Source organism: Marinobacter sp. ST-43 (assembly GCF_030541085.1).
Classification (GTDB): domain Bacteria; phylum Pseudomonadota; class Gammaproteobacteria; order Pseudomonadales; family Oleiphilaceae; genus Marinobacter; species Marinobacter nauticus.
This window is the reverse complement of sequence record NZ_JASSVO010000001.1, coordinates 57672-114610: the sequence shown is the minus strand read 5'-3', so window position 1 is coordinate 114610 and position 56939 is coordinate 57672. Positions and strand designations below refer to the sequence as shown.

At 58.9% G+C, this 56939-nt stretch carries 58 protein-coding genes (2 of these 58 cut by a window edge); 10 read left to right on the top strand and 48 right to left on the bottom strand.

Annotated elements, in window-relative coordinates; genetic code table 11:
• Positions 1-991, bottom strand: the start of a protein-coding gene (locus tag QPL98_RS00550) for an NAD-glutamate dehydrogenase (RefSeq protein ID WP_303292444.1). The gene continues 3890 nt to the left of window position 1, outside the view; the window shows 991 of its 4881 coding nt (coding positions 1-991); the start codon lies at positions 989-991; the stop codon falls past the left edge of the window.
• A gap of 143 nt (positions 992-1134) precedes the next feature.
• Between QPL98_RS00550 and QPL98_RS00545 the strand changes: the two genes are divergently transcribed.
• The 6 genes from QPL98_RS00545 to QPL98_RS00520 are packed head-to-tail and all read left to right on the top strand — an operon-like array spanning position 1135 to position 8108.
• Positions 1135-2097 (top strand): MoxR family ATPase, encoded by a 963-nt coding sequence (locus QPL98_RS00545; RefSeq protein WP_011785419.1) that lies wholly within the window; start codon positions 1135-1137, stop codon positions 2095-2097.
• Positions 2098-2128: 31 nt separating this feature from the next.
• A complete protein-coding gene (locus QPL98_RS00540) occupies positions 2129-3067 on the top strand; it encodes a DUF58 domain-containing protein (protein ID WP_153740437.1) in 939 nt (312 codons plus the stop codon).
• Complete coding sequence (locus QPL98_RS00535; protein WP_153740438.1) at positions 3064-3531, top strand: DUF4381 domain-containing protein; 468 nt, start codon at positions 3064-3066, stop codon at positions 3529-3531. The genes QPL98_RS00540 and QPL98_RS00535 overlap by 4 nt, the downstream gene beginning before the upstream one ends.
• The gene (locus QPL98_RS00530; protein ID WP_222179993.1) at positions 3528-4547 is read left to right on the top strand and encodes a VWA domain-containing protein; all 1020 of its coding nucleotides are present in this window, start codon (positions 3528-3530) and stop codon (positions 4545-4547) included. The genes QPL98_RS00535 and QPL98_RS00530 overlap by 4 nt, the downstream gene beginning before the upstream one ends.
• On the top strand, positions 4540-6372 hold the full coding sequence (locus QPL98_RS00525; protein WP_303292443.1) for a VWA domain-containing protein: 1833 nt from the start codon (positions 4540-4542) through the stop codon (positions 6370-6372). Before QPL98_RS00530 ends, QPL98_RS00525 begins: the two co-directional genes overlap by 8 nt.
• Positions 6366-8108 (top strand): BatD family protein, encoded by a 1743-nt coding sequence (locus QPL98_RS00520; RefSeq protein ID WP_303292442.1) that lies wholly within the window; start codon positions 6366-6368, stop codon positions 8106-8108. Before QPL98_RS00525 ends, QPL98_RS00520 begins: the two co-directional genes overlap by 7 nt.
• A gap of 45 nt (positions 8109-8153) precedes the next feature.
• Here QPL98_RS00520 and ccmI read toward each other — a convergent pair whose 3' ends face one another.
• From ccmI to ccmA, 9 genes are read right to left on the bottom strand one after another with little or no spacing between them, the layout of a single operon-like run.
• The gene (gene ccmI, locus QPL98_RS00515) at positions 8154-9428 is read right to left on the bottom strand and encodes a c-type cytochrome biogenesis protein CcmI (RefSeq protein ID WP_153740441.1); all 1275 of its coding nucleotides are present in this window, start codon (positions 9426-9428) and stop codon (positions 8154-8156) included.
• 33 nt (positions 9429-9461) lie between these two features.
• Complete coding sequence (locus QPL98_RS00510) at positions 9462-9944, bottom strand: cytochrome c-type biogenesis protein (RefSeq protein ID WP_014421062.1); 483 nt, start codon at positions 9942-9944, stop codon at positions 9462-9464.
• Positions 9944-10480 (bottom strand): DsbE family thiol:disulfide interchange protein, encoded by a 537-nt coding sequence (locus QPL98_RS00505; RefSeq protein WP_199452226.1) that lies wholly within the window; start codon positions 10478-10480, stop codon positions 9944-9946. Before QPL98_RS00505 ends, QPL98_RS00510 begins: the two co-directional genes overlap by 1 nt.
• Positions 10477-12474 (bottom strand): heme lyase CcmF/NrfE family subunit, encoded by a 1998-nt coding sequence (locus QPL98_RS00500; RefSeq protein ID WP_199452227.1) that lies wholly within the window; start codon positions 12472-12474, stop codon positions 10477-10479. The genes QPL98_RS00505 and QPL98_RS00500 overlap by 4 nt, the downstream gene beginning before the upstream one ends.
• Before the next feature lie 34 nt (positions 12475-12508).
• The gene (gene ccmE, locus QPL98_RS00495; RefSeq protein WP_014421059.1) at positions 12509-12988 is read right to left on the bottom strand and encodes a cytochrome c maturation protein CcmE; all 480 of its coding nucleotides are present in this window, start codon (positions 12986-12988) and stop codon (positions 12509-12511) included.
• A gap of 14 nt (positions 12989-13002) precedes the next feature.
• Positions 13003-13236, bottom strand: coding sequence for a heme exporter protein CcmD (gene ccmD / locus QPL98_RS00490; protein ID WP_023009877.1), 234 nt, complete (start codon positions 13234-13236; stop codon positions 13003-13005).
• Between the two features lie 3 nt (positions 13237-13239).
• Positions 13240-13983, bottom strand: a complete 744-nt coding sequence (locus tag QPL98_RS00485; RefSeq protein WP_022991601.1) for a heme ABC transporter permease — start codon at positions 13981-13983, stop codon at positions 13240-13242.
• Between the two features lie 58 nt (positions 13984-14041).
• Complete coding sequence (ccmB, locus tag QPL98_RS00480; protein WP_011785433.1) at positions 14042-14767, bottom strand: heme exporter protein CcmB; 726 nt, start codon at positions 14765-14767, stop codon at positions 14042-14044.
• Positions 14757-15395, bottom strand: a complete 639-nt coding sequence (ccmA, locus tag QPL98_RS00475; protein WP_199452228.1) for a cytochrome c biogenesis heme-transporting ATPase CcmA — start codon at positions 15393-15395, stop codon at positions 14757-14759. Before ccmA ends, ccmB begins: the two co-directional genes overlap by 11 nt.
• 136 nt (positions 15396-15531) lie before the next feature.
• Here ccmA and QPL98_RS00470 point away from each other — a divergent pair, with 136 nt between their 5' ends.
• The gene (locus QPL98_RS00470) at positions 15532-16920 is read left to right on the top strand and encodes a flagellar hook-length control protein FliK (protein ID WP_303292441.1); all 1389 of its coding nucleotides are present in this window, start codon (positions 15532-15534) and stop codon (positions 16918-16920) included.
• On the top strand, positions 16917-17237 hold the full coding sequence (locus QPL98_RS00465; protein ID WP_011785436.1) for an EscU/YscU/HrcU family type III secretion system export apparatus switch protein: 321 nt from the start codon (positions 16917-16919) through the stop codon (positions 17235-17237). Before QPL98_RS00470 ends, QPL98_RS00465 begins: the two co-directional genes overlap by 4 nt.
• Here QPL98_RS00465 and QPL98_RS00460 read toward each other — a convergent pair.
• The 17 genes from QPL98_RS00460 to flhA form a co-directional block, all read right to left on the bottom strand.
• The gene (locus QPL98_RS00460; RefSeq protein ID WP_303292440.1) at positions 17217-18320 is read right to left on the bottom strand and encodes an AAA family ATPase; all 1104 of its coding nucleotides are present in this window, start codon (positions 18318-18320) and stop codon (positions 17217-17219) included. The genes QPL98_RS00465 and QPL98_RS00460 overlap by 21 nt on opposite strands.
• The gene (locus tag QPL98_RS00455) at positions 18317-20596 is read right to left on the bottom strand and encodes an ATPase, T2SS/T4P/T4SS family (RefSeq protein ID WP_303292439.1); all 2280 of its coding nucleotides are present in this window, start codon (positions 20594-20596) and stop codon (positions 18317-18319) included. Before QPL98_RS00455 ends, QPL98_RS00460 begins: the two co-directional genes overlap by 4 nt.
• A 26-nt stretch (positions 20597-20622) precedes the next feature.
• Entirely contained in the window at positions 20623-21015 is a 393-nt protein-coding gene (locus QPL98_RS00450; RefSeq protein ID WP_113878975.1) for a DUF2802 domain-containing protein, read from the bottom strand.
• Between the two features lie 62 nt (positions 21016-21077).
• Entirely contained in the window at positions 21078-21566 is a 489-nt protein-coding gene (locus QPL98_RS00445; protein ID WP_011785440.1) for a chemotaxis protein CheW, read from the bottom strand.
• Between the two features lie 129 nt (positions 21567-21695).
• Positions 21696-22472, bottom strand: coding sequence for a chemotaxis protein CheW (locus tag QPL98_RS00440; protein WP_022991607.1), 777 nt, complete (start codon positions 22470-22472; stop codon positions 21696-21698).
• Positions 22465-23262, bottom strand: coding sequence for a ParA family protein (locus QPL98_RS00435; RefSeq protein WP_011785442.1), 798 nt, complete (start codon positions 23260-23262; stop codon positions 22465-22467). The genes QPL98_RS00440 and QPL98_RS00435 overlap by 8 nt, the downstream gene beginning before the upstream one ends.
• 21 nt (positions 23263-23283) lie before the next feature.
• Positions 23284-23430, bottom strand: a complete 147-nt coding sequence (locus QPL98_RS00430; RefSeq protein WP_157680627.1) for a hypothetical protein — start codon at positions 23428-23430, stop codon at positions 23284-23286.
• Positions 23431-23453: 23 nt separating this feature from the next.
• A complete protein-coding gene (gene motD / locus QPL98_RS00425; protein WP_011785443.1) occupies positions 23454-24236 on the bottom strand; it encodes a flagellar motor protein MotD in 783 nt (260 codons plus the stop codon).
• A gap of 19 nt (positions 24237-24255) precedes the next feature.
• Positions 24256-24996 carry a flagellar motor protein gene (locus tag QPL98_RS00420; RefSeq protein WP_011785444.1) on the bottom strand — a complete coding sequence of 247 codons (741 nt, stop codon included), beginning with the start codon at positions 24994-24996 and terminating at the stop codon, positions 24256-24258.
• Complete coding sequence (locus QPL98_RS00415; RefSeq protein WP_014421049.1) at positions 24996-26141, bottom strand: chemotaxis response regulator protein-glutamate methylesterase; 1146 nt, start codon at positions 26139-26141, stop codon at positions 24996-24998. Before QPL98_RS00415 ends, QPL98_RS00420 begins: the two co-directional genes overlap by 1 nt.
• 33 nt (positions 26142-26174) lie before the next feature.
• The gene (locus QPL98_RS00410) at positions 26175-28286 is read right to left on the bottom strand and encodes a chemotaxis protein CheA (protein WP_303292437.1); all 2112 of its coding nucleotides are present in this window, start codon (positions 28284-28286) and stop codon (positions 26175-26177) included.
• Between the two features lie 18 nt (positions 28287-28304).
• The gene (locus tag QPL98_RS00405) at positions 28305-29090 is read right to left on the bottom strand and encodes a protein phosphatase CheZ (RefSeq protein WP_014421047.1); all 786 of its coding nucleotides are present in this window, start codon (positions 29088-29090) and stop codon (positions 28305-28307) included.
• 21 nt (positions 29091-29111) lie between these two features.
• Complete coding sequence (gene cheY, locus QPL98_RS00400; protein ID WP_011785448.1) at positions 29112-29495, bottom strand: chemotaxis response regulator CheY; 384 nt, start codon at positions 29493-29495, stop codon at positions 29112-29114.
• 160 nt (positions 29496-29655) lie between these two features.
• Positions 29656-30399: an RNA polymerase sigma factor FliA gene (locus tag QPL98_RS00395; protein ID WP_303292436.1), complete on the bottom strand. Its 744-nt coding sequence runs from the start codon at positions 30397-30399 to the stop codon at positions 29656-29658.
• 32 nt (positions 30400-30431) lie between these two features.
• A complete protein-coding gene (locus QPL98_RS00390) occupies positions 30432-31244 on the bottom strand; it encodes a MinD/ParA family protein (protein WP_011785450.1) in 813 nt (270 codons plus the stop codon).
• Between the two features lie 73 nt (positions 31245-31317).
• Positions 31318-32631 (bottom strand): flagellar biosynthesis protein FlhF, encoded by a 1314-nt coding sequence (flhF, locus tag QPL98_RS00385; protein WP_303292435.1) that lies wholly within the window; start codon positions 32629-32631, stop codon positions 31318-31320.
• A gap of 55 nt (positions 32632-32686) precedes the next feature.
• On the bottom strand, positions 32687-34861 hold the full coding sequence (flhA, locus tag QPL98_RS00380) for a flagellar biosynthesis protein FlhA (protein ID WP_303292434.1): 2175 nt from the start codon (positions 34859-34861) through the stop codon (positions 32687-32689).
• Positions 34862-35084: 223 nt separating this feature from the next.
• Here flhA and upp point away from each other — a divergent pair, with 223 nt between their 5' ends.
• Complete coding sequence (gene upp / locus QPL98_RS00375; RefSeq protein WP_011785453.1) at positions 35085-35723, top strand: uracil phosphoribosyltransferase; 639 nt, start codon at positions 35085-35087, stop codon at positions 35721-35723.
• A gap of 2 nt (positions 35724-35725) precedes the next feature.
• Positions 35726-36982, top strand: coding sequence for a uracil-xanthine permease family protein (locus tag QPL98_RS00370; RefSeq protein ID WP_303292433.1), 1257 nt, complete (start codon positions 35726-35728; stop codon positions 36980-36982).
• 52 nt (positions 36983-37034) lie between these two features.
• On the opposite strand, the gene flhB is transcribed toward QPL98_RS00370, so the two are convergent.
• From flhB to QPL98_RS00265, 21 genes are all read right to left on the bottom strand, one after another.
• Complete coding sequence (flhB, locus tag QPL98_RS00365; RefSeq protein WP_303292432.1) at positions 37035-38171, bottom strand: flagellar biosynthesis protein FlhB; 1137 nt, start codon at positions 38169-38171, stop codon at positions 37035-37037.
• A gap of 2 nt (positions 38172-38173) precedes the next feature.
• Complete coding sequence (gene fliR / locus QPL98_RS00360; RefSeq protein ID WP_303292737.1) at positions 38174-38959, bottom strand: flagellar biosynthetic protein FliR; 786 nt, start codon at positions 38957-38959, stop codon at positions 38174-38176.
• 4 nt (positions 38960-38963) lie between these two features.
• Positions 38964-39233 (bottom strand): flagellar biosynthesis protein FliQ, encoded by a 270-nt coding sequence (gene fliQ / locus QPL98_RS00355; protein ID WP_011785457.1) that lies wholly within the window; start codon positions 39231-39233, stop codon positions 38964-38966.
• A 9-nt stretch (positions 39234-39242) separates the two neighbouring features.
• Entirely contained in the window at positions 39243-40004 is a 762-nt protein-coding gene (gene fliP, locus QPL98_RS00350) for a flagellar type III secretion system pore protein FliP (RefSeq protein ID WP_011785458.1), read from the bottom strand.
• 4 nt (positions 40005-40008) lie between these two features.
• Positions 40009-40458 carry a flagellar biosynthetic protein FliO gene (gene fliO, locus QPL98_RS00345; protein WP_014421041.1) on the bottom strand — a complete coding sequence of 150 codons (450 nt, stop codon included), beginning with the start codon at positions 40456-40458 and terminating at the stop codon, positions 40009-40011.
• Position 40459: 1 nt separating this feature from the next.
• A complete protein-coding gene (gene fliN, locus QPL98_RS00340; RefSeq protein WP_014421040.1) occupies positions 40460-40960 on the bottom strand; it encodes a flagellar motor switch protein FliN in 501 nt (166 codons plus the stop codon).
• A complete protein-coding gene (fliM, locus tag QPL98_RS00335) occupies positions 40953-41951 on the bottom strand; it encodes a flagellar motor switch protein FliM (RefSeq protein ID WP_022991617.1) in 999 nt (332 codons plus the stop codon). Before fliM ends, fliN begins: the two co-directional genes overlap by 8 nt.
• A 42-nt stretch (positions 41952-41993) precedes the next feature.
• Complete coding sequence (locus QPL98_RS00330) at positions 41994-42494, bottom strand: flagellar basal body-associated protein FliL (RefSeq protein ID WP_011785462.1); 501 nt, start codon at positions 42492-42494, stop codon at positions 41994-41996.
• Positions 42495-42675: 181 nt separating this feature from the next.
• Positions 42676-43860 carry a flagellar hook-length control protein FliK gene (locus QPL98_RS00325; protein ID WP_303292431.1) on the bottom strand — a complete coding sequence of 395 codons (1185 nt, stop codon included), beginning with the start codon at positions 43858-43860 and terminating at the stop codon, positions 42676-42678.
• Positions 43861-43957: 97 nt separating this feature from the next.
• Positions 43958-44308, bottom strand: a complete 351-nt coding sequence (locus tag QPL98_RS00320; RefSeq protein WP_222179975.1) for an Hpt domain-containing protein — start codon at positions 44306-44308, stop codon at positions 43958-43960.
• Positions 44309-44331: 23 nt separating this feature from the next.
• Complete coding sequence (locus QPL98_RS00315) at positions 44332-46056, bottom strand: fused response regulator/phosphatase (RefSeq protein ID WP_222179974.1); 1725 nt, start codon at positions 46054-46056, stop codon at positions 44332-44334.
• Positions 46057-46066: 10 nt separating this feature from the next.
• Positions 46067-46372, bottom strand: a complete 306-nt coding sequence (locus QPL98_RS00310; protein ID WP_014421036.1) for an STAS domain-containing protein — start codon at positions 46370-46372, stop codon at positions 46067-46069.
• A 137-nt stretch (positions 46373-46509) separates the two neighbouring features.
• Complete coding sequence (gene fliJ / locus QPL98_RS00305; RefSeq protein ID WP_011785467.1) at positions 46510-46953, bottom strand: flagellar export protein FliJ; 444 nt, start codon at positions 46951-46953, stop codon at positions 46510-46512.
• Positions 46953-48344 (bottom strand): flagellar protein export ATPase FliI, encoded by a 1392-nt coding sequence (gene fliI / locus QPL98_RS00300; protein ID WP_011785468.1) that lies wholly within the window; start codon positions 48342-48344, stop codon positions 46953-46955. Before fliI ends, fliJ begins: the two co-directional genes overlap by 1 nt.
• Positions 48325-49215: a flagellar assembly protein FliH gene (locus tag QPL98_RS00295; RefSeq protein WP_141067566.1), complete on the bottom strand. Its 891-nt coding sequence runs from the start codon at positions 49213-49215 to the stop codon at positions 48325-48327. The genes fliI and QPL98_RS00295 overlap by 20 nt, the downstream gene beginning before the upstream one ends.
• On the bottom strand, positions 49215-50258 hold the full coding sequence (fliG, locus tag QPL98_RS00290; protein ID WP_011785470.1) for a flagellar motor switch protein FliG: 1044 nt from the start codon (positions 50256-50258) through the stop codon (positions 49215-49217). The genes QPL98_RS00295 and fliG overlap by 1 nt, the downstream gene beginning before the upstream one ends.
• Positions 50251-51957: a flagellar basal-body MS-ring/collar protein FliF gene (gene fliF / locus QPL98_RS00285; RefSeq protein WP_228223357.1), complete on the bottom strand. Its 1707-nt coding sequence runs from the start codon at positions 51955-51957 to the stop codon at positions 50251-50253. The genes fliG and fliF overlap by 8 nt, the downstream gene beginning before the upstream one ends.
• Before the next feature lie 15 nt (positions 51958-51972).
• Positions 51973-52341, bottom strand: a complete 369-nt coding sequence (gene fliE, locus QPL98_RS00280; RefSeq protein ID WP_011785472.1) for a flagellar hook-basal body complex protein FliE — start codon at positions 52339-52341, stop codon at positions 51973-51975.
• A gap of 255 nt (positions 52342-52596) precedes the next feature.
• Positions 52597-54042, bottom strand: a complete 1446-nt coding sequence (locus QPL98_RS00275; protein ID WP_303292430.1) for a sigma-54 dependent transcriptional regulator — start codon at positions 54040-54042, stop codon at positions 52597-52599.
• 23 nt (positions 54043-54065) lie between these two features.
• On the bottom strand, positions 54066-55301 hold the full coding sequence (locus QPL98_RS00270) for a PAS domain-containing sensor histidine kinase (protein ID WP_303292429.1): 1236 nt from the start codon (positions 55299-55301) through the stop codon (positions 54066-54068).
• 213 nt (positions 55302-55514) lie between these two features.
• On the bottom strand, positions 55515-56939 hold the 3' portion of the coding sequence (locus QPL98_RS00265; RefSeq protein WP_011785475.1) for a sigma-54 dependent transcriptional regulator. The gene runs 24 nt beyond the window's last position; 1425 of the gene's 1449 nt are visible here — the last part of the coding sequence; its start codon lies off the right edge, out of view — the gene reads right to left on this strand; its stop codon occupies positions 55515-55517.

Sequence of the window (56939 nt, the reverse complement as noted above, 5' to 3'; positions counted from 1 at the left end):
GGAAGCGGCGCTCACCCACCACTTCGCCCTTGCTGTTGAATTTCTTGACCGCAATGTAATCCGGATAGGCCGGCCGGTGCACGCGAGACCGCTGCGCCGATTTGGCGAAGATGAAGATGTCATCGGAACGGGTCATTTCATGGCGGGTACGCTGTGGCAGCTCATTCAGCCGAACCCGATCCGGGCGTTCGTTGTTGACCCGAAGAATACCCAGCTCCGAGTTCTCCACCCGGCGTACCACCATGCCCTGCTTGTCCTTGGCAAAGTCGTATTCGTCGTACCCCAGGAATGTGAAGTGGTCATCCACCAGCCAAGACAGAAAAGCCCGGGCTTCTTCCTTACCTTCCTCACTGATTCCAGCCGTGGTGGCATCCAGCTCCTTGACGATCTCGCTGACCTTCTCTTTCACAATCGGGAAATCACCCACCGCAATGCGTACCTCATGCAGCACTTTCTGCAGAGTCTGCTCCAGGTCGCGCAGGTCTTCCGGGGCACTGTGGCGGTCGATTTCAAGCACGATGAACGCTTCGTAGCTTGCGTCCTTCGATGCCTTTTTGGTGGTGTGCAGTTTCTTCAGCTTACCATTGTCATCCCGCTCCACTCGCAGGATGGAGTGCTGAATGGAGTGGGTGCCGATTTCCCGCTGATTGATGGCCATGCGCAGGGAATCAATCAGGAACGGAATATTGGGATGGAGAATGAAAACAACGCTGTGGGTGGACTGCCAGCCGTCGCTTTCCAGGTCCGGGTTGAACACCGAAACCGGGGTTTCATCAGCACTGCGTTTTTGCAGGAATTGCCACGCCGCCAGGACGGCACCGTAGGTATCCGAGAAGCGGCGACTGACCAGCTCCTCCAGAGGAATATGAGCATAATGCTGTCTGGCAAAATCCGCGATCTTCTTTGCCTCGGTTTTTGCAATCTTTTCTGAGAACGCATCGGCCAACTGTTCGAAAAACTGATCCTTGCTGGCGATTGTCAGCGCATTCATATCCGACCTCTGGTTTGTGTGAAAGAAACGTAATCAGGGTATCGTCACATAAGCATAGTCAAACCCTTGATTTTTGCCGGCCAGACGCCAAAACTGCGGCAATCACTTACGCAGGCATTCATACATCAAGAGCAGTTATTTTCATGTCGTTACAGCAAACGTTCGGTGATCTCAGAGCACAGCTGGCCAAGCGTATTATTGGCCAGGACAAACTGGTCGACCGGCTACTGATTGCCCTTCTGGCCGATGGCCATCTTCTGGTTGAGGGCGCGCCGGGGCTGGCCAAAACCACCGCGGTGAAAGCACTGGCCGACCATCTGGAGGGTGACTTCCACCGGATCCAGTTCACTCCGGATCTGCTGCCTTCCGATGTCACCGGCAGCGAAATCTACCGCGCGGAGACCGGCACCTTTGAATTCCAGCGCGGTCCCATTTTCCACAACCTGGTGCTCGCCGATGAAATCAACCGGGCACCGGCGAAAGTCCAGTCGGCCCTGCTCGAGGCCATGGGCGAACGCCAGATCAGTGTTGGCATGAGAACCTTTCCCCTGCCCAAACTGTTCATGGTGATGGCGACCCAGAACCCGATTGAACAGGAAGGCACCTACCCGCTGCCGGAAGCCCAGCTTGATCGCTTCCTCATGCATGTGGTGATTGACTATCCCTCTGCCGATGCCGAGCGTGAGATTCTGCACCTTGCGCGCAGTGACTACCGTCAGGGAATCCCGAACGTAGACATTCGTCTAACCCAGGAACAAGTGATGGCCGCCCGGCAGGCGGTTTCGGATATCTACATGGCGGAACCTGTGGAGCAGTACCTGCTGGCGTTGATTCTCGCCACCCGAGATGCCGCAACCCTGGACCCTGAACTCGCTCGATGGACCGCCTTCGGCGCCAGCCCCCGCGGCACTATCGCACTGGACCGATGCGCCCGGGCACTGGCCTGGCTCGATGGACGGGATTACGTGACACCGGACGACGTTCAGACCATGGCTTACGATGTGCTGCGCCACCGGATTCTGTTGACCTTTGAAGCCGAGGCCGAAGGCATGACCGCCGATTCCGTGTTGCAGAGGCTGATCGACCGGGTTCCGGTTGCCGCCTGAGGTGTTGCTGACAGGAGACCATCACAGCGTCATGGCAGATTCCAGCCCAGCCACTCTCATTACCCTGCCAGAGCTGGTGCGCCTGCAGGCAGATGCACGAGCTCTGAAGCTGCCATCGGTAAAACCGGTCCGGTCACGCCAGGCCGGGCTACGGCAGTCACGGCAGAAAGGGCGCGGAATGACGTTTTCCGAAGTGCGCCAGTACCAACCCGGTGATGACATTCGCAGTATAGACTGGCGGGTAACGGCCCGGCGCCAGGCACCGCACACCAAGCTGTACGAGGAAGAGCGGGAGCGACCGGTACTGTTGATTGTCGATCTCGGGCCGACCCTGTTCTTTGCCAGTGCCGGCGCCTACAAACAGGTTCGGGGTGCCCAGGTTGCGGCTCTGCTGGCCTGGCTGGCACTCTGGGCAGGTGACCAGGTGGGGGGCCTGGTATTCAATGACCGGGACCTGGCCGTACTCCGGCCCGCCCGGCGCCGTAAGTCCGTCTTGCGCCTTCTGGATCACCTGGCCAACCACCAGCACCAGGGCAAAACACCACCGCCCCCTGCAACGGACTCCAGCCATGGGCTGGACACAGCGCTGGCAGAAGCCCGCCGGGTCACACACACCGGTTCCCGCGTTTTTATCATCAGTGACTTCATGAATATCACCGAGCAGACCACTACCCTGCTGGGCGCCATGAGCCGGCACAACTCGGTCAGTGCCATCCGCATTCAGGACCCGCTGGAAAAGGCACTGCCTTCTTCCGGCCGGTTTGCCGTTGCCGGCCCGGACGGCCCGATCTGGTTCGATGCCTCTAATCCTCGCTTCCAGCAGGCCTGGCAAGGCAAAATCGACGCCCATGAGCAACGTCTGGCCGACTGTTTTCGGGCATCCGGCGTGGCTTCTGCAACGCTGTCGACCGGAGAGGATCCGGCTAAGACCCTGCGCCTGCTGCTGGGCCCGGGAGGTCGCATCGGATGAACCCTCAGGATCCCCTGGCACAACTTCGTGATATCCAGTTACCAGCTACCGGTGGTTGGTGGCCCCCGGCCCCTGGCTGGTGGCTGCTGGCGATACTGACGATTGCCGCTGTGTTGGTATTTGCGTGGCTGTGGCGCCGTGAGCGCCGAAAGCTTCGCTGGAAACGCAGAGCCTGGTCCGAACTGCAACAGCTTGAAACCAAGGCCCGGCCTGCGCCGGAATGGTTCGCGGCGCTCAATGCCCTGCTCAAACGAGCGGCACGGCAGAGTCATCCGGAAAAGCATCCAGAGGCCATGACCGGGCAGCAGTGGATCGACTTCCTCCTGGAAACCGCGCCGAAAGACCGCATCGCCGCCCGTCCCGTCGTTGAGGCTATGGTCACAAGCACCTGGCAACCACGTCCCGGCGCACAGACTGAACAGGCGCTGGCGTTCGCCAGAACCTGGTTGGAGGCCCAGTCATGATCAGTCTGGCTTACCCGTGGGTGCTGTTACTGGCATTGCTGCCGCTGCTACTTGGTAACCGCAAGCGGCAGAGCGAACCGGTGGATGCTCCGGTCATTCCGGTCGGGCACTGGTTGTCCGGAATGCCGGGCGTGAGCTCCCGGGGAAGATCAACGCCGCTCTGGCGCCAGCTTCTGCTATTGCTGGCCTGGCTATGCCTGGTGGTCGCCCTGGCCCGCCCTCAGCATGTTGGCGAAGAAATCCAGATGCCCGTAACCGGCCGCGATCTGATGTTAGTGGTCGACATTTCTCCCAGCATGGACGAACAGGACATGGTGCTTCAGGGCCGCAGCATCAACCGCTTGCAGGCGGTGAAACGGGTGCTGGATGATTTCATAGACCAGCGTGAGGGCGACCGGCTGGGGCTCATTCTGTTCGGCACCGAACCTTACGTTCAGGCGCCACTGACCTTCGACCGGGAAACGGTACGGACCCTGCTGTTCGAGGCAGGCCTGGGCATGGCTGGCCGGGCCACCGCCATCGGGGACGCCATCGGATTATCGGTGAAACGTCTGCGCGAACGCCCACAGGAACAACGCGTGGTGATCCTGCTGACAGATGGGGCAAATACCGCTGGCCAGGTCAGCCCGGACAAGGCCACGGAAATTGCCCAGGCTGCCGGTGTGCGGCTTTACACCATCGGCATCGGCGCCGATACCATGATCCAGCGCGGGCTGCTGGGTTCAAGGCGGGTCAATCCCTCAAGGGACCTTGATGAGGAACTGCTCACGCGCATGGCAGAACAGACCGGTGGCCGGTATTTCCGGGCCCGAAGCCTGCCAGAGCTGGAAATGATCTACGACAGCATCAATCAGCTCGAACCGATAGAACAGGATGGCCAGTTCTACCGGCCGGTGACAGAACTCTACGCCTGGCCCGCCGGCATGGCCGCCGGGCTTTGGCTTCTGTTAATTGCCCTGCGACTGGCCTCCAACCGTTATCAGCAAAACACCGCTACGGAGGCTGGCCATGGCTGACTTCCATTTTCTGCGCCCCTTGTGGTTAATTCTGTTACTGGCGGTTCCAGCCCTGTTTCTGGCCCGACATCAACTTCGCCAGGGTGAGACCGGATGGGCCCGATACATCCCCGCTCACCTGTTACAGCCCCTGATTCGTTCCCGGGCCAACGAAACTACTGGCACCACCCGATCGCCCCTGTTGCCCCTGAGTCTGGCTCTGGTTCTGCTCGCAATTGCCCTCACCGGGCCAAGCTGGCGACAGGCACCGACTCCCCTGAAACAAACCCAGGACAGCCTGGTCATTCTTCTGGATCTGTCACTTTCGATGCTGGCCACCGACGTAGAACCGGACAGGCTGACCTTGGCCAAACGCAAGGTCCGCGACATTCTCGAGCAGCGAAAAGGCGGTTTGACGGCGCTGGTGGTCTACTCCGGCGACGCCCACACGGTAACGCCACTTACCGGCGACACCCGCACCATTGAGGCCATGCTTAGCGTGCTGGACCCCACCATCATGCCTGCCCAGGGCAACCGCGCCGATCTGGCCGTGCGGCAGGCGGTCGACCTGCTGGACCAGGGCGCACCGGGCCAGGGTCGCATACTGCTGATCTCCGAGGCGGTACCGGAACAGCAATACAGTGCAATCCGTCAGCAACTGGCAGATACTCCCTATCCCCTGAGTACTTTGGTGGTGGGCACCCGCGAAGGCGGCCCCATCCCCCTGGCAAAGCGCGGATTCATTCGGGACAACGGCAGGATTGTCATCAGCCAGGCCGAACCAGACTCCCTGGCCCAACTGGCCAGCATCAACGGCGGAACCAGCCACGAACTGACCCTGGATGACCAGGATATTCGCGCCCTGGCCCTGGAGCCATCACAGACCGACGAATGGCAGAACGAACAGGACGGCATGACCGTTAATCGCTGGCAGGACGACGGTTACTGGCTGCTCTGGCTGGCCCTGCCGTTACTGATTCTGGGCTGGCGCCGGGGAGCCTTTGCCATTCTCGCCTTTGCGCTGATTCCGCTGGCAGGCGCACCGCGCCCGGTTCAGGCCCTGGACTGGGGCAGCCTGTGGCAGCGCGAAGACCAGCGTGGCCCGGACCTCATTCAGCAGGATCCGGCCAGGGCGGCCACCGTTCTGGAGCAGCCGGGTTGGCGCGGCTCAGCACTCTATCGTGATGGCCAGTACAGCGACGCCGCGGAAGCCTTTGCCAACCAACCGGGTGCCATTGGCGACTACAACCGGGGCAACGCCCTGGCCCGGGCCGGCCAACTGGAAGAAGCCGTCGACGCCTATCAGCAGGCACTGGAACAGCAGCCGGATTTCGAAGATGCGCACTTCAATCAGCAACTGGTAAAGCAGCTCCTGAACCAGCAACAGAAATCCCAGGGCGAGGGAGAAGGCGACAACAACCAGGAAAGCAACGATCAGAATCCCGGACAGCAGAATAGCTCCGGAGGCCAGGGCAATGACAGCCAGGACAGCGCCGGGCAGGATTCCGCAAACAACAATGGCGAGAATCAGAATCCCCGCCCTGGCGAGCAACAGCAGCCCTCCGAGAACGGCGAAAATTCACAGGATAACGCCGGAGAGCCACAACCGGAGGATGGCACACAGGAGCAGCAGGCAAATGCCCAGGCAGACCCGGATGGGCCTTCCGGAGAGGGGCAGAATCCTGCCAGTGCGCCGGCCGAAATATCAGAACAACCCCTGAGCCAGGGCCAGGAACAGTGGCTGCGCCGCATACCGGATAACCCCGGCGGATTGCTGCAGCGCAAGTTCCTGCAACAGCACCAACAACGACAGACAACACCCGATGAGGGCGACACACCATGGTAACGCGCGTTCTCTCCCTTGCCGCGACACTCCTGCTACTGCTCCTGTCAGCGGCCGGTCATGCTGCCGACAAACTGGTGGTGGAACCGGATCGCACCCAGCTCTACGAAGGTGAGGTACTGACCCTGACCGTCAAGGGCTCCATGAAAATCGACATCAATCTGAGCAATCTGTTCAGCTTCGATCTGTCACAGTTGCCTTCGCCAGATATCGAAAAGGTGGAGCCGGATTTCGAAATTCTGGCCCGCAACCAGCGCTACAGCGTGCAAACCGTCAACAACGAAATGGTAGGCGAAATAACCTGGACCTATCAGCTCGCCCCGACCAGCACCGGTACACTGACAATTCCCGAACTGATGTTCAAGGATTCCATTTCCGACCCGGTCGACATCGAGGTTATTTCCGGCACCCCTCCGGATCAACCGGCGGCCAGCCGTGACAGCTTTATCGAGCTGTCCGCAGACAAGGCGGAAGTGTACGTTCAGGAACAGCTGGTACTGACCATACAGTTGTTCTTCTCCGGCAACCTGATCCGGGGAGAGCTGTCGGAGCCTGAGCACCCGGACGCCATCATCGAGTCACTGGGCAAACAGCGTGAGTTTACCCGCTATCGCGACGGAATCCGGTATCGGGTGGTTGAGCGGCGTTACGCCATCTTTCCCCAAACACCGGGCACTCTCAGCCTGGAGCCTATCCGGTTTGAGGGCCAGGCCAGGGATGCCTCGGGCCAGTTGCGCTTCCTTCGCGACCGGCAGCAACTCTATGACGTTCCGGTCAAACCCGTACCTGCCGGATATCCGGACAATCAGCCCTGGTTACCAGCACGAAGTCTGACCCTGAGCGACGAAGGCCTGCCCTCTACCCAGGAACTCGCCGTCGGCAGCAATCTCAGCCGGAAAGTGACCCTACAGGCGCTAGGATTGCCCGCCGAAGCCCTGCCGCCTATATCCCGGGAGCTACCGGACGCCATCCGCAGCTACCCGGAACAGCCCCTGCGCAATACCGAAACCACTCCGGAGGGACTTCGCGCCACACTGCAGCAGGTGACCGCCCTGGTGCCTGTCCAGGCGGGCGAAACCACCCTGCCCGCGCTTCGTGTACCCTGGTGGAACACCGACACCGACCAGTTGGAGCACGCCGTGTTGCCGGAGCGCCGTTTCCGGATTACCGGCGATAACGCCACCTCCGCGCCGCCCGCACAGATAACGGACGATTCAGCGAGGCCCACAGGTTCACCGGTAACCCCGGAGACAACCGAGGGCTCAGAACCATACGGAAACCGCCTCTGGCTTTGGGCTACGGTTGTGTTTGCGGCCCTTTGGTTGCTGACCCTGGCGCTCTGGTGGCGGGCTCGTCAAACCTCAGCACCGGGCTCCAAAGAACCCGTCGATGGCGGCATCGACAACGAACGTGAAGCGTTTGAAGCACTTCAGGCTGCGGTCAAACGAGGCTCCGGGGAAACGTCTACGCTGCTGCTGCGCTGGGCCCGACTGCGCTTCCCAAGGCTCTCATTTGATTCCGTTTCGGATCTGTTCAAACTGACAGAAGACCGCGCACTGAAAACCGCCTTTGACCGCTTTCAGGCCGGACTGTATTCGGGCCAGCACCATACCCACGAAGAGAATGCGAGGCAACAACTGCAACAGGCACTGGATAGCCTGCGCCGGAACACCGCCCGGGACAACGAAGCGTCATCGCCAGACCTGCCGCCGCTGTATCCCGCGTCTCTCTCGCGCTGATTCCGGCCCAGAAAAAAGCCCGTCGAAGTGACGGGCTTTTCAATTTCAGTTGGTCAGTTCCTGGTTAATCACCAACTCGACAGGTGGTTCCGCTTCCGCCGGGGGCAGCACCTCTGCCTCAACCCGGCCTTCCCAGTCTCCCTGCTGCGGATTAACACTGCCTGAGCGGCTCAAACGGGCGACCACCACCACATCTTGCTGTGCAGAAATCGCAGATTCAGGGGACATGGCATAACGATCATCCAGCCGGATCTCGGCGGGCAAATCGCCGGCTGTCATCCTGGCAACAGCAACCGGCGCACCGCCCGCCGCAGCCGCTGGCCGCGCAAAGATGAACAGCACGGTATTGTCAGCCACTTGCTGGCGCAAACCTTCGTCCAGCGATACCCGTAAGGACACGCCCGGTCCAGCAGCCTGCTGAGGCTCGGAGGCAACTCCCTCAGGCGGGGTCTCGCCCAGGCGTCGGTAGGCCTCCTCGATACCGCCACGGATGGCCCCGAGCTGTGGATGGTCCGGCGCTACCTCGGTAATACGCTGCCAGTATTCAATGGCTTCCCGGTAGTTTTGCTGACCGAAGGCATTGATGCCCATCAGCCCCAGTGCATTGACCTCATCCGGGTTCAGGGCCCGGGCAGCCGCAATAGCATCGGTAACCGCCGGGGTCATCTCGCCTTCGCTGGCAAAATAGTTAGCCTGTGCAGCCAGCCCCAGGGCCACCGCGCTGGCGTTTCGGTCCTCGGATACCACATCGGCAAGACGGCGATAGGCCTCGGCCGCTTGCTCATAGCGCTCAAGACGCATGTAGGTCTGCCCCAACATCGCCCACCCATCGGCATTGTCCGGGCTTTCTTCAAGTCGCTTGCGCAGTTGGTCGGCCAATGCCGCCATGCGGGCCGTCTGGTCGCCTTGCGTGGCATTCATTTCCTGCATCGCAAGGAACTGCTCCACCTGATCCATGGAACCCCATTCCTGATACCCGAAATAGGTGCCCACCGGTAATACCAGGATCGCCAGCAAGGCGACAACCATGGCGCTACGCCGCCCGGGTACTCGTCGCTGGGTAACGGGCTCCTCCGGTACATCATCGAGCATGGCGCCCGCCAGCTCTTCCTTCAGCTGCTTGTAGCTCTCGTCATCCAGTATGCCGGCCTCGTGCTCGTTCTCCAGCTCTTTGAGCCGGGTGCGGTAGGCCAGAAGATTCTGATTTCTCAGATCCGCCTCCAGGCGGGCCCGGGGTTTATGAAAAAAGACTGGATAAAGCACAAAGGCCAGGGCCACCAGAATGAGTACGGTCCCGGCAATCCAGAAGGTATCGGTCATGGAAATATCGTCACGTCTCGAAATGAATGGGAGTTATCGGCGATCAGCCTTGTCACTTTGACTGGCCAGAATCTGCTCTGCCCGGGCGCGGTCTTCCGCACTCAGGGGCGGTTCGTCTTCACGTCTGCGGGCACGCCACACCACACCGGCCACAATCAGAAAACCGCCAATGGTGGCAATCGCCGGAAAGGCCCAGAGTAGAATGGTGCGGTTATCCACCGGCGGTTTGTACTGAACGAACTCGCCGAAACGGTCGACCAGAGCACCCACGATCTGTTCATTGGAGGCCCCATCCTGCATCATGCGGTAGACCTCGTCTCGCATATCCTTGGAGATCGGCGCATTGGAATCGGCGATGTTCTGGTTCTGACACTTGGGACAGCGCAATTCTGAGATCAATTGCTGATAACGCTGTTCTTCAGCCCGGGTATCGAAGTCATAGACTTCAGACACCTCGGCAATTGCCGGCCCCGAGAGCATCATCAATACGGCAAAGAAAGCAGGCAACAAACGCATCAGCTGTTCCCCCGGGCCTGAGCGATAACCGGCAAGAGCACTTCATCCCAGACTTTCTGGTTCACAACACCTACGTGGCGATAGCGCACCACTCCCTCAGCGTCGATAACAAAGGTTTCCGGCGCGCCATACACGCCCAGGTCAAAACCCAGCGTTCCCTTCGGATCGAAGATAATGGTCTCGTAGGGATTGCCCAGCCGGTTCAGGAACCGGAAGGCACTTTCCCGCTGATCCTTGTAGTTCAAGCCCACAATACGAACTCCCTGTTCCCGGGCCAGATACATCAGGTATTCATGCTCATCCCAGCATGAGGGGCACCACTCGGCCCATACATTCAACAAGGACACTTCGCCCTGGAAAACTGAGGGATCCAACTGAACCTCCGGATTGTCCAGAGACTCCAGGCTGAATTCGGGAACGGGCTTGCCGATCAGCACGGATTCCAGTTTGGTGGGGTCCTTGCCCAGGCCGGCAAACAGGAATATCCCCACGCCGACGGCAATCACCAGCGGCAGGAACAGCAATATCCGCTTCATGAGGACGCCTCCGCCACTTTACCCGGCGCTGCCGGCTCGCCGCTTTTCACGGCTTCCTCATCGCGCACACGAATACGGTATCGCTTGTCGGCAATCGCCAGGAATCCACCAATGGCCATCACCAGGGATCCGAGCCAAAGCCATCGCACTAACGGTTTATACTGCAGCCGGATAGCCCAGGCATCGTCACTGATACGCTCACCAATGGCTACAAATATATCCCGGAACAGGCCGGCATCAATGTCCGCTTCGGTCATCACACTCATGCCAACCGGATACTGTCGCTTTTCCGGATGCAGGTCAGTCACGATCTCCCCATCCAGGTAAACATTGAAGCTGCCGTACTGAGCGGTAAAGTTGGGGCCACGACGCTCACCAATGTCGGTGAATACAATCTCATAATCCCCCACCATAGCGCGGTCACCCGGCTGCATGCGCACATCACGCTCAATCCCGTAGTTGGAAACCACCGTCGCACCGGCCATCACCATGGCAAGCCCCAGATGCCCGAGAACCATGCCCCAGTAACTGCGGGACTGGCGCTTCAGGCCATGCCAGCGCCCTTTGCGGGAGGCGGATTTATCCCAAAGGTCCCAGGCGGTGGCCACCGCTACCCACATGGCCGCAAACACACCCAGGAAGGCCCAGGGTGCAAACCCTCCGTAGCCGATCATCACCCCCGCGCTGGCAATCAGGCTGACGGCCAGCGGCCACAGCAGCTTGCGGGCCAGCCAGCCGCCGTCGGTTTTCTTCCAACGCGAGAAAATGCCTGCGCCCAGCAGCAGGCCAGTTGCCACCGCCAGAGGACTGAAGGTGGTATTGAAGAACGGTTCACCAATAGACAGCTTGCCCAGATCCAGATAATCCAGCACCAGCGGGTAAAGCGTGCCGATGGCCACAAGCATCGTGGCAGATACCAGCAAGACATTGTTCAGGAGCAGGAAGATTTCCCGGGACAGAGAGCCATAACGGGAGCGGACATGCACTACCGGCGCCCGGAAGGCATAGAGGGTCAGGCTGGCCAGAATGGTAATGCCCAGCAGCGCCAGCAGAAAACTGCCTCGCTCCGGATCCGACGCGAAGGCGTGAACGGAGGTGAGCACACCGGAACGAACCAGGAAGGTACCCAGCAGGCTCAGTGCGAAAGTGACAATAGCCAGCAACACGGTCCAGCTCTTGAAGACCCCGCGTTTTTCCGTGACTGCCAGCGAGTGCATCAAGGCGGTACCCGAGAGCCAGGGCAATAGTGAGGCATTTTCAACCGGGTCCCAGAACCACCAGCCGCCCCAGCCAAGCTCGTAATAGGCCCACCAGCTGCCCAGGGCGATGCCCACCGTCAGGAAGGACCAGGCAACCGTGGTCCAGGGGCGCGACCAGCGAGCCCAGGCCGCATCCAGTCGGCCGTTGATCAATGCCGCAATGGCAAACGCAAAGGCCACCGAAAAACCAACATAACCCATATAGAGCATGGGCGGGTGCATGATCAGGCCGATGTCCTGCAACAGCGGATTCAGATCCTGCCCATCTGCCGGTACGTTCGGCAGCAGACGGTCAAACGGGTTGGAGGTCAGAATGATAAACAGAAGGAAGCCAACGGAGACCATGCCCAGAACCGACAACACCTGGGATACCATCACCGAAGGCAGTTTACGGCTGAAGATGGCAACGGCCAGCGTCCAGCCTATGAGCATCAGTATCCACAAGAGCAACGAGCCCTCATGGCCGCCCCAGACCGCGCTGAACTTGTAGTACCAGGGCAACATGCTGTTGCTGTTATTGGCCACATAGGCCACCGAGAAGTCATCCACCAGAAAGGCGTGGGTCAGGATCGCAAACGCCAGGGCGGTGAACACAAACATGCCGGACGCCAGTGGCCGGGCAAATGCCTGCAGGCTGTCACGCCCGGTCAGAGCGCCCGCAAGCGGCACCACGGAGAGAAGTACTGCCAGCAGCAACGAGAGAATCAGTGCAAGCTGTCCGAGTTCCGGATACATCGGGTTTCTCCAACGTCAGAAATGAATTGGGCGCTCAGTACGCCGTGGTTTCCGCGGCTTTTTCCACATCAGCAGACTTGTGCTGCCCCTTGGAAGAGCGCTCCAGCGCCTCGGCCACTTCCGGTGGCATATAGTTCTCATCGTGTTTGGCCAGAACCTGATCGGCCACGAACACGCCCTGTTCATTCAGCCGCCCCATGGCAACCACGCCCTGCCCCTCGGCGAACAGATCAGGCAGTATGCCCTCGTACTGTACCGGCACCGACGCGGCATAGTCGGTCACCCGGAAGTTCACCTTCAGGCTGTCGGTATCCCTTGCCACACTGCCCTCTTCAACCATGCCACCGGCCCGGATCCGGACATCAACCGGCGCGTTACCCGCAGCAATTTCCGTAGGATCGTAAAACAGGTTGATATTCTGTCGGAGGGCATAGGTGGTCAGGCCTACCGCAATGGCAATACCGGCCACCAGAAAGAGCACAATGGTCAGTCGTTTTTTTCGGATCGGATGCATGGATTACCTGCTGTTTATTCCTGGGAAACTTCGACACGGGCGAACGTAGCGGCCTGTTTTGGCCGGGCACTGGTGCTGCTATCCTGCTGCTGGTAACGGCGTTTGCAGCTGGCCATAACCGCCTGATGATGCCGGGACGACCAGATCATCAGGCCCACCAGCAGAACGGCGAACACGGCATAACAGGCCCAGACATAGGGACCATGGCCTTCCATTGCGATAAATGCTGAAAAAGAATCAAACGCCATCGGTCAGCCTCTCCCCGCCATCACCAGCTCTCTCACCCAGCGGGTTTTTTGCTCCCGCATGACAATTTCGGTTTTCATGCGCAGACACGCCAGCCAGCCAAACAACAGGTATAAACCGAGCACCGAAAGCAGCAGCGGAACCCACATCTCAACGGGCATAGAGGGCTTTTCGGTGAGTTTGAACGTGGCCGGCTGGTGCAGTGTATTCCACCACTCCACGGAGTATTTGATAATCGGGATATTTACCACCCCCACCAGCACCAGCACCGCTACCGCCCTGGCAGCGGATTTTTCGTCATTGATGGCCCGATCGAGGGCGATAGCACCGCCATAGAGGAAAAGCAGAATAAGCATGGAAGTCAGCCGGGCGTCCCACACCCACCAGGTCCCCCAGGTAGGCTTACCCCAGACGGCGCCGGTGAATAGCGATAGGAAGGTAAAAACCAGGCCAACCGGCGCCACGGCTTTCACGAAGACATCCGCCAGTTTCATGCGCCAGACCAACGTAACGATGGCGGCGGACGCCATCATGATGTAAATGGATTGGGCGAGAAAGGCAGTGGGAACGTGGATAAAAATGATGCGATAGCTGTTGCCCTGCAGATAGTCTTTGGGAGCAAACGCCAGCCCCCAGACCAGGCCGGCAAGGAGCAGAATGATACCGATCGCCAGCAACCACGGCATAAACCGGGTTGCAATCCCGAAGAACCATTTGGGAGAACCCAGTTTGTGAAAGAATTGCCACATCAGTTGGTCACCATCTTCACTGTTATCGTTTGGTTGGTTGCCGGCCCCAAAGAACCGATCAGCTGTTCGAAAGACTGATTCTCAGGGCCGCTGCCGAGGCGAAAGGCGACAGGGTTACCGCCAGAACCAGAAACGCGCCCATCAGAGCCAGGTATCCGCCAACCGGCGCGCCTTCAGCTGCCGCCGCTACCGTGCCGGTACCAAAAATCAGCACGGGAATGTACAGCGGAATGATCAGCAGTGACAAGAGCACGCCTGCCGAGCGCAATCCCAGGGTCAAAGCTGCGCCAATAGCTCCGATCATGCTCAGTACCGGGGTGCCGATCAGGAGCGTTAGACACAGAATTGCAATAGAGTTCCCGTCCAGGTGCACCATAACGCCTAAAACCGGCGCTAACAGCACCAGTGGCAGGCCCGTCAACACCCAGTGTGCGGCTGTTTTGGCCAGCACCAGCAGGAACAGAGGCTGAGGCTGCAGTACCAGCTGCTCCAGGGTCCCATCGTCAAAATCGTGACGAAACAGATGGTCCAGCGACAGCAACACCGACAGCAAAGCCGCTACCCAAAGGATACCGGCTCCGGACTGTTTCAGAAATGCCACTTCCGGGCTGACTCCCAGGGGAAAAAGGGTTACTACCATGATGAAAAACAGCAACGGGTTCAGCAGATCCTGCCGCTGCCGGAAAGCCACCCGGACGTCCCGGGCAAAAACTGCCGCCATGGCGGCTATCGGGCCAACCGATTCAGACACCGGCTTCAGTGCCGGCCGCCGATCAGCATTCATGTACACCTCCGGCACCCAGGGTGATGCGTTTCATACCTGGCAACTGGAGTTCATGGTGGGTCGTCACCAGCACCGCCCCCCCTTCCTCGGCACGTTGCTGTAGCAGCGACTCAATCGCTCGGACACCGTCTGCATCAATCGCAGTAAAGACTTCGTCCAACAGCCAGAGTGGCTCGTCGGCAATCAGCAACCTGGCCAATGCCACACGGCGTTGCTGCCCGGCAGACAGATTCCGGCATGGTACGTTTTCAAATCCTGTCAGCCCGGTACCTGCCAGTGCCTGAACCAGCACCTCGTCGCTCACCTCCCGACGACCGGCCATCAGCGCTTTCAGGTTCTCGACCGGGGTAAGCAATGGTTTGATGCCGGGCCGATGGCCAATGTAAAGGGTGTTTCGAAGAAAAGACTCGCGTTGCCGGGCCCTGGGCTCGCCGCACCACAGCAATTGACCCGACCAGGCGTCGTTCAGGCCAGCAAGGATTCGCAGCAATGTTGTCTTACCGGTACCGTTGGGGCCCTCGACACGGGTAACCGTACCGGGCAGTATGGAAAAGGACAGATTCTGGAACAACAGGCGCTCGTCCCGTTCACACTCAAGATCTATCGCCTGTAGTAACGGCTCGGACATCAGGGCTCCGTTTCAGAGCGATGGATGCGCAGCAGGCATCAGGTGCATGTAATGAAGGACACACGGGTGCCAACATGAAATCAGGGCATTCACTGCCAGCGCGGCGTATTATAACGAAAGCGCCAGCATATTACTCTTGCCCGACATCAAATCGACACCAATGAAACTGAACGGCGGACCACCACCCTTACCCCCGAAACAGCCCGCGCCGGACCAGCCCCCCCGGAGTCCGGCCGCGGTTACTCCCGGCACCAGCACGGCGCCCGGGGCTGCGCTTTCGGCCAGACAACAACTGGCCCAGTTACAGCTGGCTGATCGGGAGACAGCGTTGGCCAAAGTGGCTGAGATCCTGAGGCAGAAAGGCGGGGGCCATGAGCTGTTGCTGGAACTGCGCGGACAATCCCTGAAAGTCGCTGCCGGCAACCAGCCACCGGATCTGTCCGTGGGCGATCTGATCAAGGTCATGCGGGCCGGTAACGAATTGCAGCTGATAGGCAAGCTGGCGCCGGGCCAGGAGAGTGCCGTTGCCCGGGCCCTGGCCCAGCGACTACCCTGGCAACAGAGCCTTCAGGCTGGCCTGACACAACTGTTCAGTGCCATGAGCCAGGGCCTGAAACTGCCACCCCCACCCGGGCAATTGCCATCTACCACCAGCGCACAGCCTCTGCCAGTGCCCGCACAGCAGGCCTTGCAAAAGCTGATCAACCAGTTACCCAAGGCTGACGCCCTGGCGCCAGGCGCCGGCAAGACCGAATCCATGGCCACTCAGGTGCGGCAGTGGTTGTCTGAAAGCGGCCTGTTTTCCGAGGCTCGATTGCTACAGACCGGCCCTTCCGCCGCCAGCCAACCGGATCTTAAACTGGTACTCGCAAAGGTGGTGTCGGCTTTGCTCACCAGCCAGAACCAGGGGCCGGAGCAATTCAACCGGCTGACCCCCCTGGCCAGCCAGGATTTGCTACAGGCCCCATTACAGTTTCCCAGGGCACCAGCGCCCGCGGCCTCTAAGAACACCGGGGAACCTGCCACGGTCGGGCAGACCCTGCGACTGCTTGCAGGCATGTTGAACCGGATTACGGTAAACCAGTTGCACAGCCAGACCTTGAATGCCAGGGCCGGCGGCGAACCTGGCGTGCCCGTGAACACTCTGCTGATTGAACTGCCATGGTTAACGCCGCAACAGGAACCCCGAACGGCACAATTGCGACTGGAACAGTACTCACAGGAGAAAGACGGCAACAAACGACCGGAACGGACCAGCGCCAGTGAGTGGCGATTGTCCCTGTCTATGGATCTGGACGATGCGGGCCCGCTGCATTTCGATGTCACCTTCCGGCCGCCGTCCGTGAGCGCTATGGTCTGGGCTGAAAACCAGACCACCCTGAGAACCGTGCATCGCGAGCTGCCGCTGCTGCGCCAGAGCCTGAACGACCTCGGGCTGGAAGTTGCTGACCTGGATTGTCGCAGGGGCAGCCCTCAGCAGATGCAAACCCGGCTGGAGCACCGACTGGTGGATACCAAGGCATGACCGAAAACGCACAGAACAATATCCCGGCCGCTGTTGCCCTCAAGTACGACGGTGAACGGGCACCGGTTATCTCGGCAACCGGCACGTGGGAACTGGCCGAGGAAATCATCCGGATTGCCCGCGACAACAATGTTCCGTTGTACGAGAATGCCGAGCTTGCCGGCATTCTGGCGCGTCTGTCGCTGAATGAAGAGATTCCGGAAGAGTTGTACCGGGTGATCGCGGAGATTCTGGCGTTTGCTTTCCACATCCGGGGCCGGACACCCGGAGATGCCCGGCCAGAAGAAGATAACCCGTCAGTGGATCAGGGAACGTAACGCCCAGGCCTGTTGCCAATGCTCACCTTTGCGTGGCGCCACAGTGGTATCGAAGTAATGCTTCAGGCGTCGGCGGTCCTCCGGCTGATCCTTCAGGGCCGAGCCTATAACGTGGTGCATCATGTGTTCAACGGTCATGGCGCCGCCACCGTAATACCACGCATTCAGGCTGGCGGCGTGGGCCACGGATACCGCCTCGGCGGTGGACAGGGCCGCCCCTGCCAGCCGGTCGGTGCTTCGCCCGTCCAGAGTCTGCCCGTTACGCAATTCGTGGAAGATGGTCACCAGCACTTCCACCACCGACTGCTCCAGCGCCACATCGATTCCGGCACGCCGGTTGGCTCTGGCCACTTCCCGAAGAACCACATCGATCTCATCGTTCAGGTGCCGTATCGGCCGGATTTCCTCAAAGTCCATCCGTCGTTTCAGGGCCGCACTCATGCTGTGAACACCCTCATCAACACTGTTTGAGGTGGCCACCAGGTTAAAGCCTTCCCGTGCCAGAATAACGCCGTCTTCCCCCGGCAATTCCGGGATCACCACGACCCTGTCGGAAAGTACAGACAGCATGGCATCCTGCAGCGCCTGCGGGCAGCGGGCGATTTCTTCAAACCGGACCAGCTGCCCCTCCATCATGCCCCGCAACAGCGGGGTTGGCACCAGCGCCTTTCGGCTGGGGCCCTCGGTACGAAGCAGAGCTTCGTTCCAGCTATAGAGCAACTGGCTGACCTGGCTGATGGCGCCGCCCTGCAAGGTCAGCGTGGAATTACCCGAAATCGCCGCAGCGAGCAGCTCCGACAGCCAGGATTTGGCCGTACCCGGCTCCCCGACCAGCAAGCACCCCCGGGACGTACACAGGGAAATGATGATCCGGACCACCATAGCCCGGTCGGCGACAAACTTACGCTCTATACCCAGTTTTTCATCGCCCAGCAGAAACTTCTCGACGCCCCGGGGCGACATCAGCCAGCCAGGAGGCATCGGGCCCGGATCCATGGACATCAGTTTGTCCAGTTCCTCGCGGTAGGTTACTTCTGCCGGCTCGCGCTGGGCCGCCTTGTTCTGGAATTTGGTGTTTTTCATCCGATACTCCTGCGGCCACCACGAACTTCCGGTGCCATGCGCTCCCGGGGCAGAATACGAGGCAACTCGGCCAGCGGGATGATGCCCTCTATGACATGATCCAGGGCACTGTCACGCATGGTCACGAGACCGGCATCCAGCGCTCGCCAGCGCAGCTCCCCGATGGGAGGCTGACTGGAGATGGCGTTACGGATATCCGCGTCCACCTCCATATACTCCACAATCGCGACCCGGCCCTGAGTACCCCGGCCGTTGCACTTGTCGCAACCCTCCCCTTCAAAACACCGGAAATCCGCCGGCGCACCGTCCGGGAAAACCTCCGCCATAATGGCAGGATCGGGCCTGGCCGGCTTGCGGCAATGCTTGCAGATTCGCTTCGCCAACCGTTGCGCAATCACTGCCAACAATTCGCCGGCGATGGAGTTGGGATGAACGCCCAGGTCGTAAAGTCTCTGCAGGGAATCCACGGCGTCGTTACAGTGCAGCGTGGAAAGCACCACGTGACCGGTCTGAGAGGCGCGAATGGCTTCCAGAGCCGTTTCCTGATCCCGGATTTCACCGACCAGGATGACATCCGGGTCTTCCCGAACGAACGCCCGCATGGCATCGGCAAAACTGAATCCTATTTCAGAACGTACGCGGGTTTGCTGGATGTTGTCGATGGAGTACTCAATGGGGTCCTCCACGGTAATCACCTTGCGGCGACCATCATCAGCCAGCGTCTGAAGCCCCGCATACAGTGTGGTGGATTTACCGGACCCGGTCGGCCCAACCACCAGCACCAGCCCGGCCGGGTTATCCAGCAGGCGCTGATAACGGGAACCAATGGCCGATGACATCCCCAACTCAGCGATGGTCATTGCCCGACCGGTTTGCGGCAACAGACGGATAATCGCATTCTCACCGTGCAGTGAGGGCTGGGTCTGGATCCGCAAATCGTAGGAGGTGTCTCCGAGCTGCAGCCTGGAACGCCCACCCTGGGGCAACCGGTGCTCAGCGATATTCAACTCCGCCCGAAGCTTGATGACGTTGATAACGCCGCGAATTTCCCGGGCAGACAACTGGTATTGCGGTAAATCGTGCAGATCGCCATCCACCCGCAAGCGAATGCGCACCCGGTTCTCATACTGTTCGATATGAATATCGCTGGCCTTCTCGCTGACGGCATCCAGCAGAATAGCCTCATACACAGACACCAGATACGGGCTGATGTGTTTGTTGCTGTCCTTGCCGAGCAGATCATTGCCCGATGTATCCGGTTTTTCGGTGCTGCCCACCGACAGGCCATGCTCCGCCACAAAGCGGCTGCCCTTGACAGTCAGATCCAGCGCCGACCAGATCCGCCGGAAGTCCGTCGGTGTCACCAGCAGACAGACAATTCGATGCTTGGGTGTCAACCGTTCCATCTGATCGGTACGTGCATCCGGGTCGTCGGTGACCACGGTCAACGTGCTGTCCTCTTCCGACACCGGGATCACGCGGGAGAGATCCAGAAAGGTTCGGGAAAAACGCCGGAACAGGTCCGTATTCAGATGACTGAGTACGTCATCACCATCGGTAAACGTCATGCCCCGCTGCTGGGCAAGAGACCGGTAGAGATCAATCTCTTCCAGATTCAACCGGCGACGCAGGACATCCAGTACCCGTTCGTTTTTGGTCGCCGCCTCGGTGCGGGCATCCGCCGGTGCCGCTTCGGAGACCACGCCAAGATCAATCAGAATCTGTTCAGAGTTACGGTTGAAATCCACCCAGCCCAGGGTTCTGACCCGCTCCAGCTTGTCGCCCCTGCGCTGGAACATGGCGACACTGGGCACCGGCCCCGCCCGACCCTCCAGGCAAACCAGGTTCCCGCCCTCGCGCAGGTTCGGCAGAAGCGCCTTGGGGTCCTGAATGAAGGTCGTACACAGAATCAGGTCACAGGGCGCGTCCAGTTCCAGCCCGGTATCTGCCGAGGCCTGAACAACATCCACATTATGGACGCCGTGCTTGAAAAAGCGCTCGCGGGCTTTTTCCACCAGTGCCGGGTTGCGGTCAACATAAACCACCCGGTGAGCCAGATCCGCCAGCACGGCGGTCACATAACCTGAGCCGCCCCCAACGTGCATGACAACCTGGTCAGGCTCGATCTCTGGCATCAGGCTCAGCAGGTGTCGAACCGTTTCTTCTCTGGGTATTGAGTGGCCGGTGATGGAGGGGACGAGATCGGCACCGGAAACAAAATCAGGGCGGGAAACAACAGCGAGGGCCTCAACGGCCCTCTGATAGAGCTTCTTCATTCAGCAGCATCCGATAAAACGCCGGATCAGGCCGCCTGTCGCCGCTTCAGGGCAGATACCAGTTCGGCCTCCGGACGGGAAATTCCGCAAGTATTCATAAGATCGTCGATATCCGCTCCAAGATCAACCAGTCGCGCGGCTTCGTCGTAGGAAATTCGCAACGGATCATTCTGCCGCATTTCTTCCAGAGTGTTCTTGAGCTCATGAATCTGCCGCTCACAGGCTACCAGGCGCTGCCCCACGCCGAGGCTGCCACTGGTAGTGGCATGCAGTTCACGGCCAAGGGTATCGCAACGTTGTTTGACAGAAGCCTGTAAGGCCCGGATACGCCGGCCATGGATAACACCCTGAACCAGAACCAGAGTGATGGCTGCAGCGGTCAGGCCCCAGGGGAGCCAGGAGGGAATGATGAAACTCATAATGGACGTCTCCGTTGTTTGTGACCACGGGAGACGTCCATCACTGCGCTGTGAAAAGCCGGTTACAGCGACGCGATTTCAGCCCACTCGTGGTCTGACAGCATCTTGTCGAATTCGACGAGAATAATCAGCTCGCCGTTCTTGTTGCACACGCCCTGGATGAACTTGGCACTTTCCTCGTTCCCCACGTTCGGTGCAGTTTCAATTTCACTGGCCTTGAGATAGACCACCTCTGCCACAGAATCCACCAGAATGCCCATCACCTGGCTGGACGACTCCATGACCACAATCCGGGTGGCATCGGTCACTTCCGCGTCCGCCAACCCGAACCGGCGACGGGTATCGATAACCGTAACCACGTTACCCCGCAGGTTGATGATCCCCAGCACATAATCCGGGGCTCCGGGAACCGGCGCGATTTCCGTGTAACGCAGCACTTCCTGGATCTGCATCACGTTGATGCCATAGGTTTCGTCATCCAGGCGGAAAGTCACGTACTGCAGTACCTGATCGTCCTGGGCCTGATTTTGCTGTCCGCTCGGGGATGCCATAGCACTCTCTCCTTCTCGGCTGCCCGGCGGGCAACCTGATCGTCAAAAATTCATCATCAGTGCCCAATACTATAGTTAAGGGCACAAACCGTGCCAGCCTCACACGGTTTCATTGAGTAACGGACCTGTTTAACTCAGATCCAGATGGTGTTCACGCTCTGCCCGCACCAGCAGATGCGCCATGGTGCGCACATCGATCAACGCACACATGTGGTCAACCACGGTGCCCGCCAGCCAGGGGCGCTTGCTGCGCGCTGTGCGCCAGCGCACTTCATCCGGCCGCAGCGTGAAAGACTGGGCCACATCGTCACAGGCCAGCCCCCACTCACTGTCATCCAGCCGGATCACAAACCGATAATTGTCCCGGGCACCAGCCGGTACCCGGCCAGCCATAATCCACTCGGCGGTGTCCACAACCCGCAGGTTGTGGTCCCGATCCGGCCGTATCCCCATGTACCACCGGGGACTGCCAGGAATTGGCCGGATCTCTTCTTCAATACGATGGATGGCGCCCAACAGAACCAGCGGCACCGCCAACTGCAGCCCGGCCACCGTAAAAATCAGGCACTCGAACGGCTCTTCCGACCAGTCCGGGCGCGCCGGTGGCACCTCGCCATCGTTGCCCGGGGCCGTGACCGGCGCCTCCGTCTGAACCGGCTCCGGCGCTTTCTGTTCCACCACAGGTGCCTGAACGATTGGGCGAGGACGGGCTCTGGTGACAGGCTTTGCTTCGGTTTTTACCGGTTTCGGCGGCTCCGGTTCCGGTTGCGCCACTAACGGCTCCGGCTCAGGCTGTACCTGCTCTTCCTGCAACGCAGTGCTGGTGGCGGTGTGCAGCAACTCATCCAGATAACTGGCAATGGCCGCTTCCGGCGCAGCCAGTTGCGTCATTTTTCTGTCAGCCATGCTGACGCTCCTTCACCGAACCGGTTCGCTTCAGGAGGTCGTCCAACAAATGATCGTAGGCCCGGACACCGTGGGTTTCCGCATCCAGTTGCGAGGGAATAACCCCGGCCTGGCTGGCATCCCGGAATTTGGTATCAACCGGTACGGCGAAACGCCAGAGGGTATCCTGATAGGTCTTGCGCAACAGATTAAGGCTCTTGACCGAAGCCTGCGTCCGGCGATCATAGAGTGTGGGAACGATCATGTACGGTAATTCGTTCTTCTGGGAGCGCATGATCATTTGCAGGGTGTGCAGCATTCGTTCCAGGCCCTTGATGGCCAGAAACTCGGTCTGTACCGGAATCACCAGGTACTGGGCAGCGGCCAGTGCATTCACCATGAGCACACCCAGTGACGGCGTGTTGTCGAGAATCACGTAGTCAAAATCATCCCACAACTGGGCCAGGGCACGGGAGACAATCAGCCCCATACCCTCAACGCCAATCATCCGACGCTCCAGGGTGGCCAGTGCAGTACTGGCAGGCAGCAGCGACAGCCCGGGGCAACCGGTATCGGTGATCAGTTGCGCCGGCAGGCCTTCAGGAACCTTGCCCTGATGCTGAAACAGATCAAATACGCTGTGGGCGATGGTATCCGGGTCATAACCAAACCAGCTGGTCAGCGATCCGTGCGGATCCAGATCAACCACCAGCACACGCTTGCCACGTTGGGCCAGCAGTCCGCCCAGGGCGACCACAGAGGTTGTCTTCCCCACTCCACCTTTTTGATTGGCTACAGCCCAGATACGCACGTTTTGTTCTCCGGTAACGGCTCAGCCTGGCGTCATGCGCCGGCCTCTGTTCAACTTATCGGCAAGGATACGGGTAACTTGAAAGCCGAATCGATGGTTTTGCGGCAACCCCTTGCCGATTCGGACGATGAACAACAGGTAATACAGGAAGTGTGCCAGCTCAGCCATACGCATCTGCCACCTGCAGGTGATCAGCGCACCGCCCCCCGGATGCTTGCATCCCGGGAGATCAGCAGAACCACCCGGCGGTTACGCCGCCGGCCCTCCTCGGTGTCGTTGCGGGCCACGGGCTGGTATTGACCATAACCCACCGCTGCCAGGCGCTCTGGCTCGATGCCCTCCATCATCAACATCCGGGCGACAGCCGCTGCACGGGCGGTCGAAAGTTCCCAGTTGGACGGAAAGCGGCTGGTACGAATAGGTTGGTTATCGGTAAAGCCTTCCACCTTGACCGCATTGTCGCGGTTGCGCAGTACACTGGCGATCTTTTCAATGACTTCAAAAGAGTCGTAATGGGGCTCAGCATCACCACTACCAAAGAGCATGCTGTTCGGCAGATTGAGTTCAATCCACTCGCTGCTGGTTTCCAGACTCACCACCCCCTGATTGATCAATTCGTCGAATTCCATGGCAAGCTGGTTGGCCATGGTTCGCAAAGCCTCGGTGCGACCCTCGGCATCCAGCTCCGGATTACGGGGCGCCTCGGTAACCGGCGGCGGAATAACATCTTCATGCTGTTGTTGCGGCGCCCGGACCGGCTGGCCGCCCACGGTGACCGGTTGTAATGAGCGCTGCGGGGCGTTAAAGACACCGGTGAAGGTTTCCGACAGCACCTTGTACTTGCCCTCATTCACGGACGATACCGAGTACATCACCACGAAAAAGGCAAACAGAAGCGTGATGAAATCCGCGTAGGAAATCAGCCAGCGTTCCTTGTTGTGGAGATCATCCTGGGGTGGTCTGCGACGGCGCATAGGAAGCCCTGGCCCGGAATTACTGCAGGAAGCCCCGCAGTCTCAATTCGATGGATTTCGGGTTTTCGCCCTCGGCAATGGCGATAATGCCATCGATCATCATGTCCTCATAACGGGTGCGTTCCTTGATGATGCCCCGCAATTTATTGGCCACCGGAAAGAACAACAGGTTGGCCAGGGCAACGCCGTAGATGGTCGCCACAAAGGCCGTGGCGATGCCGCCACCCAGTGATTGGGGATCTTCCAGATTGGTCATGACCTGAATCAGGCCCATCACCGCGCCAATAATACCGATAGTGGGGGAATACCCACCCATGGCCTCATAGACTCTGGCCGACTCCAGATCGCGCTGCTCCCGGGTTTCCAGGTCGACTTCCATGATACTGCGAATGGACTCGGGCTCGGCACCATCAACCAGCAACTGCAGCCCTTTCCGGGCAAACGGCTCGGGCTCTCTCTCCGCAAGCCCTTCTAGGCCCAGCAGGCCCTGTTTGCGGGCTTTGACGCTCCAGTCGATGACCTTGCCAATGCCATCTTCCAGCGAGATGTAGGGCGGAATAAACACCCAGCGAACCTGACCGAAGGCACGCTTGAGCATCGGCCAGGAGGTTTGCAGGATGGTCGCCGCCAGAGTTCCGCCCACCACGATCAACCCGGCCGGGCCGTTGAACAGCGAACTGACAGCGCCTCCTTCCAGCAGATTGCCACCCAGGATGGCCACGAACGCCAGGATGATTCCGAGCAGGCTCAGAATATCCATCAGCTCACACCTTCAACCAGCCGCGCGCCAATATCCTCCAGCGCCAGAATCTCGTCGCTCAGTCCGGCTTTGGCCACAGCCATCGGCATGCCATAGATGACGGAGGATTTCTCATCCTGGGACCAGATCACGGAACCGGACTGCTTCATCATCCTGCAGCCTTCCTTTCCGTCGGAACCCATACCAGTAAGGATCAGACCCAGGGTTTTGCCTGGGAAGCTCCTGGCCAGAGAACCGAAGGTAACATCCACACAGGGTTTGTAATTCAAGCGGTCATCGCCCGGAAGAATCCGCACTTTTGCCTGCCCGCCGCGACTTTCAATCATCATCTGCTTGCCACCGGGCGCCAGCAGGGCCAGTCCCGGACGAAGCACGTCGCCGTCCTCGGCCTGGCGCACCTCAATGCGACACAACTTGTTGAGCCGCTCGGCAAAGGCCGGAGTGAAGCTGGCGGGCATGTGCTGAACCAATACGATGGGCGCGGGAAACGAAGCCGGTAACGCCGTTAGCACCTTTTGCAGCGCAACGGGGCCACCGGTGGAAGTGCCGATGGCTACCACACTGTAGTGCCTGGCGGCCGTTTTTCTGGTGGGTTTACGAACCGGCTCGGAGGTCGCAGGGTCTTTACGGGGTTCCGTCGTTACCGGGCGGTGCAGGCGCGAACCGGCGCGCTCGACAGGTTCACGGCGAGGTTCCGCAGCCGGTGCCGCCGGCCTCGGGGCCACAGGCGCCGATCGGGCACCCGGGCGGCTACCGGCCACATCCAGAATACGCTGGATAAGGATTTTCTGAAGTTGACTGGTGTCCCTGGCAATTTCCTCGAAGTTCTTGGGCAGGAAATCCACTGCCCCGGCTTCCAGGGCATCCAGGGTAACGCGGGCACCTTCATAGGTCAGGGACGAGAACATCAAAACCGGGGTGGGATGTTTGCGCATGATCTCGCGCACGGCAGAGATGCCGTCCATCACCGGCATCTCGTAATCCATGGTGATCACATCGGGGCGCAGTTTTTCTGCCAGCTCGACACCTTCCCGCCCGTTGGTGGCGGCGCCTACCACTTTAATCTGGCCCGAGGCCGTCAGGATTTCCGTCAGCCGTTTGCGAAAAAAGCCCGAATCATCCACGACCAGGACAGAAACTGTCATCCATTTCTCCTACACAATCCCGGAAATTCCTGCTCAGCCGTAGTGCTGCAGGAGGCTCGGCACATCAATAATCAGGGCAATACGGCCATCACCGGTGATGGTGGCGCCGGCCATACCCGGCGTCCCCTGCAGGGCCCGGCCCAGAGGCTTGATCACCACCTCTTCCTGGCCAATCAACTGGTCAACCACGAAGCCGACCTGCTTGGTGCCCATGGCCACAATCACCACGTGCGCATTCTCCGGCTCGGCCTGTCCTGCCGCCCCGTGCACCAGCCAGCGCTTGATGTGAAACAGCGGGAACACTTTGTCCCGCACCACAATGCATTCTTTGCCGTCGACAATATTGGTCTTGGTCAGATCCAGGTGGAAAATCTCCACCACATTCACCAGCGGCAGCGCGAAAGACTGGTCACCGAGCATGATCATCAGCGTTGGCATAATGGCCAGAGTCAGAGGCACCTTGATGATAATGCTGGTGCCCTTGCCCTGTTCGGACATGATATTGATCTGGCCATTGAGCTGGCCGATCTTGGTTTTCACCACGTCCATACCGACACCCCGACCGGAGACATCGGAAATCTGGTCTTTGGTGGAGAAACCGGCCGCAAAAATGAGATTGAAACATTCGTTATCGGTTAGACGGTCTGCCGCATCCTGGTCGTACAGGCCCTTTTCTACCGCCTTGCGACGCAGGACATTGGGATCCATACCCGCACCGTCGTCGACGATGGACAACAATATATGGTCGCCTTCCTGCTCCGCCGACAGGGTCACGGTTCCGGCTCGGGGTTTTCCGGCCTTCTCCCTTACGTCCGGCGCTTCGACACCATGATCCACGGAGTTTCGGACCAGGTGCACAAGTGGGTCGGCCAGCGCCTCGACCAGGTTTTTATCCAGGTCGGTTTCCTCACCGTGCATGACCAGGTTCACTTCTTTTTTCAGACTGCGGGCCAGATCACGCACTACCCTCGGGAAACGGCCGAAAACTTTCTTGATCGGCTGCATCCGTGTTTGCATGACGGCAGCCTGAAGATCCGTAGTCACCACATCGAGATTGGCCACTGCCTTGTGCATGTGTTCGTCTTCGCTTTCGGAACCCAGACGCTGCAGTCGGTTACGCACCAGCACCAGTTCGCCCACCATGTTCATGATGTCGTCCAGGCGCTTAGTATCAACCCGAACCGTGGTTTCGCCCGCTGGTGCGGCCTCACGGGCAGGCGCGGGCGCCGGTTTGGCAGCGGCCTTACTCTCAGCTTTGGCTTCCGCTTTCTTTGGTTCCGGGGCTGGTTCGGCCTTGCTGGATGGCGCCGGTGAAGGCTTGGGCTCACCTGCGCTCGGGCCTGCACCCTTGCCATGCAGTTCGTCCAGCAGGTTCTCGAATTCGTCGTCGGAAATCAGATCGGCGTCGCCGGATGATTTTTCCGGGCCACCGCTGGTATCAGTATCTGCCTTGGCTGTTTCAACTTCCGCAGGCGCGCCGGCAAACTGGCCCTTGCCGTGGAGTTGATCCAGCAGGGCCTCAAATTCATCGTCGGTAATCTCATCACTGTCTGAGCCGCCGGCAGATTCGGCCGGGGTGCTCACCTGCCCGTTGCCGACCGGTTTCTGGCCATCGGATTTTTCATCCGCCAACGCGTCCAGCAACTGCTCGAATTCATCGTCAGTGATATCGCCCTGGTCCCCTTGCGGCCCGACATCCGCAGACGACGACTCCTGTGCCGGGGTTGGCGCTTCCGCCGCCGGTGTATCCTCGGACTCAGGTTTGGCGAGGGCGTCCAGGGCTTCGATCAGTTCGTCCGGCGCAGGCGTCGGCTCTTCCCGGTTGCGAACTTCTTCGAACATGGCATTAACGTTGTCCAGCGCCTCCAGCACCACATCCATCAGGTCCGGTGTTACCTTGCGCTTGTGGTTCCGGAGAATATCAAACACGTTCTCCGCAGAGTGGCAGCAATTAACCAGTGCCTCCAGTTGAAGGAAGCCAGCGCCCCCTTTCACGGTATGGAAGCCACGGAAAATGGCGTTCAGCAGATCGCTGTCATCGGGATGCTGCTCCAGATCCACCAGCTGCTCCGACAACTTTTCGAGTATCTCGCCGGCTTCTACCAGGAAGTCCTGCAGGATCTCTTCATCAGCATCTAACGCCATGCGTCACCCTCTTTATTATCAGAATCCGAGACTGGACAGCAGATCGTCCACGTCGTCCTGCCCCGAAACTACATCTTCCCGCTCATCAGCTTTAATCTGTGGTCCTACCCCTTTTTCGGCCGATTCTTCTTTTTCTTCAATCTGATGCACCGTGCCGGTCAGCTGATCCACGTGGCTGGCCATCACTACCAAGCCAAGAAGATTGTCTTCCACTTCTTTCACCAACGCGGTGACCTTCTGGATAACCTGGCCAGTAAGATCCTGAAAATCCTGAGCCAGCAGGATTTCCGACAGATTCTGGTACAGACTGTCGGAGTCTGTCGTCAGGCCCGCGAAGAACTTGTCGATGCGACCATAAAGCTCGCGAAACTCCGCAGGCTCCATTTCACGACGGCGCAGACGCTGCCACTCATCCCGCAGGGAAACCGCTTCATCCCGCATGGCGTGAGCCACCGGCATGCTTTCCTCAACCAGATCCATGGTGCGGTTCGCCGCCTGGCTGGTCATCTGAACCACATAGGCCAGACGGTCAGAAGCGTCGCTCATCTTCGACAGCACTTCTTTCTGCTCGGCATTACGCGGGTCTATCTGGAAGTTCCGGATTGCCTCATGGAGGCTGCGGGTCAGTCGCCCCACTTCCCGATACAGACTCTGATCGCGAACCTCGCTCAGTTCATTGATCAGGGTCATCGCCTTGGCATAATTCCCGGCGTTTACATTCTCGGCCAGGTCGGAGGCCTGCTTTTGAAGCTTCTCCGCCACCTCCGGATCAAGGCCCTGATGGTTCTGTTTGGTATCACTCATGGCGAGCCATCCGACCTCTGGTTACTGGATTCGTTCGAAGATTTTCTCGATCTTTTCCTTCAGCACGGCTGCCGTGAAAGGCTTGACCACATATCCGTTCACCCCGGCCTGAGCCGCAGCCACGATCTGGTCCCGCTTGGCCTCTGCCGTTACCATCAGAACCGGCAGGTTCTTCAGGTTTTCATCAGCACGGACAGCCTTCAGAAGGTCAAAGCCCGACATGCCGGGCATGTTCCAGTCAGTCACCAGGAAGTCATACTTGCCGCTTCGGAGCATGGGCAACGCGGTGTTGCCATCGTCTGCTTCATCCGTATTGGTGAAGCCGAGATCTCGCAGCAGGTTTTTGATGATGCGTCGCATTGTGGAGAAGTCATCCACAATGAGAATTTTCATGTTCTTGTCCAATGGGACCTCCAGTCAGTAACACCCGGAATTCATTCAGCCTTTTGGAAGTCTAGCAGGCTGCTACCTTAAGCGCTTATTGTGTGGTGTTTGCGCACGTTGTAAAGCATCGTTTACCAAAAGCTACACAGCTTGCTGAAAGAGAAACACAGCACCTGGCCGATCAGTCGTTGTCACCGTCCCGCCATTCGGCCAGCCGGCTGCGAAGTCGCAACGCCGCCTGGCTGTGAATCTGGCTTACCCGGCTCTCACTGACCCCGAGCACCGCCCCAATTTCCTTGAGGTTGAGCTCTTCCTGGTAATACAGGCTCAATACCAGCTTTTCACGCTCAGGCAACTGCTCAATGGCGTCTGCCAGACTGCGCTGGAAAGCGCCGGAAGCAATACCGTCCAGTGGATTACCACTGGTCTCTGCTTCTTCTATCGGCAGCTCGCCGGATTCATTGAGCTCATCAAGACTAAAAAGTCTACCGCTGTTCGCGTCGGCCAGTGAGGCATGATACTCGTCCAGACCAATACCGAGCTCTTCAGCTACTTCGGCATCCTGGGCCTCGCACCCGGTACGATCTTCCACTTGTTTGATAGCACTGGCGATTCGCCGGGCGTTGCGATGCACTGAGCGGGGCACCCAGTCGCCCTTGCGGATCTCATCCACCATGGCACCGCGGATGCGAATCCCTGCGTAGGTTTCAAAGGTGGCACCTTTGCCGGAAGAATAGCGCTGCGCGGCCTCCAGCAGGCCAATCATACCTGCCTGCATAAGGTCTTCCAGCTGCACTGATGGCGGCAGCCGGGCCATGAGATGAAGGGCGATTTTCTTGACCAGCGGCGCATGCTCTTCAATCAGGGCTGAAGGGCTCCTGGCGCCGGCCTGGTGGTAAATTCCCAGATGTTTCGCCAATGTCATGTATCCGGTTTTCTTGTAGGACTGGATTCAGATCAGACTTCGACGAGCCGCTCCACGAAGAATTCGAGATGCCCCCTGGGAGAGGACGGCAAAGGCCAGCTATCCACTTTTTCGGCCAGAGCCCGGATAGCCAGCGAGGCTTTCGCCCTCGGATAGGCATCCAATACCGCTTTCTGTCTTTGGACGGCTTTCTTGACGGCCTCGTCGTAAGGCACGATACCTACATATTGTAGTGCCACATCCAGAAAACGCTCGGTGACCCGGGTCAGTTTTTCAAACAGATGGCGGCCTTCCTGCTCATTGCGGACCTGGTTTGCCAGGATACGGAAGCGGTTCGTGCCATAATCCCGGTTCATCAGCTTGATCAGCGCGTAGGCATCGGTAATGGAGGTAGGTTCGTCGCAGACCACCAGCAGAAGTTCCTGCGAGGCCCTGAGGAAGCTGACTACCGATTCAGAAATACCTGCGGCGGTATCCACAATCAGAACGTCAATCTGATCGCCCAGCTCACTGAAAGCGTTGATCAGGCCGGCATGTTCCATGGCGCTGAGCTGGGTCATACGCTGGGTGCCGGAGGAAGCCGGTACAATCTTGATACCACCAGGACCATTCACCAGCACGTCTTTCAGATCACAATCGCCGCTGAGTACGTCTTGCAGATTTCGATTAGCAGTAATGCCGAGCAACACATCGATGTTGGCGAGCCCGAGATCCGCGTCCAGCAAGACAACCCGGCGCCCCTTCTGGGCCAGGGCGATACCGAGATTGACCGAAACATTGCTCTTGCCGACACCGCCCTTGCCGCCGGAAACCGCAATCACCTGAACCGGATGTGGTCTGCTCATACTGTTATCAGTCTCTTACTACGTTCTTGTACGGGCACGCGTGCCGGTGTTTTATTCTGGTCGCCAACGAGGCTCAGGCACCTTCGGCGACTGTCTGTGCGCTCTGCACGGCCTTAAGCCGTTCTACGCCCAGGCGCACTAACGGAATGGCCTCCGCCCTCTGGAGATCTTCCGGTATCTTCTGGCCATCGGTGTACCAGGCCACCGGTAAGCTGGTCTCCATAACGAACCCGAGCGCTTCGCCCAGGGTCAGGGCCTCATCAATCTTGGTCATGATGCAGCCTGCAAGGCTTGCCATCTTATAGCAATGCCACACGGATTTCATGATACGTGGCTGACTGGTGGCGGAGACCACCAGATGTGTACGGATATTGTGATCGCTGCGAGCCAACTCCGCCAGTTGTTCCTGGTAACCGCGGTCGGCACTGGTCAGGCCGGCAGTGTCAATCAGCACCAGGTGTCGATCCGATAACTCATCAAGAATGTCATCCAGGGAATGGCTCTCATCCACCACACGCACGGGCACATTCAGGATGCGGCCGAACACGAAGAGCTGTTCATGAGCGGCCACACGATAGCGGTCGGTGGTCACCAGTGCCAACGAATCCGGACCATGCTCAAGGACGTAGCGGGCCGCCAGCTTGCCAATGGTGGTGGTTTTGCCAGACCCGGTTGGCCCGACCAGGGCATAGATACCGCCGGCATCAAGCCAGTCTTCGCGACCGGTACGAACGCCGGTCGCCAGCATTTTCAGTGACTGCTTCCAGCCGTCCTCCAGACGCCCGGCCCGGTGCCGACGGGACAGAGAGCCGGCCAGCTCCGCGCCCAAACCGAACTCCTGCAGGCGCTCGGCCAATCGTTGCTGAACTGCGCTGTTGCCGGTCGGCGTGGCAGTTGCAGCCTTACCACTGACCAGATCACGCAGAGAGCTGATTTCGGCACGCATACTGGCCAGTTCATCGGCATAGCCACCGGCGCCGGATTCGCTACCCGCAAACGGCTTTGCCACTGTTACATCACTGGGACGTGACGCCGGAAAATCGGCCGCCTCGAAAGACAAGGACGACGCCGCGCCACCTGAGGCGCCACTTCCTGCGCGCTTTTCCCGAACCTCACGAATGCGACTGCGGGACCGGTTCAGCTCATCTTCCAGCCGACGATGCTGCTCGGCCTGCATCTCTGCCAGCCGGGAGCCGTTGGTGGCTTCAACCGCTCTTTCACCCAGACGCTGGCGCGCCATGTTTTCGTCGTAGTCGAGTGCCGTCACGATCTCAACACCACCATCAACCCGGCGGTTAGACAGAATAACGGCATCCGGCCCCATTTCGTGGCTTACCTGCTTCAGGGCCTCAGCCATGGACTGCGCAAAAAACCGTTTTACTTTCATGCTGCTTCATCCTCCCACCGGCAAGCGCTCTGGCTTCCCGCGATGCTCCGTCGGTTTATTGACCTACAGAGGCGACTATCGTGATCTGTTTGTTATCCGGGATTTCCTGGTACGAGAGCACATGCAAACGCTCTACCCCATAGCTGGCAAACTTCGCCAGTACTGGCCGCAAGGGCCCTGAAACCAGCAGGATGGCAGGCTTGCCGAGCATTTCCTGGCGTTGCACGCTGTCCTGAAGGGATCGTTGCAGCTTTTCCACCATGTTGGGCTCAAGCACCAGACCAATATCATCCTGACCGCCGGATTGTTGACTCTGCTGAACAGACTTTAGCAATAACTGTTCCAGGTCTGGATCCAACGTGATAACGGGGATTTCGGCGTCGTTGCCGCAGATACTCTGAACAATCATTCGGCGCAGCGCCTGGCGAGCCACCGTGGTCAGCACTTTCGGGTCCTGACTCTTCGGATGCACGTTCACGATGGCCTCGGCAATGGAGCGCATATCCCGCACCGGCACTTCTTCTTTCAACAGGTTCTGCAACACTTTCAGCAGGATGCTGATGGAAATGGTGGTCGGCACCAGCTCCTCCGCCAGCTTGGGCGAAATCTTCTCCAGCTGGTCCAGCCACTTCTGGGCCTCCTCGTGACCGATTAGTTCGTGAGCGTGTTTCTGCAGAATCTGGTTCAGATGTGTCGCCACCACGGTGCTCGCATCCACTACGGTGTAACCCAGGGTCTGGGCCTGATCCTTTCTGTCGGACTCAATCCAGATGGCGTCCAGGCCGAAGGCGGGGTCCTTGCCGGCAATGCCTTCAACTTTGCCAAACACCTGCCCCGGATCAATGGCCAGCTCCCGCTCCGGATGGATCTCGGCCTCGGCAATGGTCACGCCCATCAGGGTAATCCGGTAGACGTTCGGCATAAGATCCAGGTTGTCGCGAATGTGCACCGAGGGCATGAGGAAGCCCAGATCCTGCGAAAGCTTCTTACGAACCCCTTTGATCCGACTGAGCAATTGTCCACCCTGGGATTTGTCTACCAGCGGAATCAGGCGGTAGCCCACTTCCAGCCCGACAATGTCCACCGTGGCCACGTCATCCCATCCGAGCTCGCGGGTTTCTCCCGGCGCCGGCAGTGCCTGCCCCTCGCCACCCGGACGATCCGGAGAGATTTCCGCACCCTGCCGGGCCGCACCACCAGCCATGCCGCCACGGCCAACAAAACCACCTTCATCCTCAACCGTTTGCTGCTGTTTCTTCCAGATAAACCAGGCTGCGCCAGCGGCCAGCAAACCAAGGCCGAGAAACGCGATGTGGGGCATCCCCGGAATCAGGCCAAGCAGAATCAGGATACCGGCCGCAATGCCCAACGCTTTGGGAGCGCTGAACATCTGCTGAATGATCTGGCCACCCATGTCCTGACTGGACGTTACCCGGGTAACCATGATGGCGGCCGACGTGGAGAGCAACAGCGAGGGAATCTGGGCAACCAGACCATCACCGATGGTCAGCAGGGCATAACGCTCCATTGCCAGACCAAAATCCAACCCGTGCTGCATCATGCCGATAGCCACACCACCAACGATGTTGATAGCCAGGATCAGCAAACCCGCAACGGCATCGCCTTTCACAAACTTCGAGGCACCGTCCATAGAACCGTAAAAGTCCGCTTCCTGAGCGATTTCCGAACGGCGGGACTTGGCCTCGTCCTGATTGATCAGCCCGGCGTTCAGATCGGCATCAATCGCCATCTGCTTGCCAGGCATGGCATCCAGAGTGAAGCGGGCACTGACCTCAGACACCCGGCCGGCACCTTTGGTGACAACCAGAAAGTTGATGATCATAAGGATGGCGAAAACCACCAGACCAACAGCGTAGTTTCCCCCAATCAGGACTTCACCAAAGGACTCGATGACCTTACCGGCAGCATCACCGCCCTCATGGCCGTTCAGCAATACAATCCGGGTGGACGCCACGTTCAGGCCCAGCCGCAACAGGGTGGCCACCAGCAATACCGTGGGAAACGAGGCAAATTCCATCGGCCGCATGGCGTACACACAGACCAGCAGAATGACGATGGACAGAGTGATATTGAAGGTGAAGAACACATCCAGCAGGAACGCCGGCATGGGCAGAATCATCATGCCAAGCAGCCCCATCAGCATCAGGGGGATGCCGAGGTTCCCCCGCGTCAGGGATTTGACGTTGTTAAGGACTAGCGTTCTGTCCATGCCGGGTCTGTCTCCACGTATCTGTGCCTGCGGGCATTTTCCGGGTCGAAAATCTGACACCAGGGGTCGCTTTCCGGGTGGTATCGCAAGAACCGTACCAGCCCTTGCAAAATTTGACGTCTGCGCACCTTTCAACGCCTGACGCAGCGGCCCAGATACGGTATCCTTTCGCCATTTGCATTATCCCGATTCAAGCCAGAAACCCGAACACACAGGTGACCCCATGCCGATCCACGAAGTGAAGCACCCTCTGATCCGCCACAAGCTCGGCCTCATGCGCCGCGCCGACATCAGTACCAAAAACTTCCGAGAGCTGGCACAGGAAGTTGGCGCGTTGCTGACTTACGAGGCCACCAAAGACTTCAATCTTCAGGAGAAAACCATTGAGGGCTGGGCCGGCCCGGTCTCCGTGGAGCAGATCCACGGCAAGAAGGTAACCATCGTGCCCATCCTCCGCGCCGGTCTGGGCATGCTGGACGGCGTTCTGAGCCTGATTCCGGTGGCCCGGGTGAGTGTGGTTGGCCAGATCCGCAACGAAGACACCCTCGAAGCGGAAACCTACCTGGAGAAACTCGTGGGCGAGCTGGATCAGCGCATGGCCCTGATCATTGATCCGATGCTGGCCACCGGCGGCTCCATGATTTCCACCATCGATCTGCTCAAGAAAGCCGGCAGCACCGAAATCCGGGCGCTGGTTCTGGTGGCCGCACCAGAGGGCGTGGAGAAGGTTCTGGAAAAACATCCGGACGTGTCCATCTACACAGCGTCGGTGGATGAGCGCCTGAACGAGAAAGGCTACATTCTGCCGGGCCTGGGCGATGCCGGCGACAAGATCTTCGGCACCAAGCAGAAGGACGTCTGAGCATGCACGACCATAACAACGATCCGGTCTGGAAACAGGCCATTGCCGGCTCACAGATGCTGCTGGTGGCTTTTGGCGCCCTGGTGCTGATGCCACTTATTACCGGCCTGGATCCGAACGTCGCCTTGTTCACCGCCGGCCTGGGCACCCTGATCTTTCACATTGTCACCGGTGGCCAGATCCCGATTTTCCTGGCCTCATCGTTCGCGTTTATCGCACCGGTACTGGCCTCCAAAGGCCGCTTTGGTCTGGAAGAAACCCTGGGCGGCCTGATGGCCGCAGGCATTCTGTATATCATTCTGTCCGGCGCGGTTCGTCTGCGCGGCACCGGTTTCGTTACCCGCCTGCTACCTCCGGTGGTGATTGCACCGGTCATCATGACCATCGGCCTGGGGCTCGCGCCAGTAGCTGTGTTTATGGCCACGGGCAAAACCGGTGACGGCCAGACCCAGCTGATCCCCTACAACACCGCCATCTGGATTGCCATGATTTCCCTGGCCGTGACCATCATCATGTCGGTCTGGGCCAAGGGCATTTTCCGGCTGATTCCGATCATGTTCGGCGTCCTCGTGGGGTACGTTCTCTCTGCCATCATGGGCATTGTTGACACCACCCCCATCCAGCAGGCTGAGTGGCTGGCGATGCCAAACTTCGTAGCGCCGGCGTTCAGCTGGGGCGCTATCCTGTTCATGATTCCGGTCGCCATCGCACCGGCCATCGAACACATCGGCGACGTTCTGGCCATCGGTAACGTTACCCGCAAGAACTATCTGGAAAAACCGGGCTTGCACCGTACCCTGCTGGGTGATGGCCTGGCCACCAGCGCTGCCTCGCTGCTTGGCGGTCCTCCCAACACCACGTATTCCGAGGTAACCGGTGCGGTGATGCTGACCAAGAACTTCAACCCGAAAGTTATGTGGTGGGCGGCGGTGGTTGCCATTGTTCTGGCGTTTGTCGGCAAGTTCGGCGCCGCGTTGCAGACCATTCCGGTACCGGTTATGGGCGGCATCCTCTGCCTGCTGTTCGGTTCAATCGCCGTTGTGGGCCTGAATACCCTGATCCGACATCAGGTGGATCTGTCCCAGTCCCGTAATCTGGTGATCGTAGGCGTGACCCTGGTCTTTGGTATCGGCAACATGGCGCTGGGCCAACTGGAAGGCATCGCCCTGTGCGCAGTGGTTGCCATCATCCTTAACCTGATCCTGCCGGGCGAACGGGAAGCCTGGGGCAAGCGGATTCACGAGCACGAATCCAGCTGACCCCGCGGAAAGCAATATCCTGCCTCTATTCCGGTCCCCGGAATAGAGGGCTTCAGATATCGCGCCGCATATCGGGCGGAATCGGGAAGTCCGGCATGCCGGGCTTCGGCCCACGGCCCTTGCGGAACTGACGCAGCTGGAAGACGTAGGCCAGCACCTGAGCAATGGCCATGTACAGGCCATCCGGAATCTCTTCACCAATATCGGTATTGTGATACACCGCCCGTGTCAGTGGCGGCGTTCGCAGCACCTCGACCTTGTTCTCCCTGGCAATTTCCATAATCTTGAAGGCCACTTCATCTGCCCCCTTGGCCACCACCACTGGCGCGCCCATGGTTTTCTGATCGTACTTCAAGGCCACGGCATAGTGGGTGGGGTTGGTAATCACCACATCGGCCTTGGGAACGTCCTGCATCATCCGACGTTGCGCCATCTCCCGCTGAAGCTGGCGAATCTTGCCTTTGACTTCCGGCTTGCCCTCGGTGTCCTTGTACTCGTCCTTGACCTCCTGCTTGGTCATACGGAGCTTTTTCTGGTGATCGTAGATCTGGAAGGGTACATCGATGGCGGCAATGGCAATGGTGGCGCAGGACAGGAAGAAGAAACTCCAGCCCAACGTCCACAGTACATGCTCTATGGCCGGAACGGTGGGCTCTTCGGCGATGGCGAGCAGATCTTCTGTACGCAGGTTAAGAATCAGGATGGCGACTGCCATCACCAGCCCCACCTTGGCAATGGCCTTGACCAGCTCGATCAGGGAGCGCATGGAGAACATTCGCCCCAGGCCTTTGATCGGATCCATCCGGTTGAATTTCGGTGCGATGGCCTTGGCACTGAACAGCAGACCGCCAATGCCAATGGAGCCGGCAATGGCGGCAATCAGCAACATCACCAGTATCGGTGACAGCGCCCAGGCGGCCTCTTTGGCCGCCAGTATCAGTTGAACACTCATATGCCGGGTATCAAAAATTGCTGAGCGCTCGATTACGAAGGAGTCGCGCATGATGGACTCAATAGATGCGCCAAGCGACGTACCAAAAATCAGAAGCCCGCCAGCACCGGCCAGCAATACCGCCATGGTGGCCAGTTCCTTGGAACGGGCCGTCTGACCCTCCTCCTTGGCCTTCTCGAGGCGTCGGGGGGTAGGCTCTTCGGTTTTTTCCTGACTGTTGTCGTTCTCTTCGGCCATGGTCAGGGTTGCCCTTGCAGAGCGCGCATGAAATCAAACGTTTCCCGCGTGTACTGATCGAAGTGTGGCAGGAAATTGGCGTGTAAGACCCAGATAGCAAACAACCCAAAAATCAGGCCAATCGGAAAGCCGAGGGCGAAGATGTTCATCTGAGGCGCCGCACGGGTCATTACACCGAAAGAGATGTTCACAATCAGAACCGCAGTCACGGCCGGCAATGCCAGCAACATGGCAGAGGCAAACATCCATGAAATGCGATGGGCCAGCGCCCACACACCATCCTGCCCCAGCCCCTCCAGGCCAATAGGCAAGGTGTAGAAACTCTCGATGAACACCTCGAAGGCCACCAGATGGCCATTCATCACCAGAAACAGCAAAGTAATGGTGATGGTGTAGATCTGAGCCAGCACTGGGACGTTAACCCCATTGGCAGGGTCTACCATGGAGGCAAAGCCCAGGCCCATCTGCATGGCAATCATCTGCCCCGCGATCACAAACAACTGCCAGAGTGCGGTCAGGGCAAAGCCCAGGCCGACGCCAATCAGGATCTGCTGCAGCGTGATGACGAACGCGTCGGCACTGAGGGCTTCCACCTGGGGTACGGCAGGAATCATGGGCGCAATCAGGATGGTCATCAGCAGCGCCAGTCCCAGCCGAACACGGGCGGGCACCAACTGAGTACCGAAGATGGGGATGACCATGAGGAAACTGGCCAGCCGGAATAAGGGCCAGATATGCTGCCCCACCCACTGGCCAATCAGATCTGCACTGAACTCCGCCGGCAGCATGGGCTCAGCCAATCAGATAGGGAATGCGGGAGATCAGCCCATTGGCGTGGTCCAGCAGGGTGGTCAGCATCCAGGGCCCGGCAGCAATGATCACAATCAGTGTGATCAGTAGGCGAGGCAGGAAACTGAGGGTCTGCTCGTTGATCTGGGTCGCCGCCTGAAAGGTACTGACCACAAGACCAATCACCAGGCCCGGCCCGATGATGACGGCAGACAGCAATACAATCAGCCAGAGCGCCTCTCGCAGTATGTCGATAACCGTTTCCGGAGTCATGATTGCCTCCTAGATCCCGTAGCTGGCGGCCAGGGTACCCATGATCAGGGCCCAGCCATCCACCAGCACAAACAGCATGATTTTAAACGGCAGCGAAATGATAATGGGTGACAGCATCATCATACCCATGGCCATCAGAACACTGGCCACCACCATGTCGATGATCAGGAATGGTATAAACAGAATAAACCCGATCTGGAACGCCGTCTTCAGTTCACTGGTGACAAACGCCGGCATCAGAATCCAGAAAGACACGTCCTGCGGTGTTTCATACTGAACATCGGCAATCCTCATGAACAGCGCCAGGTCGTCTTCTCGAGTCTGCTCCAGCATAAACTTGCGAAACGGTTGGCTGGCCAGTTCCACCGCCTCCAGTGAAGTCACCTCTTCCTGCAGGTAAGGTTGCAGGCCCACCCGGTTCGCCTCTTCCAGTACCGGCTTCATGATAAAAATGCTCAGAAACAGCGCCAGCCCCAGCAAAATCTGGTTGGAGGGTGTGGCCTGTAGCCCCAGAGCCTGACGAAGAATCGCAAAGACCACGATGATCCGGGTAAACGAGGTCATCATCATCAGCATGGCCGGCAGGAAGGTCAGCGCGGTCATCAGCGCCAGGATCTGCAGGGTTACCGAGTACTCCTCGGTGCCGTTCTCGCCGGGCTCAACCGTAAATGCCGGAATGCCGGGCAGATCAGCCTGGGCCAGGGCGGGAAGACAAAGGCCGGCAATCAGCGCAAGCCAGGGAAAACCGCGTTTGAGAATGGCCACCACCATGACGTTAGTCTTTCCTCTCTGGCGCTGACCAGGATTTGCCAATCATGGACTGCAGCTTGCGGGCGAAGTCACTGGAGCCGGCATTGCCGGCATCCACCACCGGCTGATCAAATACATGCAGGGTCCTGATCGTGCTGGGAGTAATACCAAGCAGAATCTGCTGCTGCCCCACTTCCACCAGCGCAATACGTTCCCTGGCACCGATAGCCAGCACAGACACCACCTTGATGGCGTTGTTGTTCATACCGGTCATGCCGCCCATCCGACGGATCAGCCAGGCACAACCATAAATGATGGCCACCACTGCCAGCAGGCCCGCTCCCAGGCTCAGTATCGTCGCCACAGTATCCGGGGCACGCCCACCAGAGGTGGCGATTTCGCCCGCCTTTGCCGTTTCCTCGGCCAACAGCGGCAGCGGAGCCCACAACAGCAACCAGCCCGTCAGTCTTGTCATATTATTTCTGCAGCCGTTTGATTCGCTCGCCCGGGCTGATCACGTCCGTCAACCGGATACCAAACTTCTCATTGACCATGACCACCTCACCGTGGGCGATCAGGGTGCCATTGACCAGCACATCCAGTGGCTCGCCCGCCAGCCGGTCCAGTTCGATCACCGAGCCCTGGTTCAGCTGGAGCAGATTGCGTATCGGAATCTGGGTGTTGCCCACTTCCATGGAGATGGTGACGGGGATATCCAGGATCACGTCGATGTCCGGAGACTCGCCACCACCAGCGCCCTGGTCCGCGCCAAACTCCTCCATGGGCGCGGTACGCACGTCCTGGCGTTCGGCTTCAGGTTGGTCGTCGCCACCTTCAGCCTCAGCCATAGCCGCTGCCCACTCGTCTTCCCGGGAGCCCTCTGCATCGCCAGACTCGTCCATTGCCGCTTCCCACTCGGCCGCCAGCTTTTCGTCTTCGCTGAGTTCCTGCTCGTCTTTCTTGTCGTCGTCAGCCATTGCGTCCCACCTTCAGTTGTTTCTTTACCTTGGGCAACTTGGCCCGGTCGTGAATCCTCAGCGCCAGCTTACCGTCGCGGGTGCCCAGCGTTGCCTTGTAGATTGGAATACCATTGGCGGTCACCGTCAGGTGCTCGGGAATCTCTACCGGAATCACATCGCCAGCTTTCATCCGGGCAATGTCACGCAACGATATGCGGCGCCGGCAGACGGTGGTATTGATGGGCACATTGACCTCTTTGATGTCCTCCTGCAAGGCGTTTACCCAGCGTTCGTCGACATCATCAACATCACTCTGCACACCCGCATCCAGCACATCGCGGATTGGCTCGATCATGGAATACGGCAGTGCGAAATGAAGTTCGCCGCCCCCCCCATCGAGTTCAATATGGAAGGTGCTGACCACGACCACTTCGCTCGGGCTGACGATGTTGGCCATGGCCGGGTTGACTTCCGAGCTGAGGTATTCGAATTCCACCTGCAAGACCGCATGCCAGGCTTCTTTCATATCGTGGAAGACCTGATTCAGTACCATTTGCACAATTCGGGTTTCAGTCGGTGTGAATTCCCGACCCTCGATCTTGGCATGGCGGCCCTCACCACCGAAGAAGTTGTCCACCAGTTTGAACACCAGCTTGGCGTCCAGCACGAACAGGGATGTACCGCGTAACGGGCGAACCTTGCACAGGTTAAGGCTGGTGGGTACGTACAGGGTATGGATGTACTCACCGAACTTCATGATCTGGACGCCGCCGGTGGAGACATCGGCATTGCGGCGCAGCAGGTTGAACAGACTGATACGGGTATAGCGGGCAAAACGCTCGTTGATCATCTCGAGCGTTGGCATGCGGCCACGGACGATCCGATCCTGGCTGGCGAGGTCGTAGTTCTTTACGCCGGTATCATCGGTCTCTTCATAGGTATCGATGTCACCATCATCCACCCCGTGGAGGAGGGCATCGATCTCGTCCTGTGACAGTAAATCCTGCATACCTGTTCCTGCCCCTAACTGTTGGTTATCCGTCCGGTATGATTACTGAACCACAAAATTCCGGAACAATACCCGGTCGATTGCCGGCTCCCCTTCCTGCTCCAGCACCTGATTCACAGTCTGCAGCATGCTGTCGGCCAGCGTCTGACGACCTTCCGGCGTTTGCAACTGCATGAAGTCGCTGCTGCCCAGCACCATCACCAGTTGGCTGCGGATAAGCGGCATATGAACGTCAGCGGCGGCCAGGGCAGCAGGATCTTTGGCTTCGAATGATACATAGACCTGGGCATAGCGCTGTCGACCCTGAGCCTGAACGGTGGTCACCAGGGCTTTCTCAATTTCGGTATAACTGCTGGCGACAAACGCGGGCTCTGCCGAAGTCGTGGTTTCGGCGTCATCTGCGCCGGGCAATCCTCCGCCCAGGAACCAGAGTGTCCCGACCACGGAAAGGCCCACCGCCAGGATAATGATGATCACCAGCATGATGATCAGTTTCAGCTTGCCTTTTTTGGCAGGCGCTTCGGTCGCAGTATTTTCGGCCATAACACTCGCTTGTCACTTTTTTGGCGTCCGGAAAGCTCCGAACAACCTTTCGCTGATGTGATGCAAAGGCCGGGCCAGACAGCCCATCCCCTGTATTCAGAACCGCAGTTTAGCGTTGCCGGAGGGGATGGGCAAAGAAGTCGGAAGACAGCAGGCTGAATTGTTCAGAAATTATCCGGACTCAGGCAAAGACGTCCACTTCACCCCGCCAGCCCAGATCAAGCTGGCCGGTGCTCAACGACTCTGCATCAGCATCGTGGCTGGCCAGTGATGATCCACCAGAAGACCGACCATCGCCCTCACCGGCCTCACCACTCTCGCCACCGGCCTGCTGACCGCCCTGGTCAGAGACATCAAACTGCCCCAGGGACAACCCCTGTTCACCCAGCATGTCGCGGAGCCGGTGGGAGTGCTGTTCGAGCTGCTCCCTCACCACCGGGTTGGCCGCATGCACAGTGACGCTGGCCTGATCGTTGTGGACTTTCACCTTGACTTCCATTGGCCCCATATCCGGAGGCGTGAGGTGTATTTCGGCAACCGACATATTGCGGGCGGTCAGCCAACTGAGCTTGCCCATGACCTTGTCGCCCCACTCCGCCTGTCCAACCGGCACATCCACCGAGGTGGTGTAGCCCCGGAGCGGAATGTTGGCGTCCGCAGCCAGTTTTCCGGGCTGTGCTGCCTGCTGCGCTGCGGTTTCCATTACACTCTGGAATCTCGGATTGGAGAGCAGACTGGTCGGATCAACGGGGCGGGCGCTCTCAGCGCTCGTCGCACCGGCAAGCAGGTCGGTTAGCTGCATGCCCGGAGCCAGAGCGGTGCTGCCTCCCCCGGCAGTTGTTTGCCCCGGCAGGCCCTTGATCAGTCCGGAAGTGGCCTGAGTTCCTGTGAGCGCCATATTTGAAGCCAGGCTCTCAGGCCCGCCCGTACCGGATTGGTTGGCGGTTGCAGGATACAGCGACTGAAGATTGGCGAATGTCAGGGGCACCAGCGGTTCGGCAACGACCAGGGCATCGTCTGCCTCAGTATCGCCGGTATTGCTGGTGTCACTGGCCGAGGAAGGACGGGCCGGTGAATCGGAGTCCGCTACCTGCTTTTGGTCAGTGGACGTATCGTTTTTTTCGGGCCGGGTACTGGAGGCTTCGGCTTTCTCATCAGCCCGGTCGGCTGCCTTGCGTTCCTGCGCGGCATCAGCCTGATCCCGACGTTCGGCGCGCTTGGCATCCATCCGCTTCTGCTCGGCCCTGGACAGCTCGTCAAAACGACTGTCACCGGCCTCCGGGTCCTTCCGGCCCTGCGATTTCGCTGCACCGACCTCTGGCTGACTCGTTTTCGCCGGTGCCTGGGGAAGTATGGTCTGTTGCATGGCAACCTCTTGCCGCTTTAGATCTCAGGTAGCCCCTGTTCGGAGCGTTTTCCCGAAAGCTGCAAAAGCGGTGCCAAACCTTCACACAGGGTGACGTTCAGGCCTCCTGGCCAAAGTTCAGCAAACGTCGAGCCACCTCCGAAAACTCGGCCTCAATCTGTTCAAGCACTGCAGGGGCCTGTTCCAGAGTGGCGTCCTTGCCCAGTTGCTCGGCCTCAAAACACAGGCCTCCGAGCCTGGGAGCACCGATATTGATGCAACTGCCCTTGAAGCTGTGCGCGGTCTTGGCGAAGTGCTCCGGATCGGCCGTTGCCAGCGCCTCCCTCAGGCCGTCAATGCGTGAACGGGAGTCTGCCAGGTAGGTCTGGATCAGGACATCAAACTCGTCTTCCATCACATCCTGCAGTTCGGCCAGCGCCTCCACGTCAAGATGGGGTTTGTCGTTCATTCGCTATCCTCGTTTGTCGGCACTCAGGCGCCACTGATTATGGCCGCGTCGGGGAACCACCAATCATAGACGATTTCCACGCGATTGCCCCGGCCGTGAACCTTGAGATTTCGCGTCATACGCCGGAGGATTTCCAGCCCCCGGCCCGCGTATCGGCCGGTTGAAGCCGCCTGCTGTTGCATCACTGTGTCAGAATATTCAGCAAAATCAAAACCATCACCACTGTCTTCACAGACAACGGTAAGGGTACCTCCGCCCTCCCTGGGCTGATGCTCAAGAGAAAACCGTATGAAATGCCCATCGGTGCTCCCCAGTCTGCGCGTTCGCTCCTGGTAATAGCGACTGAAACCGCCAGGTGACGTTTTCCACTCTGAGGACAGGGCCAGAACACCGTGCTCAAGGGCATTGTTGTAGAGTTCCGACAACAGGGTGTAGACCTCACCGCTGCGGCTCCTCAGTCCGGGCACTTCCATACAGATATGCAGTAAAAGCGGCAGTGGGTTGAAGTCTGCGAGAGTCTGTTCCCTTAGCTCATAGACGCAGCGCCAGTCCGCCGGGCCCGTCAACGCCGATTCAGGAATCTTGTCGGGCATTGCCTCTGGCGCCTCCGCCCGGACCATTTGCAGGCAGCAGAGCGTCAGGTCATCAGCCAGCTCTGGCTTCCCGGTGTGCTGCTGCATTCTCTCCAGCAGGGCCTCGAACGGCTCCTGCCCTGCTTCCAGACCCGCCAGAACGCTCAGGACACCTTCCTCGCCCAGGCTTTCACCGCCACTATTGGGCGCCTCGGGGAGCCCGTCGGTCATCATCACCAGCCAGTCGCCCGGTGCCGCATCCAGCACGGTCATGGAGGCCGAAAACTGGTCCGGCTCCTGAACGCCCAGCGGCAGATGCCGGGACGGAATGGCGACGCGGTCGCCTGCGGCACGCAACAGCCAGCCATCCGGCAAGCCACCATTCCAGACACGCAGGCTGTTGTGTTTGAAGTCAGCCTCAACCATCAAACCACAACAGAACATGCCTACCGGCAGTATTCGCCGAAGCTTGCGGTTGATTTCCCGGAGGACATCCGGGGCGCCGAAGCCTTTGGCTGCCATCCCGTAGAAGATTTCAGCAACCGGCATGGCGCCGATGGCAGCAGGTAATCCGTGCCCGGTGAAATCACCCAGAAACACCAGAGTGCCGCCCCCGGGGCGCTGAGCAGCAAACAATACATCACCGTTGAAAACCGAGAGGGGGGATGCATGGTGGCGGATGTTGGGGGCATCCAGACAACCGGTATGGGCAATGTTATCGAACACCCGCCGCGCCGTGCGCTGCTCGTCCAGCATCTGCTGATTCTGGCGCCGAATATGGTCACGCTGGTCCGACAATGCCTGGTGCAACCCCCTCATACGATTAAACGCGTTGATCTTCGCTTCAAGAATCACGCGATTGTAGGGTTTGACGAGAAAGTCGTCGCCGCCGGCTTCAAGACACCGGGCCAGATCGCCCGCCCCCGACAGGGAGGTGAGAAAGATGAGCGGCACCAGGCGCTCGCCTGCCAGAGCCTTGATTTGACGAGCGGCCTCCATTCCGTCCATCCGCGGCATCAGGGCGTCCAGCAACACCAGATCCGGCTGGGTCTCCCGGAACAGATCCACCGCCTCGGTACCGTCTTCGGCTTCAATCACGGTATGGCCCAGGCGGCTTACCAGCCGCGCCAGAATCAACCTGTCGCTGGCACTGTCCTCGGCAAGAAGTACCTTCAAGGGAATCGCCTCAGCGAATGCTGAACAACTGCTCGAAGTTGGAAATGGAGAGAATTCGCCGGACATCGCTGTTGCAGTTCTCGATTGAGATGCGGGCGCCATCTCCGCCGGCATGATCCCTTAACAGAAGCAACATGCCCAGAGCAGAGCTGTCGAGGTAAGTGGTGTCTGAAAGATCAATGACGTAGTGGCTGACGGTGGGTTCGCTGTGCTCGTAGGCATCCCGAAAGGATTGATGGGTACTGAAATCGAACCGACCCTCCACGCAGATCGTGAGGGTCTTGCCGTCATCGCTCCGGCGTGTCTCTATAGGCATTCCTGAACCTCCCGGCACATTCCACCAATGACTTTCCTTCGCTGCCAGCCATTGATGGCAAGCTTATCTGGTAAAGGATAGTCAAATAAACGGAAATTGCATCCGGGTTATCTGATGCAGATCACCGGGGACTACAATTATCGCTGTCGCCGGGCAAAGGCCCGACCGGCAGCTTCGTCCGCCAGTTTCTGGTCTCTGAGATCCTGTTCCCGCTGTTCCTGTTGCCGACAGGACTCAATGTATTTTTCCATACCACGGCGACGTTCCCAGGCCTGTTGCCACTCCCGGCGCCTGGCTTCAAACACCTGTTCAGCCTGTTGCAGCTGCCGCTGTTGCTGGGCAATCACCTGGTCCAACTGGGCGATAAAAGCCTGCCAGGCCTGCAGCCGCGCCACAGGAACAACACCCTGCTGGCTCGCGCGGATCTGGTCACGATACTCCTGCTGATAGCGCTCCAGGTTTTCCACCTGTTCGCGGTGCGCCTCCACCTGCTTACGGGCCTCACCAAGGCGCTCCAACGCTTCCTGTTCTTTCCGCTCTTCAAGGGAGAGGACAACTTCAAGCCGTTTCGATCGCAGCATCAGACATTATCCCGATTGCCGGCGGGGTTCGGCACCGCCGTCTTTCTTCGTTCCGGTGAACGTCGTTCCGGCACTACCGCCATCAGTTGCTCAATCGCCTCCGTGAGGGGAGCACTTTCATTCAGCCCCTGCTGCAGAAACTGGCTCATATTGCCTATGTGCTGGATGGCAAAGTCAGTCTCCGGGTCGGAACCTTTCACATAGGCACCCACACTGATCAGATCACGGGCCTGCTGGTAACGGGAGTAAACCTGCTTGAATCTCTGGGCCCGGGAGAAATGCTCAGAATCAGTCACCTGGGGCATTACCCGGCTGATAGAGGCCTCCACATCAATCGCCGGATAATGGCCTTCTTCCGCCAGCCGCCGGGATAAGACGATGTGACCATCAAGGATGGCCCTGGCTGCGTCGGCAATGGGATCCTGCTGATCGTCGCCTTCCGTCAGAACGGTATAAAACGCGGTAATGGAACCACCGCCGGGTCGGCCATTGCCTGTGCGCTCAACAAGTTGCGGCAGCTTGGCAAAAACCGAGGGCGGATACCCCTTGGTCGCCGGTGGTTCGCCAACGGCCAGGGCGATCTCCCGCTGTGCCTGGGCGTAGCGGGTGAGAGAATCCATTAAAAGAAGAACGCGCTTACCCTGATCGCGGTAGTATTCGGCAATTCGGGTGGTGAGCATGGCAGCGCGCAGGCGCATCAACGGCGAGTCATCTGCCGGAGCGGCTACAACCACGGAACGAGCCAGGCCTTCATCGCCGAGAATGTCCTCGATGAATTCCTTGACCTCCCGGCCCCGTTCACCAATCAACCCAACCACGGTAATGTCAGCATCCGTGAACCGGGTCATCATTCCCAGCAGCATACTCTTACCGACACCACTGCCGGCAAACAGGCCGAGACGCTGCCCCTGCCCTACGGTCAGCAACGCGTTGATTGCACGGATTCCCACATCCATTGACTGACGCACCGGAGCCCGGTTCAATGGGTTGATGATGTCGCCGGTCAGCTGCACTCTGGCCTCTGCCTGCAACGGTCCCTTGCCGTCCAACGGGTCGCCGGCACCATTGACCACTCGCCCCAGCATTTGCGGGCCCACCGGCACCCTGCTGGCCGAGGCCAGAGGAATCACCCGGGCTCCAGGCTTGAGACCTTCGATGGCGGTCAGCGGCATCAGGTAAACCTTATCTTCCTCAAACCCCACCACTTCCGCTTCAACACTGGTGGCGCTATCACCCTGAATCAGACAACGGTCCCCCACCACCATCGGGCAACCCACGCACTCCAGCGTGAGACCCACCATGCGCGTAAGCCGGCCAGACAATTCTGGCGCCGGCTCGTCGCTGATGGCCCCCTGAAGCTGCCGTAACCGTTCAGCCAGGCGTGATGTCATCGTCCTGGCCCTGGTCGTTGAATTCGTCAGACTCGGATTCTGGCGGTGATGTCATGCCCGAATCACTCAGCACATCCCGGTGAAAATCGGTCAGCTCCCCCATACTGGGTGCCAGCTCCTCCTGATCCGGACCGACAGGCTCCGCCAGCTGTTCTTCCAGCATAGCCTGAACCACCCGCTGGAAGCGCTTCTCCACGGTGTAATCCACCAGACTATGGCGCGATTCCACTTTACAGCCACCAGGCATGAGAGAGTCGTCCTCAATGAGGACCGCCGGTGATTCCAGGCGCTCTGTCACTTCCCGTACCGGCTCGATATCGTCGGGGTGAATATGAATGCGGAGATTATCGGCGGTAGAGGGCAGTGACGACAGAGCCCGACGCACCACCTGGCGAATCTGGGATGAATCAATGCTGAGCTCACGGAAGACCACCGCCCGGGCCAATACGGTAGTGAGGTTGACCAGCACCGCTTCCAGCTCGTCTTCATGGCGCTCGATGGGCAACAACAGCTCACCCATCAGATGCTCCAGCCGTTCCATCCGGGAGGCAACTTCCTGACGCGTCTGCTCCGCTGCCTGCTGCTCGCCCTCGCTCCGCCCCTCCGCCTCGCCTGCGGCGTAGCCATCTTTGTGCCCATCTGCGCGACCCTGCTCAAAGCCTTCCGCGTAACCGGCCTGCCGGCCCTCCTGAAAACCGTCCTCGCGGGCAGCCTGGCGAATCTCTTCCAGGTCGGCCGCGGTCAGCGGCTTGACTTCCTCTTCCTCGACAACCTGGTTTCCGCGCTCATCAAGCAGGGGCAATTCCCACCGTTCCCAGGCGGTCATCTGTTCTTTCGGTATGCGCTTGCTGTCCTGATCGGAATCTTTCATCACATCATTTCTTCGCCACTACCACCCAGCGAGATCTCGCCGGCTTCAGCCATACGGCGAGCAACGGTGATAATGTCTTTCTGGGCCGCTTCGACTTCGCTGACCTTGACCGGCCCCTTGGCTTCCAGATCATCCTGCAGCAACTCCGCAGCACGCTTGGACATGTTCTTGAAGATCTTCTCCTTGACGGCTTCGTCGGCACCTTTGAGCGCCACCACCAGCACCTCCGAGGAGACCTCTCGAAGCAGCGCCTGAATACCCCGATCATCAATATCCTTGAGGTTATCAAACACGAACATGAGGTCTTCAATGGTGGACGCCAGATCCGGATCCATGTCTTTGATGGAATCCATCAACGAGCCCTCAATCCCCCGATCCATGAAGTTCATGATATCGGCCGCTCGCTTCACGCCACCAATCCGACTGGTCTGGGAGGCCGCGCCACCAGAGAACTGCTTCTCAAGGATGTCGTTCAGTTCCTGCAGGGCCTGTGGCTGAATGCTTTCCAGCGACGCCACCCGCATCATCACATCCAGTCGCACTTTTTCATCAAGTGTGCCAAGAATTTCAGCGGCCTGGTCCGGGTCTAGGTAGGAGATAACAATGGCCTGAATCTGGGGATGCTCGTAACGGATAATATCGCCCACAGCCCGGGGCTCCATCCACTTAAGAGTATCCAGGCCGGTGGTATTGCCGCCAATCAGGATTCGGTCAATCAGGCTCGCGGCCTTGTCATCACCCAGCGCCTGGGTGAGCATCGCCCGGATATAATCGTCATTACCAACCCCCAAACCGGTCTGGCCGCCGACAGCGTCCACAAACTGGTTAAGCACGTAGGTGACGTCGTCCTTGCTGACGTCTTTCATCTGCGCCATGGCGACGCCAACCCGCTGAACCTCTTTCGGCCCCATGTGCTTGAGCACCTCAGCAGCGTCCGCTTCACCCAGAGACATCAGCAGGATCGCTGCCTGCTCCACTCGCGGAATCTTGCGCTGCGGCTTTTTCGGGGCATCCCCCTGCAACTGGCCGTTTTCTTCAGTCATCGACATTCACCCACTGGCGCATAACCTGTGCAACCCTGGCGGGATCTTCCGCAATCAGGCCTTTGAGTGCATTCAACTGTCTATCATAGCTGTCTGTGGCGCCCGGCAAAAGCAGGTCATCCTGAGACGACATGGCATCGCGTAGTGCCTGCCCGCCTTCAATATCAGCAAGGCCACCATACTCACCCTCTTCTCCGCCTTCACCACGCTCGCGGCGACCGCCACCGGACAGTGTCTTCAGGGTGGGGCGCAGCAAGCCAAGAACCAGAATCAGAATGACCAGTCCTGCCAATACCTGCTTCATCAAATCCCAGAACCAGGGCTGCTCCCAGAAGCCCGGAGCTTCAAACTCCACCGCTTCCTCAGGGGCAAACGCGGTATTCATGACGGTAACGCTGTCTCCGCGGGACGCGGAATAGCCAACCGCATCACGCACCAGCATGCTCAGCCGTTGCAGTTCGGCCTCTGGCCAGGGTTGATAGCTCACCTCGCCGGTTTCCGGGTCGACCACTTTCATGTCATCCACGGCAAGGGCCACGGTCACCCGCTTGACCGCACCCAGCTCCTGACGGGTGTAGCTGACGGTACGATCCAGTTCATAATTCCGGGTGGATTCACTCCGGACATTCACCGGCGGAGCTACAGGAGCGCCATCTTCTCCCGGGGCGGCGGTGGCCTGCTCCGGAACCGTCGCAGCCCCTGGCGGTTGGTTGGCCAGCGCGCCGGGAATACCACCCTGGGCTCCCGCCACACGCTGCTCAGACAACTCGCGCTCACTACGCACCGCCTGTTGCTCCGGATTGTATAATTCCTCGGCACGCTCGACCGCAGAGAAGTCGAGGTCGGCGGTGACTTCCGCGCGGTAACGCCCTTCCCCGACAATCGGGCCAATCAATGAGGCGACACGGCGGGTCAGCCGCTCTTCAACCCTGGACGTGTATTCATACTGGTCTTTCATCCGGTCTGTTTCGGCCTGAACCTCATCGCCCGTCAACAGATTGCCGTTCTGGTCAACCACAGTCACCTGATCCCGGTTCATCATCGGAATGCTGCCGGCCACCAGGTTGACGATGGCCCGAATCTGTTCAGGCTCAGGGCGACGGCCCGCAAACACTTCAAGGAATACCGAGGCGGTCGGTTCACGGGCATCCCGGATAAACACCGAACGCTCGGGAATGGCCAGGTGCACCCGGGCATTTCGAACACCACGCATGGCGGCGATGGTCCGGGCCAGCTCGCCCTCCAGTCCGCGCCGGTAGCTGATGGTTTCCATGAACTGGGACGTTCCCAGACCACGTTCCTGGTCCAGCAACTCATAGCCCATGGTCTTCTGGTCGGTTACGCCTTCAGCAGCAAGCTTGAGGCGCGCGCTATAGACCTGTTCAGACGGCACCAGCAATGCTCCGGTGCGGGGGTCCATCTTGTAATCGATACCGTTGCTGTCGAGGATGGTGGTCACGTCCTGCGGGTTGTAAGCAGACAGATCCCCCACCACCGGCTGGTAATTGGGCTCCTGGGCCCAGAGCACCACAGCTACACCCAGTGCCACGCTGGCGGCCAGCCCGACCATAAGCCCGACCTGGCGCAGCAGATTCAATCGGTTGAATCCGAGCAAAAGATTGCTACGGCTCTCCGGAGTATCAGACTCCTGAGTAGCCGGCAGGTCAGAGGCGGCGGTTTCCGCAGGTACGCTTGCCATGCTGTTGCTCCGTTATCAGATCGGCATATTCATGATGTCTTCATAGGCTCGCACAACCCGGTTACGCACCTGGGTCAGAGCCTCAAAAGACACCGAAGATTTCTGGGCAGCAATCATTACCCGGGTAATGTCCACATTCGGATCGCCCATTTCATAGGCCGTCCTGAGTTCGCTGGCCTGACTCTGGACCTCGTGCACATTGTTGACGGCCTTGCCCAGCATATCGCTGAAGCTGGGAACTTCCTGGGTTTCCTGAACCTGTCGTGGGCCATCGATGCGGCCACGTACGGACTGATCCTGTTCAATCCTCTGGTTCTGCATCATCTGGGTACGCAGATTCCGGATCTCAGACAGAACATTGTTTATGTCGGCACGTTGAACCATCACACTCTCCCGGCGACCCTGTCGGGTCTGTACTTGTTGCTGACTCAAATGAACTGAAAGCAAGCAACAGGCCAGAAACAATTAAACCATTTATTTCAACGGGTTAATAAATCATTGCGCAGCGGAAGGCGTCTGCGCGACAAAGAATTGACAGGGATGAAACCAGACCGAAAAAGAAGACCAGGCAGGCGGGTAAAAAAACGGCACCCCGAAGGGTGCCCGAAGGAGTATAAGGTCGACAACAAAGGCCCTGACTCAGGCCATGGCCAGCTCCGCATCAAGATCGATACCGGCATCTCGCATCTGGGCCAGTTTGTAACGAAGCGTTCGCGGGCTGATGCCCAGTTGCTCCGCTGCCCGGTTGCGCCTGCCACGCTCTTTCTTGAGGGTCTGGATAATAATACGGAACTCCTGTTGGCGCAGATCATCTCCGAGTGAGCCAATCGCCTCATCAGCCGCTGAATCCGCTTCCAGCCCCGCCTCGGGGTCTGGCAAGTCGGCCGCTGGGACCTCAATGGATCTGGCGGAAATGGACGGCTCGGCGGGTGCACCAAAGTCAGAGGCACCGGTAATCCCAACCTCCAGACAAAGATCGCCGGCGTGGATTACATTACCCTGATGCAACACCAGCGCCCGCTGAATGGCATTGTCCAGTTCCCGGACATTACCCGGCCAGGCATGAGCCATCAGTGCCTTACGGGCATCCTCGGCCAGGGTGATGCCGGTCAGCTTCATCTTGCGGCAATGTTTTTTCAGCAGTGAGCGGGCCAGGGGCAGAATATCCAGCGGCCGCTCCCGCAGAGGCTGCCACCGCATCGGGAACACCGTCAATCGATAATAAAGGTCTTCGCGGAACTTGCCCTCGCGCACGTAGTCCGCCAGATCACGGTTTGTGGTCGCCAGCACACGAACATCCAGCTGAATGGTCTTGCGACCACCGACGCGCTCCACTTCCCGCTCCTGCAACACTCGCAGCAGCTTGGACTGCAAACCAAGATCCATTTCGGAAATCTCGTCCAACAGGATGGTTCCGCCATTGGCCTGCTCGAATTTACCTGGGGAGGCTGCAACGGCACCCGTGAATGCACCTTTCTCGTGACCGAACAGAATGGCTTCCAGCATATTCTCCGGAATAGCGGCACAGTTGATCGCGACAAACGGCTCATCCGCTCGGGGTGACTGCTGATGGATATAGCGGGCCAACACTTCTTTACCGGTACCACTCTCACCGGAAATCATCACTGTGGAATCACTGGCCGCCACTTTCGCGGCCAACTGGAACATGCGTTTACTGACCGGATCCTCAGCCACCGGCTCATCGCCAGCCTTTTGGCGGCTTCCGCCCACGACCCTACTGACCGCTTCCACCAGAACCTGAGGCTCAAACGGCTTGACCAGATAATCGATGGCACCGGATTGCATGGCAGACACCGCGTGGCTGATCTGGCCGTACGCGGTAATCAGCATCATGGGCAGCCCCGGATACAAGCGCTGAACTTCCGCCAACAACTCATGGCCGGACATGCCGGGCATATTGACATCGCTGACCACCATATCGACCGGCGCCCGGGCCAGGCTTGCCAGCGCATCTTCAGCGCTGGCCGCTTCCCGCACCTGGAATTTCGCCAGTTCCAGCGTCGTTACCAAAGCTTCGCGCAGGTCGTGGTCATCTTCCACAATCAGAATCTGGGCCTTTGCCATGCTATGCACCTCCAACCTGTTCTTTAAAACCGGGCTGTCAGAATAGGCAGCCGAACTATCGCGTCGGCGCCTTGCTGTCCGGGGGATGAAATCGAAAACTCGCCCTGATGGGCCTTGACCACAGCCTGCACCACGGCCAGCCCGAGGCCGGTGCCATGGGACTTGGTGGTGTAGAAGGCTTCCATAATCCGACCTGCCTCACCAGGCTCGAACCCGGGCCCGTTATCGGAAACCCGGATTTCCAGGCGGCCAGAGGTAGCGGAAACGACGATTGAAACGTCGGCTGCCCCCGCCTCCAGACTGTTATTCACAAGATTGGTACAGGCGCCGACCAGGGCATCGCGATTACACATCAGCCGGCAAGGCGTTTGCACCTGGTTGTCGAGGGTCACTTGCACGCCCGGCGCAAGCTTGAGGCCGTCCACGGCAGACTCGAGTGCTTCCACCAGACGCGACGAATCCAGCTCTTCCGCCAGCCGGGTTTCGCCGCGGGCAAAGATCAACATGTCACGAACCTGCTGTTCCAGGTGGGTCAGGCGAGACATCAGCCGGGAGGCGCAACGTTGACGCAGCTCTTCATCAAGATCCGACTGGCTCAGATGGCCGCCATAAAGAATGGCGGCGGACAGCGGTGTGCGAATCTGGTGGGCCAGGGAGGCAACCATCTTGCCCATGGCAGAGAGGCGCTGGGCATGAGCCAGTTGCGACTGGAGCTGGCGCGTTTCAGTCAGATCGGTCAGCAGGATCAACTGACCCGGCTGATTCTCCATGGTACGGATCTCAATGCTGACCCGGCGACCATCCTTCAGGGACACCTCATGGCCATCATCGTTACGGGGTGCGAAACAGCGGCGGATAACGTCAATCCAGCGCTCGCCCTCCAGTGGCTCGCCCAGCAAGGCAATGGCGGCCGGGTTGCTCTGGCTGACAGTACCATGTTTGTCCAGCACCACCACGCCCGCAGGCAAAGCATTGAGCAAGGTAGACAGGCGATCTGCCAGCTGCTCTTTCTGCTCCAGCTCCTGCTGGCGCTGTCGCGATTCATAAGACAGCTCACCGGACAGCTGGTTCACCCGAGACTCGAGTGTGCGATAGGAATCGGTAATCTGCCGAGACATGCGATTGAACAGTTCCAGCGCAGAATCTACAGCCTCATCGTCCTGCTGTGGAAACAGTGCTGTCACCTTGTCGTTGACATCAGCCGCAGCGTTGGCATCCGGCTGGTGGCGGGACTCCATAACGACATGTGCGTGGCTCATAACCTTTCCCCCTGACAGGCCCGGCGGGGCCATCAATACTTTTGTTCGGAAAGGTTAAAGCTAACAGCGTGCCAATTAGTATTTATTGTTTATTTTCAAACAGTAACGAAATCAACGATACCCAGGGTGACGAATTACCGTCGGCCAGAAACAACAATGGCGTCGCAGGTTACAAACCTTTGACGCCACCTTTTACCGGCAACCCCGGTGTCATCAGGCTTCTTCTGAGTCGTCCCTCAGACCATACTTTCGCACTTTCTCCACCAGCGTCGTGCGCCGTATCCGCAGCTTCTCGGCAGCGCGGGCTACTACGCCGCTGGCTTCATCAAGAGCCTGCTGAATCAACTGCTTTTCAAGATTGGAGAGATAATCCTTCAGATCAATGCCGTTCACCGGCAGCAACGCTGGCGCATCCAGCCCCACCAGGCCTGGTATGGAAGAGGGCATACCGGAATCCTCTACCGGGCGATTCTCGTCATAATCATCCACATAGCGGAACTTCTTCGGCAATTCCTGCACTCCGATCACGCCATAGGGATGCATGATGGCAAGACGCTCCACCAGGTTAGCCAGCTCACGGACATTGCCCGGCCAATCATGACGACACAGGCTCATGATGGCCGCCGAGTTCATCCGCAATGAACCACGCTTCTCTTTTTCCATCCGGGAAATCAGCTCGTTGATCAACAGTGGAATGTCTTCGACTCGCTCCCGGAGTGCCGGCATTTCGATGGGGAACACGTTCAGCCGGTAGTACAGATCCTCCCGGAAATCACCGGATTCAATCATGTCCTCAAGATGCTTGTGGGTCGCCGCAATCACCCGTACGTCAGCGGTCTGGGTGCGGTTACTGCCCACTTTTTCAAAGGTGCGCTCTTGCAGAACCCGCAGTATCTTCACCTGCATGTTCAGGGGCATATCGCCAATTTCATCCAGGAACAAGGTTCCGCCTTCCGCCATCTCAAAGCGCCCTACCCTCGCCGTAATGGCACCGGTAAACGCGCCTTTCTCATGGCCAAAGAGCTCGCTTTCCAGCAGCTCTGCCGGAATGGCACCACAGTTCACCGGCACAAAGGGCTTATCGCGGCGGGAAGAATGGTAATGCAGATTGCGAGCAACCACTTCCTTCCCAGTACCGGACTCTCCGGTAATCAGCACGCTCACATCCTTGTCGGCCACCTGCTCCATCAACTGGCGCACTTGCTGGACTTTACGACTGGTTCCCACAAGGCTGCGGAACAGCTGCACACCACGCTGCTGGCCGCGCTGCTGGTTGCGGCTGAACTGGTCCCGATAGATCTGTGCGCGGTACAGGGAATCCACGAACTTGGTGTAGTTCAGCGGCCATTCCATCCGCGCAATCACTCGTGCCGCATCGTCCTCTGACAAACCCTTGAGCTCAGGGTCGCCAACCAGCAACACTGGCACACCCGTCATGGCTCGGCATACCTGCTCTATGGCGGAACAGGCGCCGGATTCGGTGCCGTTGACGACCGCCACTGAAACACTATCCCAGGCCTGATCATCGTCACTCGCCAAAAGCGCCAAAGCCTCGTCGCCGGAAATCACCTGCTCTTCACCGACAAACTCCAGAATGGTGACCAGATCTCGTCGCCTGGTTTCATCCTCACTCAGCAC

Bases quoted from the DNA above. Each gene is read 5' to 3' on its own strand.
- fliN (WP_014421040.1), bottom strand. From the start codon at position 40,960: ATGGCTGACGACGACAAGAAAGACGAGCAGGAACTCAGCGAAGACGAA.
- QPL98_RS00405 (WP_014421047.1), bottom strand. From the start codon at position 29,090: ATGAGTGATACCAAACAGAACCATCAGGGCCTTGATCCGGAGGTGGCG.
- QPL98_RS00505 (WP_199452226.1), bottom strand. From the start codon at position 10,480: ATGAAGCGGATATTGCTGTTCCTGCCGCTGGTGATTGCCGTCGGCGTG.
- QPL98_RS00420 (WP_011785444.1), bottom strand. From the start codon at position 24,996: ATGGATATTCTGAGCCTGCTCGGAATCATCCTGGCGTTCGTGGCCATC.
- QPL98_RS00325 (WP_303292431.1), bottom strand. From the start codon at position 43,860: ATGCAACAGACCATACTTCCCCAGGCACCGGCGAAAACGAGTCAGCCA.
- QPL98_RS00370 (WP_303292433.1), top strand. From the start codon at position 35,726: ATGCACGACCATAACAACGATCCGGTCTGGAAACAGGCCATTGCCGGC.
- QPL98_RS00270 (WP_303292429.1), bottom strand. From the start codon at position 55,301: ATGAGCCACGCACATGTCGTTATGGAGTCCCGCCACCAGCCGGATGCC.
- ccmD (WP_023009877.1), bottom strand. From the start codon at position 13,236: ATGGCGTTTGATTCTTTTTCAGCATTTATCGCAATGGAAGGCCATGGT.
- flhA (WP_303292434.1), bottom strand. From the start codon at position 34,861: ATGGACAGAACGCTAGTCCTTAACAACGTCAAATCCCTGACGCGGGGG.
- QPL98_RS00455 (WP_303292439.1), bottom strand. From the start codon at position 20,596: ATGAAGAAGCTCTATCAGAGGGCCGTTGAGGCCCTCGCTGTTGTTTCC.
- fliO (WP_014421041.1), bottom strand. From the start codon at position 40,458: ATGACAAGACTGACGGGCTGGTTGCTGTTGTGGGCTCCGCTGCCGCTG.
- QPL98_RS00500 (WP_199452227.1), bottom strand. From the start codon at position 12,474: ATGTATCCGGAACTCGGACAGCTTGCACTGATTCTCTCGTTGCTGCTG.
- QPL98_RS00410 (WP_303292437.1), bottom strand. From the start codon at position 28,286: ATGGCGTTAGATGCTGATGAAGAGATCCTGCAGGACTTCCTGGTAGAA.
- fliF (WP_228223357.1), bottom strand. From the start codon at position 51,957: ATGGCAAGCGTACCTGCGGAAACCGCCGCCTCTGACCTGCCGGCTACT.
- QPL98_RS00330 (WP_011785462.1), bottom strand. From the start codon at position 42,494: ATGGCCGAAAATACTGCGACCGAAGCGCCTGCCAAAAAAGGCAAGCTG.
- QPL98_RS00295 (WP_141067566.1), bottom strand. From the start codon at position 49,215: ATGAAAGATTCCGATCAGGACAGCAAGCGCATACCGAAAGAACAGATG.
- QPL98_RS00415 (WP_014421049.1), bottom strand. From the start codon at position 26,141: ATGACAGTTTCTGTCCTGGTCGTGGATGATTCGGGCTTTTTTCGCAAA.
- QPL98_RS00525 (WP_303292443.1), top strand. From the start codon at position 4,540: ATGGCTGACTTCCATTTTCTGCGCCCCTTGTGGTTAATTCTGTTACTG.
- QPL98_RS00485 (WP_022991601.1), bottom strand. From the start codon at position 13,983: ATGTGGCAATTCTTTCACAAACTGGGTTCTCCCAAATGGTTCTTCGGG.
- fliJ (WP_011785467.1), bottom strand. From the start codon at position 46,953: ATGCTGCGATCGAAACGGCTTGAAGTTGTCCTCTCCCTTGAAGAGCGG.
- QPL98_RS00510 (WP_014421062.1), bottom strand. From the start codon at position 9,944: ATGCGTTTGTTGCCTGCTTTCTTTGCCGTATTGATGATGCTCTCGGGG.
- QPL98_RS00430 (WP_157680627.1), bottom strand. From the start codon at position 23,430: ATGGCTGAGCTGGCACACTTCCTGTATTACCTGTTGTTCATCGTCCGA.
- fliG (WP_011785470.1), bottom strand. From the start codon at position 50,258: ATGACTGAAGAAAACGGCCAGTTGCAGGGGGATGCCCCGAAAAAGCCG.
- QPL98_RS00450 (WP_113878975.1), bottom strand. From the start codon at position 21,015: ATGAGTTTCATCATTCCCTCCTGGCTCCCCTGGGGCCTGACCGCTGCA.
- fliQ (WP_011785457.1), bottom strand. From the start codon at position 39,233: ATGACTCCGGAAACGGTTATCGACATACTGCGAGAGGCGCTCTGGCTG.
- fliR (WP_303292737.1), bottom strand. From the start codon at position 38,959: ATGCTGCCGGCGGAGTTCAGTGCAGATCTGATTGGCCAGTGGGTGGGG.
- ccmA (WP_199452228.1), bottom strand. From the start codon at position 15,395: ATGTCCGAGCCGTTACTACAGGCGATAGATCTTGAGTGTGAACGGGAC.
- ccmE (WP_014421059.1), bottom strand. From the start codon at position 12,988: ATGCATCCGATCCGAAAAAAACGACTGACCATTGTGCTCTTTCTGGTG.
- QPL98_RS00445 (WP_011785440.1), bottom strand. From the start codon at position 21,566: ATGGCATCCCCGAGCGGACAGCAAAATCAGGCCCAGGACGATCAGGTA.
- QPL98_RS00320 (WP_222179975.1), bottom strand. From the start codon at position 44,308: ATGAACGACAAACCCCATCTTGACGTGGAGGCGCTGGCCGAACTGCAG.
- QPL98_RS00310 (WP_014421036.1), bottom strand. From the start codon at position 46,372: ATGCCTATAGAGACACGCCGGAGCGATGACGGCAAGACCCTCACGATC.
- QPL98_RS00535 (WP_153740438.1), top strand. From the start codon at position 3,064: ATGAACCCTCAGGATCCCCTGGCACAACTTCGTGATATCCAGTTACCA.
- flhF (WP_303292435.1), bottom strand. From the start codon at position 32,631: ATGAAAGTAAAACGGTTTTTTGCGCAGTCCATGGCTGAGGCCCTGAAG.
- QPL98_RS00465 (WP_011785436.1), top strand. From the start codon at position 16,917: ATGACCGAAAACGCACAGAACAATATCCCGGCCGCTGTTGCCCTCAAG.
- motD (WP_011785443.1), bottom strand. From the start codon at position 24,236: ATGCGCCGTCGCAGACCACCCCAGGATGATCTCCACAACAAGGAACGC.
- QPL98_RS00545 (WP_011785419.1), top strand. From the start codon at position 1,135: ATGTCGTTACAGCAAACGTTCGGTGATCTCAGAGCACAGCTGGCCAAG.
- fliP (WP_011785458.1), bottom strand. From the start codon at position 40,004: ATGGTGGTGGCCATTCTCAAACGCGGTTTTCCCTGGCTTGCGCTGATT.
- QPL98_RS00520 (WP_303292442.1), top strand. From the start codon at position 6,366: ATGGTAACGCGCGTTCTCTCCCTTGCCGCGACACTCCTGCTACTGCTC.
- fliI (WP_011785468.1), bottom strand. From the start codon at position 48,344: ATGACATCACGCCTGGCTGAACGGTTACGGCAGCTTCAGGGGGCCATC.
- QPL98_RS00440 (WP_022991607.1), bottom strand. From the start codon at position 22,472: ATGGCTGACAGAAAAATGACGCAACTGGCTGCGCCGGAAGCGGCCATT.
- QPL98_RS00460 (WP_303292440.1), bottom strand. From the start codon at position 18,320: ATGAAAAACACCAAATTCCAGAACAAGGCGGCCCAGCGCGAGCCGGCA.
- QPL98_RS00530 (WP_222179993.1), top strand. From the start codon at position 3,528: ATGATCAGTCTGGCTTACCCGTGGGTGCTGTTACTGGCATTGCTGCCG.
- flhB (WP_303292432.1), bottom strand. From the start codon at position 38,171: ATGGCCGAAGAGAACGACAACAGTCAGGAAAAAACCGAAGAGCCTACC.
- fliM (WP_022991617.1), bottom strand. From the start codon at position 41,951: ATGCAGGATTTACTGTCACAGGACGAGATCGATGCCCTCCTCCACGGG.
- QPL98_RS00390 (WP_011785450.1), bottom strand. From the start codon at position 31,244: ATGAGCAGACCACATCCGGTTCAGGTGATTGCGGTTTCCGGCGGCAAG.
- QPL98_RS00395 (WP_303292436.1), bottom strand. From the start codon at position 30,399: ATGACATTGGCGAAACATCTGGGAATTTACCACCAGGCCGGCGCCAGG.
- QPL98_RS00275 (WP_303292430.1), bottom strand. From the start codon at position 54,042: ATGGCAAAGGCCCAGATTCTGATTGTGGAAGATGACCACGACCTGCGC.
- QPL98_RS00540 (WP_153740437.1), top strand. From the start codon at position 2,129: ATGGCAGATTCCAGCCCAGCCACTCTCATTACCCTGCCAGAGCTGGTG.
- ccmB (WP_011785433.1), bottom strand. From the start codon at position 14,767: ATGAATGCTGATCGGCGGCCGGCACTGAAGCCGGTGTCTGAATCGGTT.
- ccmI (WP_153740441.1), bottom strand. From the start codon at position 9,428: ATGACCGATACCTTCTGGATTGCCGGGACCGTACTCATTCTGGTGGCC.
- fliE (WP_011785472.1), bottom strand. From the start codon at position 52,341: ATGGTTCAACGTGCCGACATAAACAATGTTCTGTCTGAGATCCGGAAT.
- upp (WP_011785453.1), top strand. From the start codon at position 35,085: ATGCCGATCCACGAAGTGAAGCACCCTCTGATCCGCCACAAGCTCGGC.